The sequence below is a fragment of the Variovorax sp. 05N34 genome (assembly GCF_056397405.1).
Genome location: NZ_JBFTNI010000008.1, coordinates 230,686 through 286,336 on the forward strand (window position 1 = coordinate 230,686; position 55,651 = coordinate 286,336).

The 55,651-nt window shown below is 63.8% G+C and carries 55 protein-coding genes (1 of these 55 cut by a window edge); 34 read left to right on the top strand and 21 right to left on the bottom strand.

Translation table 11 applies throughout. The features are described 5' to 3' along the window. The 4 genes from AC1DMA_RS22060 to AC1DMA_RS22075 form a co-directional block, all read right to left on the bottom strand. A protein-coding gene (locus AC1DMA_RS22060) for a Bug family tripartite tricarboxylate transporter substrate binding protein (protein WP_478126136.1) crosses the window boundary here: on the bottom strand, positions 1-234 show its 5' portion. 726 nt of this gene lie to the left of the window's left edge; only the first 234 of its 960 coding nucleotides appear in the window; its start codon is at positions 232-234; its stop codon lies off the left edge, out of view. A gap of 67 nt (positions 235-301) precedes the next feature. Next, entirely contained in the window at positions 302-1,474 is a 1,173-nt protein-coding gene (locus AC1DMA_RS22065) for an enolase C-terminal domain-like protein (protein WP_478126137.1), read from the bottom strand. Between the two features lie 2 nt (positions 1,475-1,476). Beyond that, positions 1,477-2,463, bottom strand: coding sequence for a Bug family tripartite tricarboxylate transporter substrate binding protein (locus tag AC1DMA_RS22070; RefSeq protein WP_478126138.1), 987 nt, complete (start codon positions 2,461-2,463; stop codon positions 1,477-1,479). A gap of 83 nt (positions 2,464-2,546) precedes the next feature. Further along, on the bottom strand, positions 2,547-3,461 hold the full coding sequence (locus AC1DMA_RS22075) for a fumarylacetoacetate hydrolase family protein (RefSeq protein ID WP_478145490.1): 915 nt from the start codon (positions 3,459-3,461) through the stop codon (positions 2,547-2,549). A 109-nt stretch (positions 3,462-3,570) separates the two neighbouring features. Between AC1DMA_RS22075 and AC1DMA_RS22080 the strand changes: the two genes are divergently transcribed. Further along, the gene (locus AC1DMA_RS22080) at positions 3,571-4,260 is read left to right on the top strand and encodes a GntR family transcriptional regulator (RefSeq protein WP_478145491.1); all 690 of its coding nucleotides are present in this window, start codon (positions 3,571-3,573) and stop codon (positions 4,258-4,260) included. A gap of 48 nt (positions 4,261-4,308) precedes the next feature. On the opposite strand, the gene AC1DMA_RS22085 is transcribed toward AC1DMA_RS22080, so the two are convergent. The 10 genes from AC1DMA_RS22085 to AC1DMA_RS22130 all read right to left on the bottom strand — a co-directional run bounded on the left by AC1DMA_RS22085 (position 4,309) and on the right by AC1DMA_RS22130 (position 16,542). Beyond that, the gene (locus tag AC1DMA_RS22085; RefSeq protein ID WP_478145492.1) at positions 4,309-5,331 is read right to left on the bottom strand and encodes an amidohydrolase family protein; all 1,023 of its coding nucleotides are present in this window, start codon (positions 5,329-5,331) and stop codon (positions 4,309-4,311) included. Then, the gene (locus tag AC1DMA_RS22090) at positions 5,328-6,479 is read right to left on the bottom strand and encodes a CaiB/BaiF CoA transferase family protein (RefSeq protein WP_478145582.1); all 1,152 of its coding nucleotides are present in this window, start codon (positions 6,477-6,479) and stop codon (positions 5,328-5,330) included. The genes AC1DMA_RS22085 and AC1DMA_RS22090 overlap by 4 nt, the downstream gene beginning before the upstream one ends. Before the next feature lie 36 nt (positions 6,480-6,515). Then, the gene (locus AC1DMA_RS22095; protein WP_478145493.1) at positions 6,516-6,863 is read right to left on the bottom strand and encodes an aldehyde dehydrogenase family protein; all 348 of its coding nucleotides are present in this window, start codon (positions 6,861-6,863) and stop codon (positions 6,516-6,518) included. A gap of 12 nt (positions 6,864-6,875) precedes the next feature. Beyond that, the gene (gene araD / locus AC1DMA_RS22100) at positions 6,876-8,606 is read right to left on the bottom strand and encodes an L-arabinonate dehydratase (RefSeq protein ID WP_478145494.1); all 1,731 of its coding nucleotides are present in this window, start codon (positions 8,604-8,606) and stop codon (positions 6,876-6,878) included. Positions 8,607-8,690: 84 nt separating this feature from the next. Continuing rightward, positions 8,691-10,469, bottom strand: a complete 1,779-nt coding sequence (locus tag AC1DMA_RS22105) for a CocE/NonD family hydrolase (protein ID WP_478145495.1) — start codon at positions 10,467-10,469, stop codon at positions 8,691-8,693. A 681-nt stretch (positions 10,470-11,150) separates the two neighbouring features. Continuing rightward, positions 11,151-12,308, bottom strand: coding sequence for an ABC transporter substrate-binding protein (locus AC1DMA_RS22110; RefSeq protein ID WP_478126145.1), 1,158 nt, complete (start codon positions 12,306-12,308; stop codon positions 11,151-11,153). Next, positions 12,305-12,622 (bottom strand): antibiotic biosynthesis monooxygenase family protein, encoded by a 318-nt coding sequence (locus AC1DMA_RS22115; protein WP_478126146.1) that lies wholly within the window; start codon positions 12,620-12,622, stop codon positions 12,305-12,307. The genes AC1DMA_RS22110 and AC1DMA_RS22115 overlap by 4 nt, the downstream gene beginning before the upstream one ends. Positions 12,623-12,635: 13 nt before the next feature. Further along, entirely contained in the window at positions 12,636-14,180 is a 1,545-nt protein-coding gene (locus AC1DMA_RS22120) for an AMP-binding protein (RefSeq protein WP_478126147.1), read from the bottom strand. Then, positions 14,177-15,385, bottom strand: coding sequence for a thiolase family protein (locus AC1DMA_RS22125; protein ID WP_478126148.1), 1,209 nt, complete (start codon positions 15,383-15,385; stop codon positions 14,177-14,179). The genes AC1DMA_RS22120 and AC1DMA_RS22125 overlap by 4 nt, the downstream gene beginning before the upstream one ends. Beyond that, a complete protein-coding gene (locus tag AC1DMA_RS22130; RefSeq protein ID WP_478126149.1) occupies positions 15,382-16,542 on the bottom strand; it encodes an ABC transporter substrate-binding protein in 1,161 nt (386 codons plus the stop codon). Before AC1DMA_RS22130 ends, AC1DMA_RS22125 begins: the two co-directional genes overlap by 4 nt. Before the next feature lie 149 nt (positions 16,543-16,691). Here AC1DMA_RS22130 and AC1DMA_RS22135 point away from each other — a divergent pair, with 149 nt between their 5' ends. Then, positions 16,692-17,669 (top strand): LysR substrate-binding domain-containing protein, encoded by a 978-nt coding sequence (locus AC1DMA_RS22135; RefSeq protein WP_478126150.1) that lies wholly within the window; start codon positions 16,692-16,694, stop codon positions 17,667-17,669. Positions 17,670-17,852: 183 nt separating this feature from the next. Here AC1DMA_RS22135 and AC1DMA_RS22140 read toward each other — a convergent pair whose 3' ends face one another. Next, positions 17,853-18,077 (bottom strand): pantoate--beta-alanine ligase, encoded by a 225-nt coding sequence (locus AC1DMA_RS22140; protein WP_478126328.1) that lies wholly within the window; start codon positions 18,075-18,077, stop codon positions 17,853-17,855. A 575-nt stretch (positions 18,078-18,652) separates the two neighbouring features. After that, the gene (locus AC1DMA_RS22145) at positions 18,653-19,516 is read right to left on the bottom strand and encodes a LysR family transcriptional regulator (RefSeq protein WP_478145496.1); all 864 of its coding nucleotides are present in this window, start codon (positions 19,514-19,516) and stop codon (positions 18,653-18,655) included. Positions 19,517-19,645: 129 nt separating this feature from the next. Between AC1DMA_RS22145 and AC1DMA_RS22150 the strand changes: the two genes are divergently transcribed. From AC1DMA_RS22150 to AC1DMA_RS22195, 10 genes are all read left to right on the top strand, one after another. Then, the gene (locus AC1DMA_RS22150; protein ID WP_478126152.1) at positions 19,646-19,828 is read left to right on the top strand and encodes an SDR family NAD(P)-dependent oxidoreductase; all 183 of its coding nucleotides are present in this window, start codon (positions 19,646-19,648) and stop codon (positions 19,826-19,828) included. Continuing rightward, positions 19,819-19,989 carry an SDR family NAD(P)-dependent oxidoreductase gene (locus AC1DMA_RS22155; protein WP_478126153.1) on the top strand — a complete coding sequence of 57 codons (171 nt, stop codon included), beginning with the start codon at positions 19,819-19,821 and terminating at the stop codon, positions 19,987-19,989. The genes AC1DMA_RS22150 and AC1DMA_RS22155 overlap by 10 nt, the downstream gene beginning before the upstream one ends. A gap of 97 nt (positions 19,990-20,086) precedes the next feature. Beyond that, positions 20,087-20,359 carry an EthD family reductase gene (locus tag AC1DMA_RS22160; RefSeq protein ID WP_478126154.1) on the top strand — a complete coding sequence of 91 codons (273 nt, stop codon included), beginning with the start codon at positions 20,087-20,089 and terminating at the stop codon, positions 20,357-20,359. A gap of 12 nt (positions 20,360-20,371) precedes the next feature. Further along, on the top strand, positions 20,372-21,781 hold the full coding sequence (locus AC1DMA_RS22165; RefSeq protein ID WP_478126155.1) for an MFS transporter: 1,410 nt from the start codon (positions 20,372-20,374) through the stop codon (positions 21,779-21,781). 266 nt (positions 21,782-22,047) lie between these two features. Next, positions 22,048-22,632, top strand: coding sequence for a DUF308 domain-containing protein (locus AC1DMA_RS22170; RefSeq protein ID WP_478126156.1), 585 nt, complete (start codon positions 22,048-22,050; stop codon positions 22,630-22,632). A 371-nt stretch (positions 22,633-23,003) separates the two neighbouring features. After that, entirely contained in the window at positions 23,004-24,104 is a 1,101-nt protein-coding gene (locus tag AC1DMA_RS22175) for an ABC transporter ATP-binding protein (protein WP_478126157.1), read from the top strand. Continuing rightward, on the top strand, positions 24,101-25,039 hold the full coding sequence (locus tag AC1DMA_RS22180) for an ABC transporter permease (protein WP_478126158.1): 939 nt from the start codon (positions 24,101-24,103) through the stop codon (positions 25,037-25,039). The genes AC1DMA_RS22175 and AC1DMA_RS22180 overlap by 4 nt, the downstream gene beginning before the upstream one ends. Next, positions 25,032-25,862, top strand: coding sequence for an ABC transporter permease (locus tag AC1DMA_RS22185; protein ID WP_478126159.1), 831 nt, complete (start codon positions 25,032-25,034; stop codon positions 25,860-25,862). Before AC1DMA_RS22180 ends, AC1DMA_RS22185 begins: the two co-directional genes overlap by 8 nt. A 42-nt stretch (positions 25,863-25,904) precedes the next feature. Then, on the top strand, positions 25,905-27,011 hold the full coding sequence (locus tag AC1DMA_RS22190; RefSeq protein WP_478126160.1) for a TauD/TfdA family dioxygenase: 1,107 nt from the start codon (positions 25,905-25,907) through the stop codon (positions 27,009-27,011). A gap of 103 nt (positions 27,012-27,114) precedes the next feature. Then, on the top strand, positions 27,115-27,891 hold the full coding sequence (locus AC1DMA_RS22195; RefSeq protein WP_478145497.1) for a GntR family transcriptional regulator: 777 nt from the start codon (positions 27,115-27,117) through the stop codon (positions 27,889-27,891). Positions 27,892-27,938: 47 nt separating this feature from the next. Here AC1DMA_RS22195 and AC1DMA_RS22200 read toward each other — a convergent pair whose 3' ends face one another. Then, positions 27,939-28,337: a RidA family protein gene (locus AC1DMA_RS22200; RefSeq protein WP_478126162.1), complete on the bottom strand. Its 399-nt coding sequence runs from the start codon at positions 28,335-28,337 to the stop codon at positions 27,939-27,941. A 29-nt stretch (positions 28,338-28,366) separates the two neighbouring features. Next, positions 28,367-28,993 carry a nitroreductase family protein gene (locus AC1DMA_RS22205; RefSeq protein ID WP_478145498.1) on the bottom strand — a complete coding sequence of 209 codons (627 nt, stop codon included), beginning with the start codon at positions 28,991-28,993 and terminating at the stop codon, positions 28,367-28,369. 49 nt (positions 28,994-29,042) lie between these two features. On the opposite strand from AC1DMA_RS22205, the gene AC1DMA_RS22210 reads away from it, so the two are divergent. The 10 genes from AC1DMA_RS22210 to hemC all read left to right on the top strand — a co-directional run bounded on the left by AC1DMA_RS22210 (position 29,043) and on the right by hemC (position 39,356). Next, the gene (locus tag AC1DMA_RS22210; RefSeq protein ID WP_478145499.1) at positions 29,043-30,095 is read left to right on the top strand and encodes an extracellular solute-binding protein; all 1,053 of its coding nucleotides are present in this window, start codon (positions 29,043-29,045) and stop codon (positions 30,093-30,095) included. Between the two features lie 8 nt (positions 30,096-30,103). Beyond that, entirely contained in the window at positions 30,104-30,919 is an 816-nt protein-coding gene (locus tag AC1DMA_RS22215) for an alpha/beta fold hydrolase (RefSeq protein WP_478145500.1), read from the top strand. Between the two features lie 59 nt (positions 30,920-30,978). Next, entirely contained in the window at positions 30,979-32,079 is a 1,101-nt protein-coding gene (locus tag AC1DMA_RS22220) for an amidohydrolase family protein (protein ID WP_478145501.1), read from the top strand. A 9-nt stretch (positions 32,080-32,088) separates the two neighbouring features. Further along, positions 32,089-33,411: a metal-dependent hydrolase family protein gene (locus AC1DMA_RS22225; RefSeq protein ID WP_478145502.1), complete on the top strand. Its 1,323-nt coding sequence runs from the start codon at positions 32,089-32,091 to the stop codon at positions 33,409-33,411. Positions 33,412-33,416: 5 nt separating this feature from the next. Then, positions 33,417-34,418, top strand: a complete 1,002-nt coding sequence (locus AC1DMA_RS22230; RefSeq protein WP_478145503.1) for a PDR/VanB family oxidoreductase — start codon at positions 33,417-33,419, stop codon at positions 34,416-34,418. A gap of 46 nt (positions 34,419-34,464) precedes the next feature. Further along, entirely contained in the window at positions 34,465-35,349 is an 885-nt protein-coding gene (locus AC1DMA_RS22235) for a fumarylacetoacetate hydrolase family protein (RefSeq protein ID WP_478145504.1), read from the top strand. Beyond that, positions 35,346-36,326: a tripartite tricarboxylate transporter substrate binding protein gene (locus tag AC1DMA_RS22240; RefSeq protein WP_478145505.1), complete on the top strand. Its 981-nt coding sequence runs from the start codon at positions 35,346-35,348 to the stop codon at positions 36,324-36,326. Before AC1DMA_RS22235 ends, AC1DMA_RS22240 begins: the two co-directional genes overlap by 4 nt. A gap of 132 nt (positions 36,327-36,458) precedes the next feature. Further along, a complete protein-coding gene (locus AC1DMA_RS22245) occupies positions 36,459-37,427 on the top strand; it encodes a Bug family tripartite tricarboxylate transporter substrate binding protein (RefSeq protein ID WP_478126170.1) in 969 nt (322 codons plus the stop codon). Between the two features lie 22 nt (positions 37,428-37,449). Beyond that, positions 37,450-38,469 (top strand): isopenicillin N synthase family dioxygenase, encoded by a 1,020-nt coding sequence (locus AC1DMA_RS22250; RefSeq protein WP_478126171.1) that lies wholly within the window; start codon positions 37,450-37,452, stop codon positions 38,467-38,469. A gap of 8 nt (positions 38,470-38,477) precedes the next feature. Further along, complete coding sequence (gene hemC / locus AC1DMA_RS22255; protein ID WP_478145506.1) at positions 38,478-39,356, top strand: hydroxymethylbilane synthase; 879 nt, start codon at positions 38,478-38,480, stop codon at positions 39,354-39,356. Positions 39,357-39,373: 17 nt separating this feature from the next. Here hemC and AC1DMA_RS22260 read toward each other — a convergent pair whose 3' ends face one another. Further along, the gene (locus tag AC1DMA_RS22260; RefSeq protein ID WP_478126173.1) at positions 39,374-39,964 is read right to left on the bottom strand and encodes a nitroreductase family protein; all 591 of its coding nucleotides are present in this window, start codon (positions 39,962-39,964) and stop codon (positions 39,374-39,376) included. Between the two features lie 142 nt (positions 39,965-40,106). On the opposite strand from AC1DMA_RS22260, the gene AC1DMA_RS22265 reads away from it, so the two are divergent. From AC1DMA_RS22265 to AC1DMA_RS22275, 3 genes are read left to right on the top strand one after another with little or no spacing between them, the layout of a single operon-like run. Continuing rightward, a complete protein-coding gene (locus tag AC1DMA_RS22265) occupies positions 40,107-41,204 on the top strand; it encodes a TauD/TfdA family dioxygenase (protein WP_478145507.1) in 1,098 nt (365 codons plus the stop codon). Further along, positions 41,192-42,238, top strand: a complete 1,047-nt coding sequence (locus AC1DMA_RS22270; protein WP_478126175.1) for a TauD/TfdA family dioxygenase — start codon at positions 41,192-41,194, stop codon at positions 42,236-42,238. Before AC1DMA_RS22265 ends, AC1DMA_RS22270 begins: the two co-directional genes overlap by 13 nt. Before the next feature lie 38 nt (positions 42,239-42,276). Beyond that, positions 42,277-43,257 (top strand): Bug family tripartite tricarboxylate transporter substrate binding protein, encoded by a 981-nt coding sequence (locus tag AC1DMA_RS22275; RefSeq protein WP_478126176.1) that lies wholly within the window; start codon positions 42,277-42,279, stop codon positions 43,255-43,257. Between the two features lie 718 nt (positions 43,258-43,975). Here the strand turns inward: AC1DMA_RS22275 and AC1DMA_RS22280 are convergent. Beyond that, a complete protein-coding gene (locus AC1DMA_RS22280; protein ID WP_478145508.1) occupies positions 43,976-44,221 on the bottom strand; it encodes a putative quinol monooxygenase in 246 nt (81 codons plus the stop codon). Between the two features lie 1,373 nt (positions 44,222-45,594). Between AC1DMA_RS22280 and AC1DMA_RS22285 the strand changes: the two genes are divergently transcribed. Further along, positions 45,595-46,752: a CaiB/BaiF CoA transferase family protein gene (locus AC1DMA_RS22285; protein ID WP_478145509.1), complete on the top strand. Its 1,158-nt coding sequence runs from the start codon at positions 45,595-45,597 to the stop codon at positions 46,750-46,752. 187 nt (positions 46,753-46,939) lie between these two features. On the opposite strand, the gene AC1DMA_RS22290 is transcribed toward AC1DMA_RS22285, so the two are convergent. Continuing rightward, a complete protein-coding gene (locus AC1DMA_RS22290; RefSeq protein WP_478145510.1) occupies positions 46,940-47,845 on the bottom strand; it encodes a LysR family transcriptional regulator in 906 nt (301 codons plus the stop codon). 89 nt (positions 47,846-47,934) lie between these two features. On the opposite strand from AC1DMA_RS22290, the gene AC1DMA_RS22295 reads away from it, so the two are divergent. The 8 genes from AC1DMA_RS22295 (at position 47,935) to AC1DMA_RS22330 (ending at position 55,569) form a co-directional block, all read left to right on the top strand. Further along, entirely contained in the window at positions 47,935-48,804 is an 870-nt protein-coding gene (locus AC1DMA_RS22295) for an HTD2 family dehydratase (RefSeq protein WP_478145511.1), read from the top strand. 32 nt (positions 48,805-48,836) lie between these two features. Then, positions 48,837-50,000, top strand: coding sequence for an acyl-CoA dehydrogenase family protein (locus tag AC1DMA_RS22300; protein ID WP_478145512.1), 1,164 nt, complete (start codon positions 48,837-48,839; stop codon positions 49,998-50,000). A gap of 14 nt (positions 50,001-50,014) precedes the next feature. Continuing rightward, entirely contained in the window at positions 50,015-51,172 is a 1,158-nt protein-coding gene (locus AC1DMA_RS22305) for a CaiB/BaiF CoA transferase family protein (protein WP_478145513.1), read from the top strand. Between the two features lie 19 nt (positions 51,173-51,191). Beyond that, positions 51,192-52,115, top strand: a complete 924-nt coding sequence (locus tag AC1DMA_RS22310; protein WP_478145514.1) for an HpcH/HpaI aldolase/citrate lyase family protein — start codon at positions 51,192-51,194, stop codon at positions 52,113-52,115. Positions 52,116-52,172: 57 nt separating this feature from the next. Next, entirely contained in the window at positions 52,173-52,301 is a 129-nt protein-coding gene (locus tag AC1DMA_RS22315) for a hypothetical protein (RefSeq protein WP_478145515.1), read from the top strand. A 51-nt stretch (positions 52,302-52,352) separates the two neighbouring features. Next, entirely contained in the window at positions 52,353-53,498 is a 1,146-nt protein-coding gene (locus AC1DMA_RS22320) for a polysaccharide pyruvyl transferase family protein (protein WP_478145516.1), read from the top strand. Beyond that, entirely contained in the window at positions 53,485-54,888 is a 1,404-nt protein-coding gene (locus AC1DMA_RS22325; RefSeq protein ID WP_478145517.1) for a Coenzyme F420 hydrogenase/dehydrogenase, beta subunit C-terminal domain, read from the top strand. The genes AC1DMA_RS22320 and AC1DMA_RS22325 overlap by 14 nt, the downstream gene beginning before the upstream one ends. A gap of 297 nt (positions 54,889-55,185) precedes the next feature. Beyond that, positions 55,186-55,569, top strand: coding sequence for a hypothetical protein (locus tag AC1DMA_RS22330; protein WP_478145518.1), 384 nt, complete (start codon positions 55,186-55,188; stop codon positions 55,567-55,569). The last annotated feature ends 82 nt before the right edge of the window (positions 55,570-55,651 follow it).

The window sequence follows — 55,651 nt, forward strand, 5'->3', positions numbered from 1 at the left end:
TGACACATCCAACGATCCGATCACCGCTCCCGCACCGGGCTTGTTGTCGATGATGATGGGGCGACCGCTCGTGGTTTCGAGGGTGTGCGCCATCAGCCGGCCGGTGACATCCATTCCGGATCCCGCGGGAAAGGGAACGACAATCCGCAGGACGTCCGACTTGCTGGTTTGGGCCATGGCGGGCAATGCGCTGCCGAGTACTGCGCTGATCAGCGTTCTGCGATTGATCTTCATCGCTTGTCTCCGGATGTGGTTTCAAGGAAAGCGGGCTTGTGGAAAGACCTTCCTCAAGCCGCGCCATTTAGAACCAGTCGCCTGCGACTTCGCGCATCAATGCGTAGAGGCGACTTTGCCCTTCGAAGCCGATGCCTGGCCTCTGGGGAGAGGGCATCCAACCGTCGGACACGTGGCAGTCGTCCGCGTAGCCGCCGAAAGCACCGAAGAATCCCGGATAGGCTTCGCAACCACCGAGTCCCAGACCGGCGACAAGCGCGAGGGACATTTGATTGCCGCCGTGCGGGAAGTGCCGGGAGGCATCCCAGCCCTCCGTCGCGAGTTCCTTGACGAGGTTGGCATACGTCGCGATGCCATAGATTTGCGGTGGGTCCATCTGCAGATAGTCAAGGTCTTGGCGCCATCCACCGAATCGCACCTGGTTCCAGACGTCATGGGGGCTGAACAGGTTCTCGCCCGTCGCGAGCGCTCCGGGATAAGCCTCTGCCACTGCAGCCGCAGCGCGGAAGTCGTTCGGATGGCAGGGCTCTTCAAACCAGCGCAGGTCGTATGGAGCCAGGGCGCGGGCATACTCCAGAGCCTCCTGGGTGGAGAAACGCCCGTTGGCATCGACCGAGAGGCGATCTGGATCGCCGAGGAGCTTCAGCGCCTCCTCGACGCGGCCGATGTCTTCCGGCAGGGACAAACCGCCCACCTTGATTTTCATGTGGGTGTATCCCGCGTCGATGTGGCGCTGGAGCTCCTCGGTCACGTCGCCAGGTTTGCTGTCAGGCCGGTACCAACCGCCACCGACGTAACAAGGTACCCTGGCTTGCATTGGGCGTTGCCGCCACACTTGAGAGATCAGCTCTGCCAGCGGAACACGTCGAGCTTTGGCTGTGGCGTCCCACAGGGCTGTCTCGATCGTGCCTAGCGGCACCGACCGTGCGGCGTCGCCGCCCGGCTTTTCGCCAACAAGCATGCACTGCAATGCCTTGGAAGGATCGAGAAATCCTTCGGAATCGAGCAAGGACTCTGGCGACACCTGCGTGAGTCTGGGTATGAACCGAGCCCGCATCGGTTCCCCGCATGCGTACCGGCCGATGGAGTTGAAGGCGTATCCGATGACGGGCACGCCATCCACAAACCTGTCGGTTCTCACCGCGACAATCGAGACTGTCATCTCCGCGAAAGAGAAGACTGAATTGCGCAGATCGCTGCGCATGGGCAAGGCAGCCTCGCGTACTTCCAGGATGCGCATCTCTAAGTCATCTCCAATGTGATATTTCGAGTCTTGACGAGGCTCCGGATCCGAGCAACTTCCGTCTCCAGGAAGGCGGCGAATTGCGTCGGGCTCATCGTCTCGCCGAGCAGGCCGCCAGCGTTTTCGAAACGCGCTGCCATACCGTCGGCTCGGCTGATCTGTGTGAAGGTCTTGTTCAGTTGGTCGACGATGGCTGTGGGAGTGCCGGCGGGAGCGAGAACACCAACCCACGACGACGCCAGATCAAGGCCGGGCAGGCCCGCCTCCGTCATCGTGGGTACCTCGGGCAATTGGGGCACGCGTGCACGGCTGAAGACGGCCAACGCCTTCATCCTTCCCGACTCGATGTGCGGCAGCGTCGAGGTGAGTCCGTCGATGCTCATGTCGACGGAGCCTCCGATCAGGTCCACCGCCACTGGGCCGCTGCCCTTATAGGGGATGTGATTGAGGCTGATGCCGGCGGCCTCAGACATCGCCTCGATGGCGACATGCTGGTTGCTGCCGGTGCCGGCCGACGCGCACTGCAGCTTGCCCGGTCGAGCCTTGGCCAGTGCGACCAGCTCGCTGACCGATCTCGCGGAAACCCGATCCGGGTTGATCACCAGCACGAAAGGCGTGAAGCCGATCAACGAGACTGGCACGAAGTCCTGCTTTGCGTCGTAACTCAGCTTGCGGGTGATCGCCGGGGCAATGGTGTGTGAATTGGTGTGGCCCCACAGCAGTGTGTAGCCGTCAGGCGGGGACTTCGCAACGACCCCGGCAGCAATCGTGGAAGCGGCGCCGCTCCGGTTTTCGATGATCAGGGGTTGACCCGTCAGCGCGCGAAATTGATCGCTGAACAGTCGAGCAGACACGTCTGTGAACCCGCCAGGTGGAAAACCAACCACCAGTTTGATCGGCCTGTCCGGATAGCCGCTTGAGTGGGCTGGCAAGGCCGCGAGGCCAGCCGCCCACGCGAGCATGTGCCGCCGGTTGAACATCGACATCGTCAGTTTCCTTTCGTTTTTGCGTCAGGCCGCCAGGCCATTGATGCTCTGCGCCGCGGACCACAAGGCGATGGAATGCCGATTCAGTCCGAGTCGGCCGCAACCACGCTCCGCAGGATGCCGAGGCGCTCGACTTCGCATTCGACGACGTCGCCTGGCTTCAGCCAGACTCCGTCGCCGAGGCCACCGCCCGCGGGCGTGCCTGTAGCAATCACGTCGCCTGGCCACAAGGTCATGCCCTTGGAGACCTCCGCAATGAGAGCTGGCACTTTGTGAATCATCTCCGCAGAGTTCGCGTCCTGACGCAGCTTGCCGTTGACTCGGCACTGCTTGCGCAGTGGATAGGGTTCCGGCAACTCGTCGGTAAGCACGAGCACCGGGCCCATCGGGCAAGCGGCATCGAGGCCTTTCGCTTGCGTCCAATTTTTTCCGTATGACGTGTTGAGATCAGGGTATCCATCGTTCATCTGGAAGTCCCGGTAGCTGACGTCGTTCAGCACCATATAGCCTGCCACGTGATCGAATGCCTGCGCTGCATCGATATTCCGGCCGCCCCGACCGATCACGATTCCGATCTCAACTTCGTGATCGAGTTTCTGGGACGCACTGTGCGCAACGATCGTGTCGCCGGGATTGGCGACGCTGCTGGTTGGCTTCTGAAAGAAGAACGGCTTGGCCGGAACCTTGACCTTCGCCTCTTTGTCGTGACCGTAGTAGTTGACCACGTGCGCGAGGATCTTTGAGCCGGCCTCAAAGGGTGCCAGCAGGCGCAGCGATGCCATGTCCAAGGCTGGCAGTTGGCTTCGATGGGCAATGGTTGAGGCGATCTCACGCAGTGCAGCGCCGCCGGCGACGAAGAGGCGCAAGTCACTGGCCGCTGGCACGAACCAGTCAAGGCGCTGCTCTTGAGCTGCGGCAACCAGATCGACGACTTTGTCGTCGGCGGCGACAAGGCCAAGGCGAGGTCCAAGAGGAGAAAGAAATCGGGCGATGCGCATATGATGTGATATTAAAGTTCGATACGTGATAAAAAGTATATATTTTTATTGTGGATATGCCAGTTCGCGTTTTTACCTAGATTTGCTCAATATCGTATATAAATGAAAAATGAACAGCCTTGACGTTGGCGCAATCGCCGCAGTCCCGCCCCAGACCGACACCCTCCGCGCTTACCATCACTTTCGGGAGCAGATCTTGCGGGGGCAGCTTGAGCCCGGGACGCGGTTGCGGCTCACGCACCTTGCCCGGCAGCTTGGGCTGAGCGCGATTCCGGTTAGAGAGGCGCTCAACCGACTGACGCGTGAGCAGCTGGTGCAACACGAGGAGCAGCGTGGCTTTACCGTTTCACCTGCATGCACCGCTGACTTCGAATCGCTGACTCTCGCACGTATCTGGACGTATGAGGCCGCGCTGAGGGACTCGATCAAGCACGGCGGCAACGCTTGGGAGGAAGGGGTCGTTTTGGCGCTACACCGATTGAGCAAAGTCCCGCGATACCTAATCGACGCGGACAACCGTCGCTCGCTCAACCCAGACTGGGATGCACCTCACAAGGCGTTTCACCAGGCGCTGATCTCAGGCTGTCGGTCCGATCGAATGATTGCTCTTTGCGCTGACTTGTTCGACCATGCGATTCGGTATCAACATCTCGCGCGAGACAGAGACTACGGTGCACGCGAGCAAGAGCACGATGCGATTGCAAGGCTTGTGATTGATCGGCAGGCTGACGCCGCCGTGGACGCACTGTCGGCGCACCTCCAGCACACCCACGGGCTGATTGTCGGCAGCACTAAGTGACCTGGTTGCCGGGAGCACGTGCGGTGGGCCGATCGCGGGCTTGGCCCCTTAGAGTCGGTATATGCGTTGGGCAGTACCGTAGAACATCGCGTGTTGCTCATCTTCCGAGTAGCGTTTTGCAATCTTCTTCATCGCATTCCAATACACAGAGTATGGGAGCGATCGGCGATCGACTGGGAAGTTGCTCTCGAACATGCAGCGAGCAGGGCCGAAACACTCGATCGCGTGGTGGTAGTAGCGTGCCTGCGCCTCGACCAGTTCGTCAGAAGTAGCAGGCGTCTCGCGCTTGTTCCACCCAAAGCCGTTGTCGGGCATCGCGAGGCCGCCGATTTTGGCGACGACGTTTGGGCACTTGGCGATCTCGGCGATGTCATGCTTCCATTGCTCGAAAATCGTTTCACGCTGTGTGGCGTAGGGGCCAACCCCAAGGGGGGTGCCGAAGTGGTCGAGCACCATAGTGGTCGCCGGCACTGCGCGCGCTAGTTCAGCAAACGCTGGGTTCTGATGGTGGTAGTGCCAGGTGTCGTAGGTGAGTCCGAGTTCTCCAAGCATGGACACGCCCACCCGAAAGCCGGCATTCGCATAAAGTCCAGCGGGCGCATGCGGCCGAATGGTGAGCATGTCCGCATTTGCTTCAAACGCGCCGGCTTGTCGAATACCGCGGAACAGGCCGCTTCCGGCTTGCTCGTGCGCGTGCAGTACGGATCTGAGCTCTTTCTCGGGAGCACGAAGGTCGGCGAAACCGACGATTGCCGAGACGATGGCCCCACCGCCGCCTTCGAGGCTGGCTCGCGCAATGCGGGCAATGAACTCGGTCTCGCCAACCGGCCGCATGGCTTCCGGCCCGCCGTCGCGGTACGAGGCGCGGGTTTCGACGAACACGGTCTTCTCGATATTGTGGCCCGACTGGGTGTCGTACCAAAAGTCCGCCAGCAGGTACGCTGGCCGAAGGGCCGTCGCCGGCCACAAGTGGTGGTGCGGATCGATGATCGGCCGTTGAGGATCGATGGCCGCTTCGTGTGCCAGCGCGAGCCATGCCTTGGATCCCGGTGCAGGTCGGTTCTCAGTCATGGGGACGTCTGCGAATCCAAGAAGTCGAAGGCGAACTGATGCTCATCGAGGCGCGGAGGCTTTTGTCGATAGGTCGCCGGAGTTCGCGCTAGGCGAATCGGAGACGCGATTCCCTGATAGTCCTCGATACGCACCAGCATGCCGCGATGTTGCGTGTGCGGATGATTCAACGCCATGTTGACGTCGAAAACGCTGGAACATGGCACGCCGGCCTTCATCAGACGATCAGCCAACTCTTGTCCGTCGTGGTCGCGCATGAGTGCAGCCAACTCCTTGCTGAGTTCGACACGGTTGGTTGATCGGTCCCGATTGGTGCGAAACTTCGACTGCTCGGCCAACTGGGGGGCGCCAAGCACTTCGCACAGTCGCTGAAACTGCCGCTCGTTTCCAACCGCCAAGAAAATTGGTGTCGTGCGTGTCGACACGGTCTCGTAGGGTGCTATGTTGGGGTGAGCGTTGCCCGTTCGCCGCGGAACTTTCCCTGAAGCCAAGAAATTCGCCGTGTGCGGATGCAGAATCGACAGGGCGCAGTCGAAAAGCGATAGTTCCACATGCTGTCCGCGGCCACTGCGCTCGCGCTCATGCAGGGCCATCGTGATGCCGATCGTGGCGTTCAAGCCTGTGACGAGGTCCACAATGGGGATGCCAACGCGTGTCGGGGCGCTATCTGGCTCTCCATTGACGCTCATGATGCCGGACATCGCCTGAACCGCCGCGTCATAGCCAGGCAGCCCGCCCAAGGGACCATCGCTTCCAAAGCCCGAGATGCTGCAATAGATCAGTCGCGGAAAGCGATGGGCGATCTCCTCGTAAGCGAGGCCCCATTGCCCCATCGTTCCGGTCTTGAAGTTCTCGACCAGCACGTCTGCTCGCGCCAAAAGCTCCAGCACGCGATCGCGTCCTTCGGGCTGCGAAAGGTCTAGGCACATGGCGCGCTTGTTGCGATTTACGCCTTGAAAGTATGAGGCTACGTCGTCGAGGAAAGGAGGTCCCCAGGTGCGAGTCTCGTCTCCTGTCGGAGGCTCGACCTTGAGCACGCTGGCGCCGTGATCGGCCAGGATCTGAGTGCAGTAGGGCCCGCTCAGGACGCGAGAGAGATCGACAATGCGCAGTCCTTGAAGGGCGCCTCGGGGGGTTGCTTGAGCCATATTGTTCATCGGTAGTGCTCGTGACCCGCAGCACGGTTATGCGCGGATATAGCCCGTCTTCACGGTGGTATAGGACTCAGCAGCGCAGAAGCCGTTGCTACCGCGCGTGAGCGGCTCGCCGCCGACGATGCTCCCTTCTGCGCTGCGGGCCAATGCAATATAGGAAAGGTCCCGCTCGAACTGTTCGCGACTGGCCATCGGCCCAATCTGCGAATCGACATCGAGCGAGTGGCCGATACGAAGCTCAGAAATTTTGCGCCGCATCTCGGCGATGAAGCGCTCATAAATGCCCTTCGTGGCGACACCCGTGCAGCCGTGCTCACGTCGCGCTTCGAGCAGGACGCAGTGTCGACGCAAGACTTCGGCCTCATGTTGCGGAGTCAACGCTGGAAGCGCCTAGAAGATGTCTGGCTCGCCTGCCGGAGCGCCCTCGGCTGGCAACAGGAAGTCAAAATCGCATCCTTGGTCGGCCTGAAGGATGTGTTCGATGAACAAGCGCCCATACCCGCGTTCAAAGCGTGGCGCAGGGGCGGCCCACTGCGCCCGGCGCCCTGCGACTTCTTCGTCGCTGACTTCCATGGTGATGCTGCGTTTGGCGACGTCCACCGACACCACGTCGCCCGTGCGTAGCAAGGCGAGGTTTCCCCCCACGTGCGATTCCGGGGCGACGTGCAGGACGCAGGCGCCGTAGCTGGTCCCGCTCATGCGCGCATCGCTGATGCGCAGCATGTCGCGCACGCCTTGCTTGAGCAGTTTGGTTGGGATGGGGATCATTCCCCACTCTGGCATGCCCGGGGCACCTTGGGGGCCGGCATTGCGCAGCACGATCACGTGGTCCGGCGTCAGAGTCGTTTGCTCGTTGTCCAACTCCTTCTTGAGGCTCGGATAGTCGTCGAACACCACGGCCGACCCGCGGTGCCTCAGGAACTTGGCGTCCATAGCGCTGGGCTTGATCACGCAGCCATTGGGGGCCAGGTTGCCGCGCAGCACGGCGAGCGAACCTTCTGAATAGACTGGGTTGTCGAGCGGACGGATCACGTCTTCGTTGTAAACCTGGGCGACAGCGATGTTGTCGCCCAGGGTCTTGCCCGAGACGGTCATTTGGTCCAAGTGAAGAAGGTGCTCCAGGCGCTTCATGAGACCTGGCAGGCCACCGGCATAGTAGAAATCCTCCATCAGATAGGCGCTGGTGCCGTTCGGCCGGATGTTTGCGATGACCGGCACGTCCCGGCTGATGCGGTCGAAGTCTTCCAGGCCGATCGCGTGACCGGCCCTGCGAGCCTGGGCAACAACGTGCACGATGGCGTTGGTCGAACATCCCATGGCCATGGCCACGATGATTGCGTTCAGGAAAGCCTCACGCGTCTGGATGGTTTTCGGTCGAACGTCGCGGTGCACCATCTCCACGATGCAGCGGCCGGCCTCGGCAGACATGCGCTGATGGCTCGCGTCCACGGCCGGGATTGAGGAGGCCCCCGGTAGCGCCATGCCCAGCGCCTCGATGATGGCGGCCATGGTGCTGGCTGTCCCCATGGTCATGCAGGTGCCAGGGCTGCGGGCAATGCCACCCATGATGCCGTTCCACTCGGCCTCTGAGATGAGGCCTGCGCGTCGGTCGTCCCAATACTTGAATCCGTCGGATCCAGAGCCCAGCGTCTTGCCGCGGGAGTTGCCGCGCAGCATCGGGCCGGCCGGCAGAAAGATTGTGGGCACGCCCGCGCTGGTGGCGCCCAAAAGCATTGCCGGGCCGGTCTTGTCGCAGCCGCCCATGAGCACCACACCATCCACCGGATAGCAGCGGATCATCTCCTCCACTTCCATGGCCATCATGTTGCGGTAGAGCAGCGCTGACGGTTTAATGAGAGAGTCGTTGAGCGAAATCGTGGGCATCTCCAACGGGAAGCCACCGCTTTGCAACACACCACGCTTGACGTCGTCCACCCGCTGGCGGAAATGCATATGGCACGGATTGAATTCTGACCAGCTGTTGAGGATGGCGATGACTGGCTTGCCCTCCCAGTCCTTGCTGTCGTAACCCATCTGCATGAGCCTGCTGGCGTGCATGTAGCTGCGCATGTCCTGGTTGGCAAACCAGCGCCGGCTGCGCAGTTTCTCGAGTTGGGCCATAGGGATATCTCCATTTGTCTTCGGAATGGACAGGACTTGTGGCGGCACCGTTGCGTCACTCGTCGGCATGAAGAGAAGAACACTTCAATCATTGCTGCAAGGAATAATGGGCAGGAGCAAGAACGGCTCGCGGCCTTTCACGAAGTGCAACGTGTTGTCGACATCGAACACCTCGGGCGGCCGGTCCTGTGGATCCTTGTGGGTGAACGGTCCCACCCCGGTCATGCGATATGGGGCATTCGGGAGAGCCGCATCACCCAGGCCGTGCTCATAGTCGCAGCCGCGCACGTTCAAAGCAAGTGTGTAGCCGGGCGGTATCACGATGCAGGTCGGCACGATCTCGATGTCCAGGACCACCGGCTCGTCGGGAATCAGGGGCTGCAGTTCGTCGTGCGTGTGATACGGGCGGTACGGCAGCGACTTGGCGTTGTCCAGCTTGCGATGCGAGGCGCGCAGCCAGCCCAACGCGATGGGGACGCGCGGATCGTTCGAGCCGACGAATAGGACTTCCTTGCCGTCTGGCGCGTACAGCCGCAGCGCGAGGAAGACGTCTGCGTCTGCCGTTTTTGAGGAAACCACCAGTCGTGCCGCGATGGGGCCAGTGATCTCGAGTTCATTTTTGGCCGGCGGGAGCTTGAATACGATCCCGTCGGCCGTCGTGTTGTAGGAGATGCTGGCGCCGGTGACTGGTGTCGCACCCAAGCTGCGCGCGTCCGGATCCAGGTAGTACTTGGTCCATTGCGTGCGTGCCAGCGGCCATTCCTGCTCGTCGCGGATCGTGAAGTGTTCTCCCGGGCGCCGAACATGCAGTTGGACCGGTGGCTGGCGGTCCCAGCCCGTGTCCTTGCCCTGTACGAAGTGAGCCAGGAAGCGCTTCTGCAGTTCGACGCCCGACTTACGATAGAACGGCGTGAAGTGCGAATCACCGTGAACTTCGAGCCACTTCTGGGAAGAGCCTGCGCCCAGATACCCCTCGAAATTTCCCCGCGTGTGCAGGCCCATACCGCCCCAGTTGGCAGAGGACAGCAGCGGTACTTCGATGCGGCTGAGGTCAGGTGTTCTTTCCTTGTAGTAGTCATCGAGCAACGGGCGGTCAAGCACCTCATTGGAGGCGAGGCTCAGGCGGTTTGCGGCAAGCTCTTCGTCGCTCAGTGTCTCGGGGCCAGCGACGAGTTCACCAGTATTCGGGTTGCGATAACCGCGCTCGCCGTAACCGTGCTGCAGCGGAGCCACCTGCCGGCGATACCAGTCGGCGCTGAACTGCATGTAGATGCCGCCTTGGCGAGTCGAATCCCTGTATCGGTCCATTGCGCCTTCCCATACGCAGATGGCGGCAAGATGCGGGGGCCGCAGCGCAGCCACCCGCCACTGAGTAGTTGCGTAGTAGGAAATGCCATTGAGCCCAATCTTGCCATTGCTCCAGGACTGGGTCGCTGCCCACTCGATGCATTCGTAGAAGTCCTGAATCTCTCGCGAAGACAGCGTGTCGAGCACACCAGGGGATCGCCCGGCGCCGCGGCTGTCGACGCGAATACAGGCGAAACCATCGGGTACCCATTTCTCGGGGTCCACGACTTCCCAGCTCTGGTACTTGCCGGTTGAGCCCAGGATGTCCGGTGCGGCGGTGATCATGCGCGACCACTGGCTCTTGTAGCCGACTTGAAGCGGCAGTCCCTTGCCGTAGGGACCGTAGGACATGATTGCGCCATAGCGACCAGGGGCTTTGGGCAGGAAGATATCAGCGCGCAGGACGACGCCGTCGCTCATCTTGATAGGCGCGTCCCAGAGGATGCGCATGCCGTCCGCATGGACTGCTACTTCTTCGCTCGCAGTCGCACTTTGGACGCGTGGTTCCGTCGCCATTTTCTCTACCTCCTGTTACTGGGAATTGCTTGGGAAAAACGTAGCTACCCAGCGCGAAGCGTTTCGCAGCCGTCGATGCGCATGACTGTGTTTGATCTTGCGTGAGATCCGCGGCTTCAACGCGTAGGCTCAATATTGGCCGCCTTGATCAACTTGCCGTAGCGCAATTTCGTTGCCGATGAACTGTTCAAGCTCCTCGGGTATTGCAGCCGCGCGCCCTTGGCAGCCCGGGTGGGTTCATTGGGTGCCTCCTTCGGGACGCGATTGTGCGAGCGCACTTGAGACCTGAAAAGCATAGATTTCGAGGAGAGTCCATCTAAAAAGGGCATGGAGTGCGCCGTACTCCATAGATGATGAAGCTGCCAAGTACAGGCGAAAGTTCCCCATCGAAGTCAGTAACACGTGCTCGCGTTCCGCCTTGGCTCCAGCAGCTCGCGCAGCGTCTCGGCCTCAGGTCACGAGGTTGTCTTGCTGTATGCGAAGCTCGCTGCGATGCTGAGTCTTCATCGAATGCGCACGCTCTTGCTCAAATTCCGCACGATGCAAGTGAACCAATTGCGAGGGTTGCTTTACGGCATCGCCAGAACAGACAGCCCTGGCGTGACAACTTTGCTGTGGCGACCTGAGTGGGTCATACAAGATGGTTGCTGTGACAGCGAAGGAGGGACGCCGATGCTCAGGCTAAGGCACCAGCCTCCAGGCGCCTTTCTCCAGTCGAATGACAACGACGGACGGCTGTTCTAGGCCATAGGGCTGGCCCGGCCTGAAGTTGTAGGTGCCGTTCGCGCCGGCAAGTGCCTTCGTGCTGACGATCGCATCGCGCAGGGCGGCATGGAACTGCGGCGTGCCCGGTTCGACTTTGCGGTCCACGCGCGCTGCGGCGCTGGCGAACAGAAGCCATGCATCGAAGGTGTAGGCCGAGAAGGCGTCCTCCGGCAGCGTGCCATGCAGGCGCCGATACACGCGTCGAAATGCCAGGGCAGGTTCCCGTGCTGCATTGCTCGCTGGCAGCTCTTCCGCAACCATGACGGGCCCGCTCGGCACCATCAATCCATCCGCTGCCGCCGCCGCGACACGGACGAAGTCGACGTTGATCAAACCGTGGGTGCCGTAGATGTGGCCCTTGTAGCCTCTGTCCTTCAAGGCCAGATAGGGCAGGGCGCCTGGCGAGCCGGAGTTGCCTGCAAACACGGCATCCGGCCGGGCGGCCATGATCTTCAGCACCTGGCCCGCGACCGATGCATCGGTGCGGCCGTAGCGCTCGTTGCCCACCACCTTGATTCCGGCAACATCGGCGCTTTTCACCAGGGAGTCGTAGGCAAGATCGCCCAGCGCGTCGGCATAACCGATGAAGGCGACGGTCTTCACGACGGATTTTTTCATGTGCTCAACCACGGCGTTGACCATCACCGGGAAGGCTTGCGAAACGGTCACTGTCCAGCTGCTGTCGGCCGCCGGCAGATTGAACGGCGTCGGCGAGATCAAGGGCGTCTGCATCTCTCGTGCGACAGAGGCCATCGCCAGCGATCCGGGAACGCCCGAAGTGCCGATCAGCACATCGACCTTGTCCTCGCTGATGAGCTTGCGCGCGTTCCGGGCCGCCGTTGTGGGGTCGGAGGCGTCATCGAGCACGATCAACTGCACCTTGCGTCCGGCGATCTCCGGATGGAGCGCAAACGCGGCACGAATGCCCTTCTCGTAGGGGATACCCAACGCAGAAAGCGGCCCCGAGAGCGAACTGCTCACACCGACCTTCAGGTCGGCGGCGTACGCGGAAGTGAGAGCAAGCGCCGCAGCGAGCATGCTCGCACAGCTCAGCATCGGTTTGCTGATATTCATTCGTTCTCCTGACGTGTCCAGACCTTTTCGCGCACCAGTTCCGCAATCTGGATCGCATAGCTCTGGAACAGCTCGTTCTTTCCGATGGGGATCGACCGGCGATGCTCGGGATCTCGCATCCATGCGCGCAGCGCCTCCGCGTCGCGCCAATATGAGAGCGAGATCAGCTTGCCCTCGTTGTCGCGGCTCAGGAAGCTTTCCTTGGAGACGAAGCCGTCGATCTTCGCCGCGGCAACGAGCAGCTCCGCAACCATTTCGCGGTTGCGTTGTTCCATTCCGGGGAGGACCTTGAATTCGATGATGCAGATCAGCATGGCGAGTGTCCAGTTAGGCAAACTGCTCAGCCGCCAGGGCGCTCAAGGCCTTCCGGTCGACTTTGTTGATGGGGGTCTTCGGCAATGATGGAAGCCGAAAGTAGCGAGCCGGCTGCTTGTAGCGTGCGAGCCGCTCCGCGCAATGTCGCTCCAGCTCAGTCTCGCGGGTCGCGTCATCCATGCCCGGACGGGGAACCACGAAGGCGAGCAGGATCTCCCCGCGATAGCTGTCGGGCTTGCCGACAACAGCCGCTTCGAGAACGCCTGGGTGCTCCTGCAGGACTTCCTCGATCTCACGGGGATAGACGTTGTAGCCGCCCACGATGATGAGGTCCTTCTTGCGACCGCGGACGAACAAGTGCCCATCGCCATCGATTTCCCCGAGGTCGCCGGTGTACAGCCATCCATCCCGCAGGGTCTCGGACGTCTCGGCCGGCAGATTGCGGTATCCCTGCATGAGCTGCGGGCCCTGCGCCCTGATCTCGCCGCATTCACCGGCACCCAGCAATTGCCGCCCCGTTTCGGCATCGACGATCTCGATGCTTGTGCCAGGCAGCGGGAGCCCGACGGAGCCGGCTTTGACCGAATGGCCAGGTCCGTTGAAGCTCAGCACGGGGCCGGCCTCGGTCATTCCGTAGCCCTCGTAGATGGCGACCTTGACCGTTTTCTCCCAGCGGCGCAGCACCGCGAGCGGCAGGGCCGATGCACCCGAATAGCACATGCGCAAGAACGACCAATCGGTACTTTCAAACCGGGGATGCGCCATCAGCGACACGTAGATCGAGGGACTCCCCGGAAACAGAGTGATGCGGTGGTGTTCGATGGCATCGAAGAGGTCGTCGCGGCGGAATGCGGGCAGGATGACCAGGGTGCCCGCGCATCGCGCCGCAAGATACAGCCCCATCGCCATTCCGTACGAATGGAAGAGCGGCATGGCGCAGAGGATGCGTTCACCATCAGGCCGCGTGGGAAGCATTGCTTCTCTCTGCTCGACGTTTGTGCGCAGCGCCGCGTGTGTGAGATTGACGCCCTTCGGCCGTCCCGAAGTACCGCCCGTGTATTGAAGAAGGGCAAGGGAAGAGGGGGCGAGCTCCGGCGGCAAGTTGTCGGTGTCCAGATCGCCACTGCTTGCCTGCCAACGACCTTTGGTCATCCAGATCACCGACAGGCCCAGGGATTCGGCCAGCGGGGCCACCAGATCTTGCAGCGCCTGGTCCGCGATGACCGCGTCGCAGCCGGCATCCTGCAACTGGAAATGGAGCTCGCGCGCGGTGTACTCCGGATTCATCGGCAGCATCTGGGCTCCCGACGCCAGCACGCCGAAGTGGGCAATGCAGGCTCCGAATCCATTTCGCAGAATGACCGCCACGCGGACCGGCGTCGTGGCTTCCCGCAGATGATTGGCAATGGCGATGACTTCCCTGCAATAGTCGAGGTAGCTCATGGTCTCGCCCTCGCAGACTAGCGCGGGTCGGTCCGGCGTCTGCATGGCCGCCTGTATCAACAGTTCGACGACGGTGCCCCGATATCGCTCTACAAGATCCTTGGGGGCGGTCATGAGGCGACGTCACTCACGTGCAGCACGAGCGCCATGGCTGTATCTCCAGCGGCGCAGCCGGTGAACAGCCCGAGTCCTCCTCCACGCATCTCGAGCGTCTCGATCAGCTCGATGATGGCGCGCAAGCCGGTCGGCGCCTGCGGATGCCCCCACACCAGCGAGCAACCGAACGCGTTCATGTCGAAAAGGGAGAGTCCGGTCTCCCGTGCGAGGACGATATCGTTGACGGCGAAGGGATTGTGCGTGGTCACCGCATGCAGTTCGTTGAAGCGCATGCTGGCCCGTTCCATGGCCTGCTTCGCGGCCGGCACCGGCGCATACGGCATCTGCATGGCCTCGGCGCGCGCCTGGCCCATGGCAAGGATTTCGATCTGCACATCCGGCCGGGCGCTGAGCTCGCGTGCCCGGTCGCGTGTCGCGATCAGCATTCCCGCGGCTCCGTCCGCCGGGTGGGTCTGGGCGCCGTAGGTCACGGTGCCGTCCGGCATCACGGGCTTCAGCCTGGCGAGGCCTTCCCGTGTCGTGACATGAATGCCTTCGTCGCCGGACAGCGTCGCCACCGACTTCTTGAAGCTGGTATCGGGCACATCGAACGGAAGTTGCATGAAGCGGCGATGGAAGGCGCGTTCATCCACGAGCGCGGCGGCGTACTGTTCGTAGCGGTGCAGCACCAGCTCGTGCTGTTCCTCGAGCGATATTTCGAAGCGGGCGGCCACGGATTCCGCGGTGCTCAGCATGGACCGTGACGTCCAGGGATCGCGCTCGAAGGAGCCCGTCACCCAGCTCTCATGCTCGCCCGTACCGCCGATGCCACGTGGATCGGGGTAGTAGAGCTGCGGCCCGTTGGACACGCGGTCCGCCGCCAGTACCAGTCCGCAGGCGGATGCGCCGGTCGTGACCTCATACGCCGCCGATGTCAGGCAGCGCACGGAAGTGGCGCAGGCTTGGGCAATGGTCGGCCCCGCCAATGCCGGCATGCCGGCCAAGGCCGCGACCCACGGCAACCCATAGAAGGCGCCACGCTGTGGCACGGTGGTGCCGAGCACGCCGAAGTCGATAAGGGACGAGTCGATGCCCTTCGCGTCCAGCGTCTTGCGCGTGAGCCAAGCGCAGAACTCCAGGCTGTGCAGGTGGGACAGGCTGCCCTGCCAGCGCGCGAAGGGCGACGACCAGTAGGCACCGTAGGGAATGAAGGCGCGATTCATCGCTCGGCTCGCCAGGTGCCGCCCTGAGCACGCACCATCACGCGCGCGCGGCTATCGAGTCCGTTGTGGTTGGCGGCTGTGATGCGGTAGATGCCGTTCGTGCCGATCAGGCCCGACGTCTGCGTCTCGAGCGCATCACGCAGCGCCAATCGGAACTCAGCGGTGCCGGGTCTGGCCTTGGCCAGCGCTGCGGCGGCCGCCTTGTCCAGCAGCAGGTAGCCGTCGTACGCCCACGTGGCGAACGCGTTCACCGGTCCTGGCCGTTCCAGCCTTCCATACAAGGCGGCAAACTTCAAGGACGCCGCCTTGACCGGATCCCCCTCCGGCAGGTCCTTGTAGACCACCACTGGGCCGATGGGCGCCAGCGCCCCGTCGATACGGGAACCGCCTACACGCAGGAAGTCGTCGTTGACGACGCCATGCGTGTGGTAAATCGGGCCTTTGTAGCCACGCTCGACCAGTGTCAGGTGCGGCAAGGCGGCTGGCGTTCCGGTGGCGCCGACCAGCACGGCATCGGGCTTCAGCGCCACGGTCTTCAGCACTTGGGGCATGACCGACGTGTCGTTGCGGGCGAAGCGCTCATCGTTGAGCACCTTGATGCCGTACTTGCCGCTGAGGGACGTCAGGCTACGGTAGACCTGGTCGCCCCAGGGCTGCGAGTAGCCGATGTAGCCCACTGTCTTGACGTTGTTCTTCTGCATGTGCTCCAGCACGCCGCCGATCATCAGGTCGGCCGACTGGGGCACGACGAAAACCCAGGGGTGCTGGTTGGCCGGAACGTCCATCGGAGCGAGCGAGACGTGCGGCGTGCGGCTTTCCAATGCGACATCGGCCAGCACGAGCGAACTGGGCGTGTTGGAGGAGCCCACCAGCACATCGACGCGATCGGACAGGACCAGCTTGCGCGCGTTCTTCACCGCCAATGAAGGATCGGTCGCATCGTCGAGGATGGTGTAGCGAACGGGCTCGCCGGCTAGCTTGTCCGGCAGGAGGCTGATCATGTCGCGCTCGGGACCGCCTTGCGACGAAGCGGCGCCGGTGATGCTGAGCACGACGCCGACGTGGATCTCGGCCCAGGCTGTCGTGCTCATCCAGCCGGCGAGGCAGGCGCTCGAACACAACAGCAGGAGCTTTCTCAGGATTCTCGGTGCGTTCACAAGGTGTCCTCCGCGACGAAGTGGAACGAAGCGTTCGGCGCAGCATAGGCGAGGGTTTCGGCCTGCAGCGCCAGGATCCGAAAAAGTGATACGCGTATAACCGCGGCCGAAGTGCGCTTGGCCTGCCGGGCGGTGCCGGATAATTCGTGATGCCCTTCGCATCCGACTCGAACGACAAGGACGACGCTGCGCTACCCATCGGGGCGCTCTTTGGCCGTTTGCGCATGCGGCATCTCGTCGCCATCGAAATACTCGCTGAACGAAAGAACATCCGCCAAGCTTCCCAGGCCTTGTTCCTGTCGCAACCGGCAGCGAGCAAGCTGCTGCAGGAGATCGAATCGATCTTCGAGGCACGACTCTTCGAGCGCACCGCACACGGCATCCAGATCACGCCACAGGGCGAGGTGCTGCTTCACTGGGCTCGCAAGGCCATGGCCGACATGGACGCAGCACGCTCGGAGATCAGCGCGCTGCGCGATGGCTGGGAAGGGCGGGTGCGGGTTGGCGTGTTCCCTGTCGCAGCATCGATGCTGGTTCCCGAAGCGGTCGCGCTTCTCAGCAGGTCACGCCCGGGCATCCAGGTGGAACTGCAGGAGGGCCTTGAGACGACGCTGCTTCCTCAGCTCGAGAAGGGGCGGCTCGACTGCGTGATCGGCCGTGCAACACCCCTGGCCGGAGCGCGCGGCCTCTCCCACGAGACCTTGTTTGAAGAGCCCACCGTCGTCGTCTGCGCGGTCGATCACCCCCTGCTGGAATCATCCGACTGGACGAATGCCGACATCGATCGATACGAATGGATCCTTCCGGCACGATCAGGCCAGCTATATGCCCTGGTCGCCAGCGGCCTGGCCAGGCGCCGGGCCGCGCCGCCCCGCGTGGCCGTCGAGACGTCTTCCATCCTCACGCTGGTCGAGATCCTTCGCCAGTCACAGCTGCTTTCCGCGATCGCCAGCGGTGTGGCGCGGCGCTTCCTTGAAATCGGACTGTTGAAGACCTTAGACCTACCGCTTTCCGCATCGCTGCATCCCGTCGCGATCATCATGAACCGCGCGGCTTCGGTGCACCCCGCCACATCGATGTTTCTCGAGGCGGTGCGCGAGGTGTGTGTAAAGCGTTCAACTGGATAACGGTGTTAGTGCCGGCGGGCCACCTCTCAACCGAACTGCTCAAGCGCTCTGGCAACCTCGACTGTCTGATGGTGCCTTCCAAGGGAACGGCACCGGTCTTCTCAGACCGATGAACGGTTTCGCTCCCGCTGGTGCACCGAGACGTTTAACGAGGAATCATGGGCAGGCATTGAGGCGACTATTTCAGTTCGTCGTCCCGATTTCGAGGTTGTCAATCAGGCGCGTGCTTCCGAGTCGTGCAGCGGCCAGTACAACCAGGGGATCGCCAAAGGTAGGTGCTTGCAGATCGCATTGCCGGCGCAGTGCGAGGTAGTCGGGCTGCCAGCCGCGCGCGCGTCTTCCCCTGCACGAGGTAGCCGCCCAGGCCATTTGCGCACCGGACTGCATCAGCTCGCAGGCACTGCGCAGCGCCTGTTCGCGTGATGCGAATCCGCTCTCTGTTCAAGGTGCTCCAGAAGCGCGATGCGATGCGCTCACGGAGCCGAAAGTAGCTGATGAGATTCCATACGCGCTTGTGCGTTCGGAGTCGATCGGCGAGCGATCGAATGCCTTCATTGACGAGTTCAGGGTGCTGGCGCTGACGATTGCTAGCGCTCTCGGGATCACTGTTGCCATCAAGAATGAACTTGTCGGTGCTCCATTGGTGAATGTCTGCAATCGCGGCCGGTGATGCGCGGTCATGGCGGTACGACGTCGAGGAGTGCATTTCGCTCCCGTACATGCACTCCGACGGCCTCCGTCAATGGCTGCTCAAGCTGCACGAAGTCCTCAACTTCGAAAGCAAACAAGATGAGCGCGCACACTGACCTGAACTCCGTGAAGAATGACCGCACGGAGGATTGGCGATTGATGAAGAGTTGACTCCGCCAGCATTGTCAGGGTTGCGCGATTGGCGAACGCTCGCCGGGTTCTCGTCGGACGCCAACACCAACCGTGTACTCGATTTGAAGCTGGGCTCGGAAGGTCCGCTTGGCAGACGAATGTCATGCACGCTCGGAAGCCGAAAGCATCATGTCGGCGATGTCCAGCATCGCCCGCAAGCGGTCCATGTGCCGCAGATCTTGGTGATAACCGACCCATATATCCCGCGTCGGAGGGTGATCCGGCGTGTCGATGCGCTGCAATCCGGAGACTGCATCGCCAAGTGGCCTTGGCAGTACCGCGATACCCATGCCCCTCAGGCACATCTGTGCCTGGACTGACCGGCTAGTGCTTGTGAAGACACGCCGGGAAAGTGGAAACCTGTCCAGCACCCAGGCTACATCGGGAAAATGTGACTGCGCGGTATTCATGAGAATGACCCCGGCTGATGCCGGATCGTCATTCAACGCCCGTACAGTTTCGGCCGAAGCATAGACACCGTACGAAATACGCATCAGGCGGCGCTGGACAATATCCGGTTCGCTGAAGGGAACGATGCGAAAGGCCACGTCGGCATCGCGACGTGAAAGGTCGAGCAATCGATAGCTTGCAATCACCTCCGGCACGACAGCGGGATGACGACGCGCCAACTCGGCTAGGACCGGAGCCAGGACATAGCCGGCGAACCAGTCCGCTGACGAGATACGCAGGATGCCTTCGAGCCGCTGGTCGTTGCCGGTCAGCCGCCTTTCAATGGACATCGCGGAATCCTCCATGGTTTCCGCCAGCGTCAGCACGGTGTCGCCGGCGTTCGTGAGCACCAGGCCGTCCTTTGTCCTGCGAAAAAGCGGCTGCTGGGCTTCTTCCTCGAGCGCTTTTATTCGCCGCCCGACCGTCGGATGGCTCACGTCCAGACGCCGGGCGGCCTCGCCGAAGGATCTACCGCGCACAACCGCCAAAAAGATGCGAACGTCATTCCATTCCATGTAATGTGATCGTTCAAAAACGTACGAAAAATGTACAGGAGTGTCAGTTCAAAAACATTCCTTTTGATATCAACATAGCGGCCTTCGTCACGCTGACCTTCGGATCAGCCTCATCTGGAAGCTCATGGCATGAACAAGTTGAAAGGCAAGGTCGCCCTCGTAACGAGCGCTTCCAAAGGCATCGGCGCAGGCATTGCCCGCCGGCTGGCGGCCGACGGCGCGAAGGTCGTTGTCAATTTCGTCTCGAGCAAGGACTCTGCCGACAAGGTGGTAGCCGACATCCAAACCTTTGGCGGAAGGCCTTGGCGGTAGGCGCCGACGTCACCAACAAGGCAGAGGTCGAATCACTGGTCAGAGCGGTCATTGAACACTTCGGGCGCTTGGACATCGTGGTGAACAACTCCGGCATCTCCCAGTTCGCCAAGATCGCAGAGACCACCGAAGCGCTCGATCGTCGCCTATCTCGCCTCTGACGATGCGGGCTGGGTGACAGGCGAGCTCATCCTAGGCTCGGGCGGCATGCGCTGATGCGCCATCGTCCGGCGGTGTACTGCTGCCATTGCATATCTCATGAACACTGAAACTTCGCCCGTTGTTGTCTACGTGGCGTATCAAGGGGCGGCACAAGATCGTTTTGATCGTGACTACTACGTTGAGGCCCAGATGCCGCTGGTCTTGAGGGCGTGGACTCCGTACGGCTTGCTCAGCTTGAGCGCATTCTTCCCCGTGGATGAAGGCGTACTCAATGCGCCGTTTGCGTCACCTGAACTCTCGGCGGTGATGGCCGACGTGCCTCGCTTTATCAACACTACTCCGCAGCGTGCCCGAGCGGCTGCACTTTGAGACTCGCACACCATGACTACGTTGACTCCAACTACTGAGGCAGCAGCCCCTGATTCACGTCGCTGGCTCGCCTTGACGGTCCTGCTGACCGGCACTCTTTTGCCGCCATTGGATTTCTTCATCGTAAACGTGGCTCTACCTGCCATTCGCGCGGGCCTGCAAGCATCTTCGGACGTCTCGCAGCTTGTGATCTCGGTGTATGCCACAGCCTATGCCGTCACCCTGATCTTGGGCGGGCGTTTGGGTGACCTCTATGGTCGAAAGCGCGTATTCGTTGGTGGCATGCTCGGCTTTGGCGTCGCTTCGGCATTGTGTGGTCTGGCGCCGACGCCGGGCATGCTTGTCGTCGGTCGGCTGCTGCAAGGGATATCGGCGGCGATCATGGCGCCACAATCATTGGCATCGATACACGCCATCTTCCCGGCAAGCGAGAAGAACGGCGCGCTCAGTCTCTATGGCGCGACATTCGGCCTGGCTTCCGTGGGAGGTCAGTTGCTGGGGGGCGTGCTGGTTTCGACCAGCCCGTGGGGACTGGGGTGGCGCACTGTCTTTCTGATCAACCTCCCCATCATCTTGTTTGCCGTTCCAGCTGCATTGGTGCTGCTGCGTGAAAGCCGCGCCGAGCGTTCGGCTCGCTTGGATGTGCCGGGGGCGTTGCTGCTGGCGGCTGGCTTGCTGGCCTTCGTGGTACCGCTCATCGAAGGGCGGGAGCACAACTGGCCATGGTGGTGCACGGCGCTGCTGATTCTGAGCGTGCCGTTGTTATGGGCTTTCTGGCGGTACGAAAAGGAACGGGAACTCGCCGGCAGGACGCCCTTACTTCTACCTTCGCTTTTGGCCGTGCGCGGGCTGCGACGCAGCTTGGCGTCAACCTTCTTCTTCTATTGGCTCGCCGCGTTCTTCTTGGTGTTCGCAGCGTACGAACAGGTCGGTCTGGGTCACGACGCACTGGCCACCGGCTTGGCCGTCCTGCCGCTCGGCGTTGGCTTCTTCCTTGGGCCACTGTGCGGCCCGCGCATCGCCCGGAAGATGGGTTCGCGCACGGCGGCGTTTGGCATGATCTTGGAGGTGCTCGGTTTGGTCATCGTCGCGGTGCTGGCCTTTGCCGATATGCCGTCCTGGCTCGCGTTTCCCCTGTTCTTGATCGGTGCAGGGCAAGGCGTTGCGCTTCCTGCGCTGGTGCGCTTGAACGTGGACCAGGTCGGAACACGTTGGGCGGGGCTGGCTTCGGGCCTGGTAAACGCCACCTTGCAGATCAGCGCTGCAGTAAGCGTCGCAATGGTCGGAGGACTGTTCATCTCGATCGCGCCTGATGGTGCGAGTGCTCAAGCCGCGCGGCTCGGCTTTTCTGCAGCCTCATTGGCCATAGCCGCGGCACTCGCGCTGGCAGCCGGACTGAGCTGGAAGCGTCAAGAAACATGAAAAATCCAGAACCCTTTGCACCATGGATGCAGAAACGTCTGTAAGGGCAGTCGCGGATCGTCGCCCCACCTCGGTGAAGGCGATTGCCTCCATCGATCCGATGGGGCCACTTTTTGCAGATGTTCCCAACATTTGCTGCGGTCAGCAGCTGGCACAAGCGGCTGCAGCGCGCGGCGATAAAGTGGTGGCGACGCCACGTGAAACTTCAGTGCCGTCGTGCCATGGACATGACTAACTGACCTCCGAAAGTTTTCAGAAGGAATTGCATGACGGATACGGCACTCGACCAACTCGATGACGCATGGAGGGGCTTCTGGCTCAAACAGTACTACTTTGTCCGTGCGGCATTTTCGATCGCGTGGGTTGCGGCGGCTTTCACGCTCGGGCGGACGATGCCGCTGCTTGCCGCGCTGCTCCTCGTCGTGTACCCCGCTTGGGACGCCCTGGCGAATGTGCTGGACGCGCGGCGCAACGGCGGTATGCAGCGAAACCCCACGCAGAGCCTCAATGTCATCGTCAGCGCGGCCGCTACCGCGGCCGTTGCGGTCGCTTTGGGCAAGAGCATGAATGCCGTTCTCGGCGTGTTCGGTGTGTGGGCCATTCTTGCAGGAGTTTTCCAACTGGCAACGGGCATACGCCGCTGGAAGCGGCATGGAGCTCAGTGGGCCATGATCCTCAGCGGCGCGCAGTCCGCCATAGCTGGCGCATTCTTCATCAGTCGGGCTGGGGGAACTCAGGTGCCGTCCATCTTGGACATTGCTCCCTACGTGGCGTTCGGGGCCTTCTATTTCCTCGTCTCCGCTCTTTCACTGGCTGTATCTGACATGCGCGCCAAGAAGCAAACGCAATGAAGGCTGAAGACATGAGCGGGCACCTGCTGCGCGTGCCGCTAGCCTTTCGCATCGCGCAGCGCGCTCACTCAGAATTTCATTGGCCCTGCTCAGCTCCTTGATCTCGCGCTCGGCACATGCATGCTTGCGCCAAACGCGCTGCGCGGCGGAGAAAGACACGTCGCCAGTTCGGCCGAAAGCTTGCGGCTGCTCCACTGTGTGCGGCCATCCTTTTAGCTTGCGCTGAGTGTCCTGCGGAGCAGCCCGCGCGTGGCTGCCGCCAGCGATTCCTATCTCGCTAGTTGAGCCGATGTCTGCAAGTTGACAGTCAAAGTCAATCGTGTAGCATCCGTAATGGCATACCATATAGGGATGCATAGATAAGGATCGCGATGGAAGCACGGGAACATACCGCCGTTCTGGAAGTGCAGGGTGTCGACATACGCTATGGTGGCAACCTGGTGGTTTCTGGTGCATCTTTTGACGTTCGAGAGGGTGAGTTTGTGACCCTTCTCGGGCCGAGTGGCAGCGGCAAGACATCGCTGCTGAGGACGATTGCCGGCTTCATTCCGGCCAGTGCCGGCCGGATCAGGTTGCGCGGCGAGTCGATGGAAAAAGTCCCTGCCTACCAGCGCGACGTCGGCCTGGTGTTCCAGAACTACGGTCTATTCCCTCACATGACGGTGGAGGGCAATCTGAGTTTTGGGCCGCGCATGATGAAAGTGCCCTCGGCTGAAATCGAAACCCGCGTCGCCGAGGTCCTCGCGCAGGTCCGGCTGGAGCGGCTCCGGGAGCGGTATCCCCATGAGTTGTCCGGCGGGCAGCAGCAGCGCGTGGCGATCGCGCGGGCTCTGGCCATGCGGCCTTCGCTGCTGCTCCTGGACGAGCCGATGTCCAACCTGGACGCGAGGCTGCGCTCCGAAATGCGCGTGGAGCTGCTCTTATTGCTGAAGCGCCTGGGGATGACCGCGGTGGCGGTGACCCACAACCAGGAGGAGGCGCTCGGAATGTCGGATCGCATCGTGGTCATGGCCGAGGGCGGCATCCGCCAGGTCGGAACACCCGCGGACATCTACCTGCACCCCGCGGATTCCTTCGTGGCCAACTTCGTCGGTGACGCCAACGTGGTCGAAGCCCAGCACGTGGGCTTCGCGCCGGACGGCTACTCGCTGTACCGCTCTACCGATGGCATGCTGATCCGAGGAGCGGCTGCCGGGGCGCAGCTTGGGCAGACGACGCGCCTTCTGATCCGGCCGGAACTGATCGAAGTCGACATCACGGGCAAGGAGGCCGGCAACGATTCCATGAGCGGACTGGCCGCCCATATCGTGAGCACCGCGTACATGGGCGCCTTCACCGAGATCCGGGCGCGCGTGGGCACGGAGCGGCTGCTGGTCAAGCTGCCAGCAGGGGTGCATGCGCCGGCATTCGAAGCGGGCCAGCCCGTTCTCATGCGATGGGCACCCGAGGCCGTGAAGGTGTTGCAGCCATGAGCCGTACAGCAACTTCGGTTGTCCATGTCCACCCAGGCAACGGGCCTCCAAGTGAGGTGCCGTCGATCCGCGAGCCAAGGGTTGCGGGCGCGCTGCAGAGATGGCTGCTGCTTGCGCCTGCGTTGCTCGTGCTCGGCCTGTTCGCCGTCGCGCTGCTTGACCTGTTGAACTGGAGCTTCTACAGCGGCGGCAAGCTGGGCGCGGCGCCCAGCGGCGAGAGGGGTTGGGCCACCTACGGCCGCATCCTGGGCGACCCGCTCTACATGGGGGCCATCTTCGCCACGATCCGCCTGTCCGCGGTCTCGACGGTGTGCAGCCTTGCGCTCGGCCTGCCGGTCGCCTACTGGATCGTGCGAACTGAATCGAGCCGCGTTCGTGCGCTGCTGATCATCCTGGTCGCGGTCCCGTTCATGACGAGCCTCATCGTCCGGCTCTATGCCTTGCTGCTGGTGCTGGGCAACAGCGGCCTGCTGAACACTTTGTTCCAGTCGATGGGCTGGATCGCGGACAACGACTTCGTTGCGCTCGTGCGCAACGAGGTCGGCGTTTCCATCGGGTTGACCTATTTCGTCCTGCCCTTCGTCATCTTCACGCTGGCCGGCAGCTTCCGCCGGTATGACCGCACGCTGGAGGACGCTGCCCAGAACCTCGGTGCGGACGAAGTCGTGACCTTCATTCGCATCACGCTCCCGCTGCTGGCGCCGGGCATCCTTGCCGCGTGCACGCTCGCCTTCGTGCTGGCGGGCACGGCGTTCGCCACGCCCCTGATCCTGGGCGGCAGCGCGGTGCGAATGGTGGCGAACGTCATCTATGACCAGGCCATGTTCGCGCAGAACATGCCCGTGGCTGCCGCGCTGAGCGTGCTGGCCCTGTTGTTCACGATCGTCTGCCTTTACGCAGCCGGGCGCCTGTCCCACGGGAGGAAGCATGCGTAAGCACCGCAACACAGCCCATCGCGCGCGCCGCTCGCTGGCCTTCTGCGCCGTCTGGGCCCTCAGGGCTGCCGCGTTCAGCTTGCTGTTCCTTCCCATCCTGCTGGTGGTCCTGCTGTCCTTTTCGGGTGACGCCTACACCACGCTTCCCCCGCAGAGTTATTCGCTGCGCTGGTACGCAAACGCGATCTCCCGCGGCGAGTTCGTCGAGAGCTTCATGACGAGCGTGCAGGTCGCGGCACTCGCGACCCCGCTGTCGGTGGCGATCGGGACGCTCGCAGCCTACGGCCTGTGGAAGTACCCGCGTCCCGGCGCGCGCGCGTTGGAGTCCCTGTTGATGGCGCCGATTCTGCTGCCGCTGGTGGTGACTGGGCTTGCCTTGCTGGTGTTCTTCAACCGGGGCTATCTCCACACCGGGCTGTGGAGCATCGTGCTGGCGCACGTGATCGTCACCTTCCCCTACAGCTTCCGCTCGGTGCTGGCGGTGCTCGCGCGCTACGACAGGCAGCTCGACGAGGTCGCGGCATCCCTGCGCGTGCATCCGGCCACGGCCTTCTGGAATGTGACCCTTCCCATGATCCGGCCGGGCCTCTTCGCGGGCGCCTTATTCGCATTCGTGATGTCCTTCGACGACTTCGCCACCACGATCTTCCTGATCACGCCAGGGACGAAGACGCTGCCCATCGCCATCTACCAGTACATGGAATTCAATCTGGACCCCACCGTGTCGGCGGTCTCCGCCATGCTGGTGCTGCTATCGGCGGTGGGCGTGCTGGTGATCGACAAGGTCCTGGGCATGGATCGCTTCGTAGGGCTGCGTGCGTGAGACACGTCGACACAAGTCGAGACAAGTGACAAGGAAGAGCGAATGGAAAAATCGAACCTGACACCGGTCGAAGGACCTTGCGTCTGGACCGGCGAGCAGCTGGCCTCGGCCGAAGGATGGCGCTCGGTCCTGAGCGCCGACGAAGCCGCCGCCCTGCAACGCGCTGCCCGCCGCGTCATTGCCGGCGGCAAGCCGCTGGAGGCGGTGCGGCGCAGCGACTTCGAGGTGCCGGAGCTTCAGGCACTCTGGGTCCGGATCAGCCGCGAATTGGAGCACGGGCACGGCTTCGTCCTGATCCGCGGCGTGCCCGTGGAAGACCTGTCGGATGAAGAATGCAAGTTCCTGTTCTGGGGCATTGGACTGCAGCTGGGCGTGCCGGTGTCGCAAAGCCGCCTGCAGAACTACATCGCCGAAGTCCGGGACATCGGCGAGAAGATGGGGCAGGCCACCACGCGTGCCTATCGCGCGGGCGGGCCGCTGCGCTTCCACACCGACCAATGCGACGCGCTCGCCCTGCTGTGCCTTCGCGAGCCTGTCTCCGGCGGGCATAGCCGTGTGGTGAGCTCGGCGGCCATCCACAACGAGCTCATCCGCCGCAGGCCCGAGATGCTGCCGGTTCTCCACGCGCCGTTCTGCTTCAGTCGCCAGGGCGAGGAAGTGGAGGGCGAGGCGCCGTGGTACGAGCGGCCGGTCTTCGACCGCGGGGTGGACGGCAGCTTCACGAGCCTGTTCTCGCTCTCCTTCATCGAGAGCGCGCAGCGGCTGCCCGAGGTGCCGCGGCTCACCCGGATACAACGCGAGGCGCTGGAGCTGGTGGCGCAACTGGCCGATGAACTGAGCACGACGATCGAGCTGCGCAAGGGGGACATGCAGTTCTTCAACAACCATGTCGTCTACCACTCGCGCACCGACTACCAGGACCACGAGGAGGTCGCGAAGAGGCGTACGCAGCTGCGGCTCTGGCTGGCCACGCCCCACAGCCGTCACTTGCCCGACGGCGCGTCCGTATTCTTCGGCTCGACGCAGCCTGGCGTGATACGTGGCGGCATCACCCCGCCGTCGGGGCGACGCTTCGCCTTTGAAGACTGGCGCAGCGCAGGCTGGACGGATGCCGAGCTTCGCATCTTCAGGGGCGGTCATGCTGCATGAACGCGCAGGGGACTTCGATGGGGAAGAAGGCCGTGGTTTTCAAGATAGACTTGCTGCGAACCCTATCCCGAACTCACCGCAGCGAGTCAGTCGTGCACGCATCATGAGCAAATCCACGGAAGCCGATCGTGTCTTCAACGGCATCGTCACTGATATCCTCGCCGGCGCAATACGGCCCCGGGAGCGGCTTTCCGAGCGCGAGCTGGTGTCCCGTTTCAAGGTAAGCCGCACGCCGGTGCGCGAAGCCACCAAGCGGCTGCTGGAGCGTGGCTTCATCGAGACTGGCCCGCGCGGCGTGGCCGTCGTGGTGGACGTCAGCTCGGAGGAATTGCGCCAACTCTATGTCTTGCGGCTGCAACTGGAGAGCACCGCGGCGCGGGAGATCGTGGCGAACATCACGCCGCCGGAAATCGCTGCCCTGAAGCAGATCAACAAGGAATTCAAGCAGGCACTCGAGCAGCGCGACCTCGTGAGGATGCTTGAGGTCCGCGCCGACTTCCACGCCCTGCTCGGCAGAGCCACGCGCAACCGATGGCTCGCTGAGGTGCTCGTGATGTTGCGCGACAAGGCTTATGTCGTTCGCCACTACCACTGGCAGGATTTCCATCGCGCCTCCGCGACCCTCGACATCCACAACCAGATGATCAAGGCGCTCGAAGCCAAGGACGCAGAGGCGTTCGTGCAACTGGTCTGCCAGCAGATCAGTGCAGCCATCGCAACCTACGAGAACCGGCTGCAGGCGCCGTCGTGGAACGCTTCCGCCAGCGCAGCGCCGGTGTTGGCCAAGATGCCCCGGCCCAGGCAGCCGGCGGGCCGTTCCGCAGCCAAGGCGGTGAAGCCGAAGCCCGCGGGCAAGCCGGCGCGCAAGCTCGTCGCCTGATACCAGGACTCACCGGGGCGGACGCAAGCGTCTCGCCCCCGCGCCTATCAAAGTGCGGCAATCGCCTGGAACTCGATCAGGAGACCCGGGTCGGCCAGGTGGTTCACTTCGACGATCGTGCTGGTGGGCAGCCGGTCCTTGAAGAACTCCATGCGCGCCGCGACGATCTCCTTGAACTGGCGCACATCCGTGGTGTAGACCACGATCGAGACGATGTCGTCGAGCGTACCGCCCGCCGCTTCCAGCACGGTTCGCATGTTCCGGATGCATTGGCGCGTCTGCTCGGCCATGTCGCCCGGCCCCACGAGCTTGCCGTCGCCATCGCGAGCGAGCTGCCCCGACAGGAAGATCAGGGACGAGGGCTTGTCGACGCGAATGAAGTGGTGATAGACGGTCTTGCGCACATTGGCCAGGCCGGCGGGGTCTCCGCGTGTGATTTCGCTCATGGTGTTCAGTCCTTTCTTGGGTTGGTGATTCAGTGCGCGTCGATCCAGCGGACTACGCGATCCAGCTGGGCATCGTGGCGCCGTGGGATGGGGCGCTCCGGATTGGGGTAGCCCACGTTGATGACGCCGATCACGCGCGCCCCGGGTGCTTCCAGCCCGACGAGGGCGGCGACCTCCGGAGACTCGGCCAGTGCGCCCGTGGTGAGCAGGGAGCCGACCCCCGCATCCGCGAGCGACAGCAGGAAGTTCTGGACGGCGGCGGCGGTGGCGAATTCCTCCTCTCTGGCCACCACCCTGAGGTTGTCCAGCGCGGGCACGCAGGCGACCACGACGTTCACCGGCGCGTCCTTGGCACGCTGGGCAGCGCGCGCCACATCGCGTCCCGTGCGCAGCGCCGCGGCCTCATAGGCGCTGACCAGCCTGTGGCGTGCTTCGCGCGTGATCACGAAAAAGCGCCAGGGGGCAGTGCGGTGATGGTTGGGCGCCAGCACGGCGTCGGCCAGCGCACGCTCGATCACGCATCGCGGCACGGGCTCGTCCACATAGGCGTAGACCGACCGGCGGCGCTGCGCAAGCTCACCGAAGGAGGTGGGCGCGGGCGGGCCGGGATTGACAGAAGCGTTCATGGTGTTCAGGATACTTGAATGGTATGCCAATAATACATACCATATTCAGAACCGTCCACTTCACCACGAGGACCCCGCCATGAAACTGCACACCTGCCTCAAGCGATCCGCCATCGCCATCGCCGCTTTCGCCGCTTTCGCCGCCGCAGCACAAACTCGGGAGGTCGTGCTGGCCACCTGGGGAGGAACCTGGGGCAAGGCCATCGCTGAACAGGCGATCGCCCCCTTCGAGAAGGCGACCGGCGTGAAGGTGAAGGTCCTCTCCGGTGTGTCGCTTGCGAACATCCAGATGATTTCGGCCCAGCGGGCCAGCCCGAAGATCGACCTAGTGATGGCGACTTCGCAGGATGCGGTGACCGCGTACGACGACGGCCTGCTCGCGACGCTGGAGCCGAAGGAAATTCCCGTGCTGGCCACCTTGCCGGCCAGTGGACTGCGCCGCGATGCAAGCGGCGCGGTCAAGTTCGCCGGCATGTGGGTGTACCCCTACGGCATCGTCTACCGCACGGACAAGGTCAAGACCGAGATCAAGTGCTGGAAGGACCTGTGGCGCCCTGACCTGCGCAACAAGGTCGGTGTCTCCTCCCCCAGGTACATGAACGGCTACTTCCTGCTCATGGCGAACAAGCTCGCCGGCGGCACGGAGGCGGACGTGAGGCCCGGGATGGAGCTCGTGAAGACGATGGGCCAGAACCTGGTGGCCGTGGTGGACGATTCCGCCGGGCAGCAGCGCCTGCTGGCGCAACAGGAGGTCTGGGCCGTGCCCATGGTTTCCAGCGCCGCCTACAAGATGATCGACGAGGGCGTGCCCGCGAAGTTCACGATCCCGTGTGAGGGCGCCCCCGCCGGCATGGACGTGATCGCCCTCGTGAAGAACGGGCCCAATGCCGCCGACGCCAGGAAGTTCATCGACTTCTACCTGAGTCCAGAAACGATCGCCAACGTCACCCGCGAACTGAAGATCACGCCGGTCAACCGCAACGCGAAGATCACCCCCGAGCACGCCAAGTACACGCTCCCCGATGCGGAGTTCCAGAAGCTGATCGTGTTCGACGAGCAGGCGACCGCAACCGGGCGCGGCAAATGGCAGGACGCGTGGGACCGTGAAATCGCTCCCCTGACGCGGCGTTGATTCCGGCCATGCCTCACATCACAGCCAATGGCGTACGGACCTTCTACCGCACGCTCGGGGAGGGTCCGGCCCTCCTGCTGATCGCCGGGAACGGCATGGACCACACCGCATTCGACGAGCAGTTGCCGGTGTTTGCAGAGCACTTTCAATGCATCGTGTACGACCTGCGCGGCATCGGCGCAAGCGAGGTGCCGCAGACGGGCTACACGCCCGCCGAGATGGCAAAGGACGCCCTGGCATTGCTATCCGCACTGGGCATCGAGCAGGCCCACGTCGCCGGCTACTCGCTGGGCGGTGCCATTGCACAGGAAATGGCGCTGGCGCAGCCGCAGCGGGTGCTGTCGCTGTCGCTGTACTCCAGCTACGAGCGGCCGCTGCCGTACATGCGGCTGCGCTACGACATCCTGATCAAGGTGGTCGAGGAAACGACGCCGGAGCTCTGGGCCATGTACAGCGCGTTCTCCGCCTTCGGGCCGGAGTTCGTCAATGCGCATGAGCATGCACTCCGCGACGAGATCGCGAAGCGGATCGATCGCTGGAAGCAGGGCGACGCGCCCTCGCGCGCCGGCCTGGCCGGGCACTACCGGGCCATCCTTGCGCATGACACCTCCAGCCGCCTGGGCGATATCCGGTGCCCGACCTGGATTGCGGTGGGCTCCACCGATGCGGTGACGCCGGTCTGGCATTCGCAGCGCATGCACCAGCTGATCTCGGGCTCCACGCTGAACGTGTTCCCAGGCAAGCCGCATCGCATCCTGAACTTCGAGGCCGCCGAGTTCACTTGCAGCGCGCTCGAGTTCCTGTTGACTCATCGGAGTCCTTGACTGGCATACCAATAAGGCATATATTTCTTCATCGATTCACCAACACCAGCTGAAAGATCATGGACAAGATCATCATTTCTTCGGACTCCCACGTGTTCGAGCCGACCGACCTCTGGAAGAACACCCTGGGCAGTCGCTTCGGCAACAACCTGCCGCAGGGCGTTTCCAACTTCGAGGGCCACGAAGGCAACTTCTTCTACGTCGGGCGGCCGGGCGAAGCGGCGCGCCTGGAAGAGCTGGTGTCCGATGACGGCAAGGACCGCCGCCTGGACGACCTCGCCAAGGCAGGCTCCGACCCGGTGTACCGTCTCGAGCTCATGGACAAGGACGGCATCTACGCCGAGGTCCTGAACCCCACCTGGGGCCTGTGGATTCCCCGCATGGCCGATGGGGCTGCGCGCAATGCTTGCGCCGAGGTCTTCAACGACTGGATCCAGGAGTACTGCTCCCAGAACCTCAAGCGCCTGCTGGCCGTCGCAATGATCCCGATCGTCGATGTCGACTGGGCCATGAAGGAGCTCGATCGCGTCGTCAAGCGCGGCGCCCGCGCCATCATGATCGGCACCAACCCGGTGGACGGCGCGGCTCCCTACCGCGACCGCAAGTACGACAAGTTCTGGGCCGCCGCCCAGGAGGCGGAACTGCCGGTCACGCTGCATATCGTCACCGGCCGGGTGCGCGACCCCTTCACCTACCACGGTGACAAGGAGCGGGAAAACATTCCGGCCAGCTTCCTCGACCTGTTCTACGAGGCGCAGCCCGCGCTGGCGAACGAATTCATCTTCGGGGGCATCTTCGACCGATTCCCGCGCCTGAAGATCTTCCTGTCCGAGTACGACGCGTCGTGGCTGCCGATCCTGAAGTACCGCCTCAACCGCGTCCAGACCTTTCCCGGCTTCGATCATCTCGAGAAGAAGCCGGCGAGCCGCTACGTCGAGGAAAACATCTACGCCGGCATCATCAACGACCCGCTGGCCGCGAAGCTGCGCAACGAGATCGGCATCGACCGGATCATGTGGGGCTCGGACTTCCCGCACCCGCCCTGCCCGTATCCCAACACCACCCAGAACATCGATCGCATCCTCAACGAGCTCTCCCCGGAGGACCGCTTCAAGGTGGTGGCGGGTAACGCGGCCAAGCTGTTCAAGATCGACCTGTAGGCGCTGGCCATGAGAAGGATCCTGGAGATCACTGGCTGCGCGCTGATCGACGGCACGGGAAGCGCGCCGATCCCCGACGCGACGCTGCGTGTGGTCGACGGTCGCATCGCGGCCGTATGGCGCAACGGCGAGCGCCCGGCCGACCAGCAGGGCCCCGCCGAACAGGTGGTCCAGGCGCGGGGCAAGACGGTGATCCCGGGCCTGATCGACGCGCATTGCCACATCTCCTACGGCGAGGGCAAGACGGCTGAGGAGGTCGACATCTACGGCGGCCCGGAGTGGTCTGCGGTGCGCGCAGTCTGGAATGCGCAGAAGGTGCTGCAAAGCGGCGTGACCAGCTTCTGCGATCCGGGCTCGACCTGGAACGTGGCGGTCACCTGCCGCGATGCCATCAACAACGGCATGTTCGACGGCCCGCGCATCTTTGCGGCAGGCCGTCACATCAGCGCCGACGGTGGCTTTGCGGACTACTTCCCCAGTTGGCTCGGCATGCCGGTCTCAGCCGAGGGCGTGCTCTGTCCGACCCGCGACGAGATGCGGCGCGAAGTGCGGCGCCAGGTCAAGAACCGTGTCGACCTCGTAAAGATCAGCGGCGACAGCCAGGCCCAGGACACGCGTCCCGATGCCGGCCCGTGCTTCTCGGACGACGAGCTGTCGTGCATCGTCGATACGGCCCACGGGCTCGGCCGGAAGGTCACGATCCACTCGCGCTACGCGAAGACCGTGGCTGCCGCCGCGCGTGCAGGCGTGGATTGGGTTATTCACGCGTCGTACATGGACGCTGGAGACATCGGACTCCTGCTGGACCGGCAGGTCCCCATCTGCGCGACGATGACCTACACCGCCAACATCGTGCAGCACGGGCGCGACGTGGGGGTGGATCCCAACTACATCGAGGTCAAGAAGCGTGAGCTCGACGCGCTGGTCAAGGCCCACCGCAAGGCGATCGAGGCCGGCGTGCCGATGATGGCCGGCTCGGAGGCAGGCTTTGCCGTCACCCCCTACGGACAATGGCATGCGCGCGAGATCGAGCTGATGGTGGAGCTGCTGGGCATGAAGCCGCTCGATGCCATCACGGCAGGCACCTTCAACAATGCGAAGGCCTTCGGCTGGGAGCAGGAGGTCGGCAGCCTGCAGCCGGGGCGCTGGGCCGACCTGCTGGTGCTCGACGGCGACCCCCTGGCGGACATCCACATGCTGAGCGACCGCAAGCGCATTACTGCAATCTACAAGGGTGGCGAGCTTGTGCCGCGCCCCGATTCCCCTCCGACCCGTCGCCGCATGGGGCACGAGCGATCACTTGCGGTCTCCAGCGTCCCGTTGAACAGGTGAGTCAAATGGAAGTGATCGGATCAACCGCCACCGAGGTCGAGACTGAGGCCGGCAACTGGCTGCAGGCCACCGTCTGCGAGGCCGTGAAGCTCACGCCCGATACCCTGCTGCTGCGTCTCAGGTCCGCCACCGGCGAGCCGCTGCCCCCGTATGAGCCCGGCGCACACGTGGCGCTCGCATGCGGCGAAGGCGTGATCCGCCACTACTCGCTGACCGGTGCGCGCCTGCATCCGGGCCTGTACGAACTGGGCATCAAGCGCGCGGAAAACAGCCAGGGTGGCAGCCGCTGGGTGTTTGACCACGCGGCTGTCGGTTCCCGGCTGCTCATCTCCAGGCCACGCAACCACTTCCCGCTTCTCGCCGAGGCGGGGCAGTTCGTCTTTCTCAGCGGAGGCATCGGCGCGACGCCGATCATCTCCATGCTGTACGAACTGCAGGCCAGGGGCATTCGGGCGCGCCTGGTGCACATGTGCCGCTCGCGAGAAGACCTGGGCTTTCAATCCTGGCTGTCGGAACTGGCGAACTTCCACGACGTGCACCTCCACTTCGACGCCGACGCGGGACTGTTCGATCTCGAGGCCGAGCTGGGCCGCTCGCATGGCGACGCCCACGTCTACTGCTGCGGTCCGACGGGAATGATGGACGCCGTCCGCCGGCACGGCGAGGCCGCGGGCCGCGCCGACCACTTCCACTTCGAGTATTTCGCCGCACCGCAGGTGCAGCGCGACGAAGCGCAGGACGGCGAGTTCACGGTGGTGCAGGGCAGCACCGGCCGCAGGATCGCGGTTCCAAAGACCAAGACCATGCTGGCAGCCCTGCGCGAGGCCGGCATCGCGCTGAAGAGCGAATGCGAATACGGCGTCTGCGGCTGGTGTGCCGTCGGGGTGAAGGACGGGGTCCCCGCCCACTTTGACTCCTACCTGACGGCTGCCGAGAAGGAGGCCAACAAGCTGGTTCTTCCTTGCGTGTCGCGTTGCACAAGCGCGAGCATCACCCTGGACATCTAGCCGGCACCGGCCCTGAGGTCATTCATAACCATAACCAGGAGCTCCCATGAGACTCGCCACTTTCTCTCTGCGCTCGTCGCCCGAGCGGCAGCTTGTCGGCTTCCTGCGCGGTGACCGCCTGATCGAGGTCGATGCGCCATCCATGAAGGCCTTGCTCGCACGTGGTCGCGATGCGCTAGATGCGCTGGCACGCAAGATCGATACGTTGCCTGGTCCCGGGCATTCCCTTCAGGACGTCCACATCCTGCCGCCTGTTCCTGATGCAAACAAGTTCCTCTGTGTCGGCAAGAACTACCGAACCCATCTGGAGGAGCTCAAGAGGACGGACCTGATCAAGGAACTGCCTAGCGAACCGACGGGCTTCGTGAAGCTCAACGACGCACTCACCGGCCACGACGCCGAGGTGGTGCGCCCTGCCTCGGTAACGCGCCTGGACTACGAGCCCGAAATGGTCTTCGTCATCGGCAAGGCCGCCCACGACGTGAAGTCTGACGACGCGATGTCCTATGTGGCGGGAATCACAATCCTCAACGATCTCACCTGCCGCGACACGCAGAAGCGGGAAGTCGCGTCGGGCTCGCGCTTCTGGACGGCAAAGAACGCCCCGGGCTTCGGTCCTCTGGGTCCATTCATCATTACGATGGACGAGGTGCCCGATCCGTATGACATCTGGGTCACCTGCAGCGTCAACGGCGAACAGCGTATGCGCGTCAACACCAGCGAACAGATCTGGAACCTTTCGCGCATCATCGAGCACTTCTCGCGCCTCGTGCCCCTCATGCCCGGCGACATGTTCTCCACCGGCGCGCCGGGCGGGGTCGCCGTGGGCAAGGCGAACGCGGAGGACCTGTTCCTGAAGCCGGGAGACGTCGTCGAATGCGCCTTCGAGGCACCCGCCATGATCCTGCGCAACCGGATCGTGGCCCCATGAGTTCCGATCGCCACGACTTCGCTCCTGCGTCACGCCGGACTTTTATCGCTGCTGCATCGGCGACACTGCTCTCCGCATCGTCCCTGGCGCGAGCCCAGCAGGGCTTTCCTGTGCGAACGGTGACCCTGATGGTGCCCTTTCCGCCGGGAGGCGGTGCCGACGCCCTGTCGCGGATTCTGGCGGTGCCGCTCGGAAAGGCCTGGCATCAGTCGGTCGTGGTCGACAACCGGCCCGGTGCGAGCGGCAAGATCGGAGCTTCCGCCGTGGCCCGTGCGCCGGCGGACGGCCACATGCTGCTGATGGCATCGACCGGCGCTATCGACGAGAGCAATTCCACCGCGCTCGCGCCGGTGGCGCTCGTGTCCGCATCCCCCTACATCGCTGTGGTGCACCCTGGGCTCGGGATCAACAACATCCGCGACTTGATCGGGCGCGCAAAGACAGAACCCGGCAAGCTTGCCTTCGGATCGTCGGGCGAAGGATCAGCGTCCCAGCTCACAGTGGAGCTGTTCAAGCAAATGACTGGCACCGACATGTTGCATGTGCCCTACAAAGGTACAGGCCAAGCGGTGACGGACCTCTTGGCCGGCACCATCCAGCTCATGTTTGCGCCGGGTCAGGCGGTGTTGCCTCATGTCGCATCGGGCAAGCTGGTGGCCATTGCCGTCACGAGTCCACAGCGCGCCCGTGCGGTCCCGGCGCTGCCGACCATCGCGGAATCCGGAGTGCCTGGCTATGCGGCCTCAGGATGGTTCGGCCTTTTTGCGCCCGCGACTACGCCCCAGGCAGTCATCCGCCGAATCGCGGACGACGTGGACATGCTGATGCGGAGGCCGGACATTGTCGATGCCATGCTCAAGGTGGGTGCAGAACCCTCGCGGGGCACTCCGGCGCGGTTCGCCCGGTTCGTCCAAGAGGAGCTGTCGAAATGGAGCCGTCTGGAAGCCCAAATCGCAGAGAGGCAGAAGCCACGTTGAAGGCGCCGGATGAGTCCTGCACGCATACGCACTCACCCATCGATTGCGGAGAAGTGGAAGCATCTGGATCGACGGCACACGGTGGACTGGTTTGTGCTGTCTCAATAACACCATAGCAATGATCGGAAGACCATGCAAATCGATTTCACCCGCCGTGCCCTCCTTGCATTCGGCGCAACGCTCCCCTTAGCCTTGGCGCATGCGCAGGAGGAGACCATGCTGCGCCTGGTCGTTCCTTTCGCCGCCGGCTCCACCATCGACGCGCTGGCACGGCTGATCGCGAACAAGCTGCCGGAGGTTTCCAGCCACAAGGTCGTAGTGGTGGACAACCGGCCGGGAGCGGCGGGCATCCTCGGCACGACCTTCGTCGCCAAGGCCAAGCCCGATGGGCGGACCGTCCTGATCCAGGCCAACGGTCTGACGACCACGCCGGCCGTGCGCAGCGATCTGCCCTATGACCTGCAGAAGCACCTGGCGCCGCTGACGCTCGCGGGCCTGGCGCCCTACGGGCTTGTGGTGCCGGGCGACTCCAGGTTCCAGACCCTGGGCGAGGCGTTCACCGCGGCGCGCGCGTCGGGACAACCGATTGCGTTCGGCACCAGCGGCCCCGGCAGCCAGAGCGAATTCGTCCTTGCGCAGATCGCCAAGGTGGCGAAGGTGGACTTCCTCAAGGTGCCGTTCAAGGGGCAGGCCGACATCATGCTGGCGGTCATGGGCGGCTACGTGCAAATGGCGATGATCAACATGCCCTCAGCCATCAAGCAGGCGAGCCATCGCAAGGTCCAGATCCTCGCGACCATGACGAACAAGCGAACGCCAGCCACGCCCGACGTGCCGACGCTGACCGAGGCCGGCATCCCCGGCATCAACGAGAGCGCCTGGTACGGCCTGTTGACCACCGCCGGCACGCCGGCACCGGTGGTGGAGGCGCTGAGCAAGGATCTGCTCAACGTGCTCGCCCTGCCGGAGGTGCGCGCCAAGCTCACCGAGCTCGGAGTCGATGTCGTGGCGAGCACGCCGGCGCAGTTCAGCGATCGCATCGCGGGCGAGCTCAGCCGCTACCAGGCCATCGCCAAGGAAGAGAACATCAAGGCCGAATAAAAGCAAAGCACTGGAGACCCCCATGAACGCAGTACTCAATGCGAACCGCAACGCCAGCAAGGTGGCGATCATCGACCTCACGGATCTGCGCAGTCCCGACCTCGCAAGGCGCAAGCGGCTGGGCGAGGAGATCGCGCAGGCCTGCAGCGAGGTCGGCTTCTTCTACATCGTGAACCACGGCATTCCGAAGGCGAAGATCGAGCGGATGTTCGAGATCGCAAGGCAGTTCTTCACCTTGAACGATGACCAGAAGCAGCAGCTCTCGATGGCGAACAACAATTCCTATCGCGGCTACCTGCCGATGAAGACCATCGGCAACGATCCGACCATGAAAGGCCTGCTGCTGGAAGCCTTCCACGCCTGGCAGGAGCACGCGCCGGGCGACCCCGGCGTGGCCGCAGGAAAGCCGTTGCATGGCGTCAACGTGTGGCCCGCGCAATTGCCCGGCATGCAGGAGGAGGTGATGGCCTACGCCGGCATGGTGACCGCGCTCGCGCGCGACCTGCTCGGTATCGCGGCACTCGGCATCGGCCTGCCGGAGGACACCTTCCTTCGGCACTTCGAGCAGCCCCTGTCGCTGCTGCGCCTCATCCACTACCCGCCGCAGAAGCCCTCGGAGACCGAGGGCCGCTTCGGCACGCGTCCTCACACCGACAACTGCGCCTTCACCATCCTGGCCCAGGACGACACCGGCGGCCTGGAAATCATGGAGGACGGCGAATGGGTGGGCGTGCCGCCCGTCGCGGACAGCTACGTCATCAACCTCGGCGAGGTGATGAAGATCTGGACGAAGGGGATGTTCATGGCCACCCCGCACCGGGTCATCAATCGCTCCGGCAAGGAGCGCTACTCGATTCCGTTCTTCATGAATCCGACGCACGACGCGCTGGTCCGCCCGATCCTCGAGGATGCCGGAGCGGGCAAAGCGGAGCCGGTGTTCCACACGACCGTGGGCATCGAGGAGGGACTCACCAGCGGCGAGATCCTCATGCGCCTTTACAAGAGGATCTGGCCCTCCGTCGACGGCCAGCGGGTCGACTGAACCCGCTGGTGATCGCCACGCGCAGGAGCCCTCTTGCGCTGTGGCAGGCCGGCGAGGTCCAGCGCAGGCTGCAGGCGAGCGGAAGGTCCGTTCGGCTTTCGCTGATCACCACGACCGGCGACCGCATCCTCGACCGCGCCCTCGACAAGGTCGGTGGAAAGGGGCTGTTCCTCAAGGAGATCGAACAGGCCCTTCGCCAGGGCCATGCCGATCTCGCCGTTCACTCGCTCAAGGATGTGCCGATGGTGCTGCCGCCGGGCTTCAGGCTGGCCGCCGTGCTGGTGCGCGAAGATCCCCGGGATGCTTTGGTCGCGAGAAACGGGCAGGTGCTCGCCGAGCTGCCGGCGGGCGCGCGTATCGGCACCTCGAGCCTGCGCCGCGCCATGATGCTGCGGCGCATGCGCCCCGATCTGCAGATCTCCTTCATCCGGGGCAATGTCGAGGGGCGCCTTGCCAAGCTGGCGTCCCGCGAGTTCGCCGCAATCGTGCTGGCGCTGGCCGGGCTGCGCCGCCTCGGCCTGGAGCACCACGTCACGGAAGTGTTCGAGCCGTCTCGCATGTTGCCTGCCGTAGGGCAGGGTGCCATCGCCATCGAAACGTGCAGCGGACGTTCCGATCTGCAGGAGATCCTTGCGCCGATGAACGACCGCGAAACCGAGCTCTGCGTGTCGGCGGAGCGGGCCGTGGGGCGCCACATGGATGCAGGCTGCTCGCAGCCCTTTGCCGCCTATGCGCGACTGAGTGCCGGTGTCATGCAGCTCGAAGCCGCGCATCAAAGCCAGCACGATGCCGAGCCGGCATTCGCCATGGCCAGCGCGCCGGTCAGCCGGGTCGAGCAAGCATTCAGCCTGGGCGAAGAGGTCGCCGGCAGGCTTCGCTCGACCTGAAAGGGCGGGTGCCCTTCCTACCGCCAGCGCACGACGCCCGCGGTGCTGGGCCGGGGCCGCTTGAACAACTCGCGCTCGGGGTCCCTGTATCCGATCTGCAGCACGCCGACCACTCGGCCACCCTCGATGCCGACGACCTGTTCCACCTCGTCGGAAAGCTGAAGCGGCGATGAGCTCATGGCGCAGGAGAGCTGCATCGAGGTGAGGGCCAGCATCAGGTTCTGCGTTGCCGCCGCCGTCGCGAACTCCTCCTCAAGCGGGCGCACGCGCGGGTGGCTGACATCGGGGACGCAGCCGATCACCACCATCACGGGCGCATCGAAGGCCCGGCATCGCGCGCGGCCCGGATGCCAGCCGATTCGCACCGCTGCTTTCTCGTAGGCAGCCGCGAGTTCAGAGCGAGCGCCGCCGCGGAAAACAACGAAGCGCCAGGGCCGCGTGTGGTAGTGGCTGGGCGCGAGCACGGCCATTTGCAGTGCCCGCTCGAGCAGATGCCTCGGCACCTCCTGGTCCAGATAGAAATAGACGGAGCGACGCTGACGGACGATGTCCTCGAATGCGCACGACAGGTCGACGCTGCTGGTGGGTTCCTCGATGCAGATGGTCATGGATGTGGATGTTCCCGGGTTCGGCGATCTTTAGGATACCGGGAAGGTATACCATAGGTCAAGACTTCGGGCTTATTGCATTGACGTCGCTATGAGTGTGGACCACAATGGCATACCATTCGGAACATTGAGAAGAGGGCCCATGATGATCATCAGTCCGATTGAAGGTGCTTGCGTATGGGACCGGCGTTCCGTCGAACCCGGCGACCTGGTCATTCGGATTCCTCGGGGCTGCGTCGAGGAGGCCCTTGAGGCCGTGTACGCCGCCAAGGCGCGCGGACTCCAACTGCAGCAGATCCATCGCGCGAGCTTTCCGCTGCCGCGCTTCGGTGAATGGCTGCTACAGGTGCGCCGCGAGCTCGAAGTGGGCCGCGGTCTCCAGCTCTTGCGCGGCCTCGGCATCGAAGGGCTGACGCAGGAAGAGATCCGTATCCTGTACTGGGGCATCTGTGTTCACCTCGGCATTCCGCTTTCGCAGAGTCGGAACGGCGAGTTCCTCGGCGAGGTGCGGGACATTGGCGTCAAGAAAGGCGAGGCGGACTCGCGGGCCTATCGCACGGGCGGTGCGCTGCGCTTCCACATGGACCGCTGCGACATCCTCGGTCTGCTGTGCGTGCGCGAGGCCCGAAGCGGCGGCCTGAGCATGGCGGTCAGCTCCGCGGCGGTGCACAACGAAGTGTTGCGGCGGCGCCCCGACCTGGTGGAGACACTCTACCAGCCCCTTTACTTCAGCCGCCAGTCAGAGCAAGTCGGGGGAGAACGGCCCTGGTACGCCGGGTCGGTCTATGCCGTGCTCGACGGCAAGTTCATGAGCCAGTTCTCGCTCACCTACATCGAATCGGCGCAACGCTATGCGGAAGTGCCGCGGCTCACGCCGGCGCAGGAAGAGGCGATCCGGCTCGTGGCCTCGGTCGCCGACGAGCTGTGCATCACGTTCCAGATGCAACCCGGCGACATCCAGCTCTTGAACAACCACGTGATGTACCACGCGCGCACGAACTACGAGGACCATGCGGATCCGGCCAAGAAGAGGCTTCTGCTGCGGACGTGGCTCGCCACGCCCGACAGCCGACGACTTCCCGCCGAGCGGGAGGACGTTTGGGGCAGCACGAATCCGGGCGAGCTGCGTGGCGGCGTGATACCGCCCGCTGGTCCTCGCTTTGCATTCAAGGAGTGGGCCAGCGCAGGCTGGCCCGACAACCAACATACCCCACCACCGGAGTCCCCATGGAAATCCTAAAGCAACCCATTCGTCATCCAAGCGCCTGGAAAGGCAGCGACTTCCGTTCGAAGGAGGACATCACGCTGCACTTCGAGGCCGAGCACCTTGAAGAGATCGACCGGGCCCTCAAGGCCGCGATACGAGCCGGCCTGCGCCTGGAGACAGTCGAGCGCCAGCACTTCGAGCTGCCTCGTACGGCTTCGCTCCTGCAAGCTGCGCGCGAAGAGCTTCGCCTGAGCCGCGGCATCGTGATCCTTCGCGGGATCGACGTCGGCCGCTACAGCGTGCCCGAACTGGAGATGATCTACTGGGGCATCGGCACTCATCTGGGTCTCGGTGTGTCGCAGAGCGTGCTGGGCGACCGGTTGGGGCACGTCCAGGATAAGACTGCAACGGATCCGCATGCACGCGCCTACCGCAACAAGCAGGAACTCACGCCGCACACCGATACGTCCGACATCGTCGGCCTGATGTGCGTCCGCACCGCGCGCGAAGGCGGAATCTCCATTGCGTCCAGCGTGGCCGCGGTGCACAACGCGCTCCTCGCGCAGTTCCCCGACTATCTCGAGCCCCTGTACGAAGGCTTCCCGTACCACCGCCGCGGCGAGAACCTGCCCGGCGAGGCGCCGATCACGCCGCATCGCATTCCTGTGTTCTCGTACGTGGAGGGGCAGTTGAGCTGCCGGTACACACGCTCCTACATCGAGACCGCCGCGCGAGAGGGGGGTGCACCGCTGAGCCAGCTGCAGGTCGACGCGCTCAACTGCCTCGAACGCCTGACGTACGAATTCGCATTCGAGTTCCAGCTCGATCCAGGCGAGATCTACCTGCTCAACAACTACACGGTGCTCCACGCGCGCACGGCGTTCGAGAACTGGCCCGAGCCGGAAAAGGCAAGACTGCTCCTGCGCTTGTGGTTGACGGCAGACGATTGGCGTCCGCTGGACCCACGCATCAATGCAACCCGCACCGGGATTGCGGCGCAGGAAGGCAAGCTGCCTTCCTTCGAGCGCGCCTTCGGCTCTGGCCGCATTGCGACTCAGCGCAGCTGAATCCAGTCACCGTAGTTCATCCAGGAAAGGAGCCTCGTATGAGAATGAAGCGTCTCCTGAGCGCCACTGTCGTGGCTGCCGCAGGCATCGTGGCCAGTCTGCCAGCAGTTGCGCCGGCTCAGACCTATCCCAGCAAGACCGTGACGATGATCAATCCGTTCGCCGCGGGCGGATCGCTGGACGTCATGGCGCGCCTACTCGCCGACCAGCTGTCGCAAAGCCTCGGGCAGTCGGTCATTGTGGAGAATCGACCTGGCGCCGGCAGCACGATCGGTACCGCCATGGTGGCACGGGCGCGTCCCGACGGATACACCTTGCTTATCACGGCCGGCAACATCGTCTCTGCGCCGGCGCTCGGTGCGCCGGTCAACTACGACTGGAAGAAAGACTTCGCGCCTGTGACGCTGCTCGGCAACATCGCACAGGTGGTTGCAGTGCCCGAGGACTTGCCGGCAAAGAACATGAAGGAATTCGTTGCCCTCGCGAAGTCGACAAAGGGTGGAATGAGCATCGGGTCGCTCGGCCCGGGTAGCGGCAGCCACATCAATGGCAAGCGGCTCGAGGAGGCCACGGGCGTCGTGCTCACGGACATCCCGTTCAAGGGCATGGCCGAAACGATGACCGCGCTCGCCGGCGGCCACATCCAGCTGGCCTTCGGGAACTTGCCCGAGGTGCTCACCTACCAGCGCGGCGGGCGCGTTCGGCCCATTGCCATCGCAATGCCGACCCGCTCCGAGCTCGCGCCTGGCCTGCCGACCATGGCCGAGTCCGGCTACCCGAACGTCGCTATCGTGCCTTGGTATGGCGTCCTGGCGCCTGCAGGCACGCCCGCGGATGTGGTGGCGAAGTTGCAGCGGTCCTTCGCCGCGGCGCTCGCGCATCCTGCACTCACGGCACGCCTGAAGGACATGGCGATCACTCCCATCGGCAGCTCCCCGGACGAATTCCGCCGGGTACTTGAAGAAGACCATGCGATGTACGTCAAGATCGCCAAGGAAATGGGGATCAGCCTCAAGTAGTGCGGCCGGAACTCCGCTCTTCAGCGACCCCGATCACGTGTTGCTAAGGGACCTTCGCCGGGGCGGCGAGCGATCTCCTCCGCCGCGCTGTCTCTCGCAAGCTGAAGCAGGCTGGCACCGAGTGCCTCGATTCGAGGCACAGCGACGTTCCCTGGCGATAGGCGGGCGCGGCGTCGCGGGCCGACGGCGCACACTCACTTCTCCGCGGGTCTCAGTCTCGATCGCGGTGAAGCCAGCGCGCCGCAAGTCCTCGCGGATCAGTTCGACGTCGTGGCGGCCGCGCGACGTGCGGGCGAGGGATCGTCGAGGCGCGCGCGGAAACGTCGCGGCGACCGCGTTGGTCACCTCGTCGGAAAAGGCGTTTTCTTCAATGCGGTCCCACACAATGAAGACAAGGAGCCGTCAAGGCAATCTGTGTCGCGACCCGGGCGCCCTCTTCAAGCGTGAAGGTGGGCAGCTTCTTCGTCGACATTTCCAGGTCACCTTGCAATGTCCGGTTGTGGCCTGGCCGTCAGAAGTCTCGCGCTTGGGCGGCGGCGACGTCGAGTTCACCCGCTCGGCAATGCGACGTCGCGCTTCGCAGTCCATGCCGACCATCTGTAAGCACCCGGAAGCCTCGCCAGTGGAAGGCGATCTGGTGTGGAAGTGGACCTACTCGCCCTTCAGCGGTTCGCAGCCGACGCGGGACTGAAATTCGCTGCAATCACGACTCGATGTGTCAACCGCCTGAGCGAGCCACCACACGTTCAAGGGCCGAGGTGATGCGTTCCACCTTCTCTTCTATCAGCGCGACGCGGTCTTTGAGGTAGGTTTGAAAGTAGGCCCGGTTTAGAACCTCCATGTGCCGCGCCTCGTCAGTCCATAGTTCGTAGAACATGAACTGATCGCGCTCTTTCGGATCGCGGTGAAGGTTGAAACTCACGAAGCAATCCTCGGTGGCAAGGTTTGCCACCAAGCTTTGCATCAGCGCCTCGGTTTTCCTCAGCCGCCAGAAGACAAACCCCCTTCGCGACGTTTGCGATCCCCAATGGGCCCTTGAGGTCGTAGGCGGCGCTCCTGCGAGCGATCAACGGTGCGTGCTCATGTGTGCCGGAAGCATCGCCGGCTCCAGGGATGGTCTGCAAAACAGGCTCATCCCTTGCATGATCTGATCCCATGATTGCCAAACGCGCAACTCCCCCGAATCAGATCGGTCTTGGCCTGAACTTGTCGACGAAGACGACGCGCAGCGCGAGTTTCTCGACGAGATGGATCGAGTGGTGCCCTGGAGCGCGCTGGTGCAGATCGTCGAGCCTCACAGCCTTTGCCCCAAGTGCGACGGGGGTTTCTCAGGCCAAGAACGTCCAAATTCGGCCCGTTTCTGTCCTGTAGTACGTTTCCAAGATGCGACTACAAGCGCGACGAGCGCCGATCGCAACGGGCATAGTTGGATAAGGGTGGCAACTGCGGCGCGACAGAATCTCGAACACGTTCTTCAGACTGGTTGCTGCCCGTCGAGTCTTTCCGCTGAACGACTGAGATCGCCGATACCCGACGTCCCTCGCTTTCCCTTGCGAACGGCTGGTCCAGTTGGAACTTGACCTTCTGGCCTTCGCTAGCCCTTTCAGCGCTTCGGGGCGGGCGGTAGTGATCGAAGCGCACGCGCCGCCGAGTTCGGATGGCCGGAGCCGATCGGTCAGGCGACTGACCAGGCGACGCGTTCGGTGTGTTGTTCATGTGCCTGGTCTGCTGCGCCGCGCTCGTGCTGTGGTGTGGCAACCTGGCAGCGCTGACTGCGCGCTATCGAAGGGACTGCTTGCATCAGGGCCCGAATGTGGTCCGCGCCCGAAGCCGCTGACGGTTTTCTCGAGAGTGGCCGTTCGAACGATGCTGCATTGACTGGTGCAGCTGTGAATGCAAGCCACTCGCAGCCATCGGAAGCTAGGGACAGGCGGCTCAAAGTGCTTCAAGCTTGAAGCTTAGGGCCAAAAAACCGTTCTGAAAATGAAGCGAGGGCCTGCACCCCTTTGAACACAATCTGCGTAGCCCAGCTCTCATCGGAGTTTGCGGCAGGCGCGACATCAGGCTCCGATACGCATCCTTCGTTTGATGCGAGATATCTGTGGCCGCACAGATCGCAAGCGGATGTCCGAGTGCCTCCTGGTTGAGATCATTCGCAATGCAGCGAAGCTTCGTCGTGATGAAGTTCGGAAAATATCCGCTACTCACGGCGGCTTAGTCGAAAATATCCGCAACCTTAGCAATCTTACGATCACACGGCTCGTCCCCGCGCCCGATGTGGCACTCTCAGCCTGACGAAAGCCGCACGTCGCACCGACACATCAAGGAGACACCGCAATGGGCCCATTGGCAGGCATCAAGATCATTGAACTGGCCGGCATCGGCCCCGGGCCCATGGCGGCCATGCAGTTGGCCGACATGGGCGCGACCGTGCTGCGCATCGAGCGCCGCGAAGCGGCCGATCTCGGTGTGAAGCGGCCATTGAAATTCAACCTGTTGTTGCGCAATCGACCTTCGATCGCGCTCGACCTGAAGGACCCCGATGCGATTCGCCTGGTGCTCGACCTCGTCTGCGAGGCCGATGCGCTGATCGAGGGGTTTCGGCCCGGTGTTACCGAGCGCTTGGGATTGGGGCCGGACATCTGTCTCGCGCGCAACCCGAGGCTCGTGTATGGCCGCATGACGGGATGGGGCCAGAGCGGCCCGCTTGCGCAGGCAGCAGGCCATGACATCAACTACATCTCTCTGACCGGCGCTCTGCGCGCGATTGGCCGCAAGGATCAACCACCTACCGTTCCGCTGGCGCTGGTAGGCGACTTCGGAGGCGGCGCGATGTTCCTGGTCATGGGCGTGCTCGCGGCCTTGCTCAATGCGCGCGCCACGGGACAGGGTCAGGTCGTGGATGCGGCCATCGTCGACGGCGCGGCCTCGCTGGCCACGGCCTTCTACGGGCTCTCGGCGGCAGGTCAATGGAACGACCAGCGCGGCAGCAACATCCTCGACTCGGGCGCGCCTTTCTATGACGCGTACGAATGCAGCGACGGGCAGTGGATTTCGATCGGTCCGATCGAGGGGCGCTTTCATGCCGACTTGCTGCGACGGCTCGACATCGATCCGAGCACGATCGGCGGCCAGTTCGACGAGGCGGCATGGCCCCAGGCGAAGGCAGCCTACGAGCGGGTCTTCAAGACACGCACGCGCAGCGAGTGGTGCGAGCTTCTCGAAGGCACGGATGTCTGCTTTGCACCGGTGCTGTCGTTCGAAGAGGCGGCCGATCATCCACACCTGAAGGCGCGCGGGACCCTGATCGAAATCGATGGCGTCGTGCAGCCGGCACCTGCACCGCGCTTCGAGCGCACATCAGCGCAAACGCCGAAGCCGCCGCAAGCGCCGTTGCACGGTGCGGCTGCGCAGCAACTACTGGCGCAATGGCTTCCGCCGGATCGATACGAAACATGGCGCAACTCGGCGCTGATGGATCTGGGGCAAGGCTGAGGCAACGCCGCGAAAGAAAGAGCAGGTGCGTGCTCGCGGATGGAGTACTGCGGGTCTTCGGGCTCCTCCTCGGCGTTGAGGTGATAAAGGTTGCCGAAGAACTCGTCGAAGCCGTGCACGGTGGGCGGGAACAAGGCCTTGTTGCGCGGCGCCACACAAGGCTGACGACAAGCGAGGTGCCAGAGCACTATTCACTATTGATAGTGGGATAGTGGCGCACCAGCGCCTCGACCAGCTCCTGCGCATAGGTTGGAAGCCGTGCGCGTTCGCGCGCCAGCACGTAGCGCTCGCGAATGCTCCAGGGGTCGTTCAAGTCCACCAGGGACAGCTGTCCGGCCTCGGCATTGCGCCGCGCCGCGCTCTCGGGAACGATGCCGACTCCCACGCCGGCGCCGATCATCCGGCACATGGCGTCGAAGCTCGACAGCTGGATGCGCAGCTTCAGCGGCTTGCCCAGGCGCTCGGTCACATCGGCCAGGAAAGTCTGCAAGGTGCTGCCCTGGTGCATGCCCACGTGGTCTTCGCCCAATGTTTGCGCGAAGTCGATGCTCTTGCGCCTGCCCAGCGGGTGCCCACGGCGCGTGACCAGCACCAACCTGTCGGTGCTGAAATGCAGTTTCTCCAGCCCCAGCGTGTCCGTCTCGCCCGCCACGATGCCGAGGTCGGCGCCACCATCCAGCACACCTCGGGCGATTTCAGCGTTCGGTTTTTCCTGAAGGTCAATGTTGATTCGAGGATGCGACGCCAAGTAGGCCGGCAAGATTTCCGGCAGGAAGTCCGATACCGCCGTGGTATTGGCAAACACCCGCAGATGACCGCGAAGGCCACCGCCGTAGTCCTGCAGATCGGAGCGCAATTGGTGCGTTTGGCGCAGGATTGCGCGCGTGTGATGCAGGAAGGCTTCGCCAGGGGCGGTAAGGCTGACACCGCGCGCCTCGCGCACCAGCAATGGCAGCCCCGCCTGCTCTTCCAGCGACTTGATTCGAGCGCTTGCCGCAGCCAGCGAGAGCTGCTGGCGGGCGGCGGCGCGGGTGAGGTTGAGCTCCTCGGCCACCAGGACAAAAAGGCGCAGATCGGTCAGGTCGAATTGCATGGAGGTTTTGCGCAGCCTTCGGGAATGACGAAGGCAGTATCTCAAAAAGATCGATTGTTCTTCCGCCCTCGTCGCATCAACATCGAGGCATGCGAGACATTCCCACTTCTGAAGTCGATCTTTCCGGCTGGGTCGGCCGCAGCGAAACACTGCACGATCAGATCGATGCCGCGCCTCTTCGGGGCCTGTCGGCCACATTGGACCGTGACGACCCGAAACCAAGCATCGGCAGTGCGGTGCCGCCGCTGTGGCACTGGCTCTACTTCCTGCCGCAGCACCTGCAACGCGAGATTGGCGCCGACGGCCACGCCAAGCGCGGCGGGTTCCTGCCGCCGGTGCCGCTGCCGCGTCGCATGTGGGCCGGCGGGCGGCTGCGCTGGTCTTCCACCAACGCCCTTGTCGTCGGCGATACGGTGCAGCGCGACTCGCGCATCGTTTCCATCGAACCCAAGTCAGGGCGCTCCGGCGAACTGGTGTTCGTGCTGGTGTCGCACCGCTATGCCAATGCCGCCGGCCTCGCCGTGGAAGAAGAGCACGACATCGTCTATCGAGATGCAGCGGTCCCCGGCGAACCCTCGCCTCCGCCCGTGCTGGCCGAAGTCGATGCACCCTGGCGGCGCGAGGTGCATCCGGACGAGGTGCTGTTGTTTCGCTATTCCGCGCTCACCTTCAACGGCCACCGCATCCACTACGACCGCCCTTACGTGACGCAGGAGGAAGGCTATCCGGGCCTCATCGTGCACGGCCCGCTCATAGCCACGCTGCTGGTCGACCTGGTGCGTCGGCAGCAACCGGATGCACAGCTACTTGCCTTCGACTTCAAGGCGCAACGACCCATGTTCGACGGCCGACCCTTCACGCTCAACGGCGCACCGTCGGAAGACGGCAAGACCGTCCGCTTGTGGGCCAGCGACCACGAGGGCTTCCTGGCCATGCGCGCGAGCGCCACCTTGGCCTGAATCGATCTGAAGAATTTCCGAGACCCAGCCACATGACTGCCAGTTCCAACAACAACTACCAAGACATCCGCGACGCGGTGCGTGCCCTGTGCGCCGAATTTCCCGACGAGTACCACCGCAAGATCGACGAGCAGCGCACCTACCCCGAGGCTTTTGTCGACGCCCTGACGCGAGCTGGCTGGCTGGCCGCGCTGATCCCGCAGGAATACGGCGGCTCCGGGCTGGGCCTGGCCGAGGCGTCCGTCATCATGGAAGAGATCAACCGCTCGGGCGGCAACTCCGGCGCCTGCCACGGCCAGATGTACAACATGGGCACGCTGTTGCGCCACGGTTCGCGGGAGCAGAAGGACTTCTACCTGCCACGCATCGCGTCGGGCGAATGGCGCCTCCAGTCCATGGGAGTGACCGAGCCGACCACGGGCACGGACACGACCAAGATCAAGACCACTGCCGTGAAGAAGGGCGACCGCTACGTGGTGAACGGCCAGAAAGTCTGGATCTCCCGCGTGCAGCATTCGGACTGGATGATCCTGCTGGCGCGCACCACGCCGCTCGCCGACGTGAAGAAGAAGTCCGAAGGCATGTCGATCTTCATGGTCGACTTGAAGGATGCGGTAAAGAGCGGCATGACGATCCGGCCGATTCCCAACATGGTGAACCACGAGACCAACGAACTGTTCTTCGAGAACCTGGAAATCCCGGCCGAGAACCTGATCGGCGAGGAAGGACAGGGCTTCAAGTACATCCTAGACGGTCTCAATGCCGAGAGGACACTGATCGCCGCCGAGTGCATCGGCGACGGCTATTGGTTCATCGACCGCGTCTCGCGCTACGTGAAGGATCGCGTGGTCTTTGGCCGACCCATCGGACAGAACCAGGGCGTGCAGTTTCCCATTGCCGAGGCGCACATCGAGTTGGAGGCGGCCAACCTGATGCGCTTCAAGGCCTGTGAGCTGTTCGATCGCCACGAGGCGTGCGGCGCCGAGGCCAACATGGCGAAGTACCTGGCAGCCAAGGCGAGCTGGGAGGCGGCCAACGCCTGCCTGCAGTTCCACGGCGGCTTCGGTTTTGCCTGCGAATACGACGTCGAGCGCAAGTTCCGCGAGACACGCCTGTACCAAGTGGCGCCGATCTCGACCAACCTGATCCTGTCGTACGTGGCGGAGCATGTGCTCGGACTGCCGCGCTCGTTCTGAACGGAGCAATGCCAATGACACGACCGCTTGAGGGAATCACCGTTGTCTCGCTGGAGCACGCCATTGCAGCGCCTTTCTGCACGCGGCAGTTGGCGGACCAGGGCGCGCGCGTCATCAAGGTGGAACGCCCGGATGTGGGCGACTTTGCGCGCAGCTATGACAAGCGCGTGCACGGACTGTCGTCCCACTTTGTGTGGACCAACCGTTCCAAGGAGAGCATTGCGCTGGACCTGAAGGAGGCGGATGCGCTGGACGCCTTGCGCGCGCTGATATCGCGGGCCGACGTGCTCGTGCAGAACCTGGCGCCCGGCGCCGCCGCTCGCATGGGGCTGGACTACGCCTCGCTGCATCAGGCGCACCCGCGCCTGATCGTCTGCGACATTTCGGGCTACGGCGAAAACGGCCCGATGCGCGAGAAGAAGGCGTACGACCTGCTGATCCAGAGCGAGGCGGGCCTCGTGTCGATCTCAGGCACGCCCGACGAACCTTCGAAGGCCGGCAACTCGATCGCCGATATCGCTGCAGGCATGTACGCCTACAGCGCAATCCTGAATGCGCTGATCTTGCGCGGACGCACAGGCGAGGGAAGCCATCTCGACGTGTCGATGCTCGAATCGCTCACGGAATGGATGGGCTACCCCCTCTACTACGCCTACGAAGGCGCAACGCCGCCGCCGCGCGCAGGGGCGGCGCACGCGAGCATTTATCCCTACGGCCCGTTTGCGGCTGGCGACGGCGGCACGGTGATGCTCGGCCTGCAGAACGAGCGCGAATGGAAGCAGTTCTGCGAGAAGGTCATGTGCCGGGGCGCGCTCGCTACCGATCCGCGCTTCGCCTCCAATGCACTGCGCAATGAGAACCGGGCCGCCTTGCGGACCTTGATCCTCGAGACCTTCTCGTCCTTGTCGACCCAGCAGGTCATCGAGCGCCTCGAGGACGCCGGCATTGCCAACGCCCGCATGCGCGACATGGCGCAGCTTTGGGCGCATCCGCAGCTGGCCGCGCGAAAGGTCTGGTGCGACATCGGCACGCCCGCCGGCAATGTCACGGCCATGCTGCCGCCCGCGCGCAGCAACCGGTACGTGCCGCGCATGGACGCAGTGCCGGCGTTGGGCGAGCACACCGAAGCCATCCTGCGCGAGATCGGCCATTTGCCGGTGCGTGCGGACTGAAAACTGCAGGGAACAATTCATGACAGTCAATGAGCAACCCGGCGCAAGGCTCGCAGCTGGGTTGAGCGCGATGACGGAAACGTTCGAGAGGCAGGCTGCGCTTGCACGAGCGCGCACCTTTCTTTTCGTGCCGGCAGACCGTCCGGAGCGCCTGGCGAAGGCGCTGGCATCCGGCGCCGACGCGGTGATCGTCGATCTGGAGGACGCGGTCGCGCCTGCGGCCAAGGCTGTGGCACGCGAAGCCTTTCGCCTGGCCTTTGCGGTGCTGGATGCAGCGTCGCGTGCACGGGTGGTCTTGCGTGTGAACTCGGCGACCAGCGAATGGCATAGGGAAGACCTCGAACTAGCCGCCGATCTTGCGCTTCAGGGGCTCGGCGGCCTGATGCTGCCCAAGGCGGAGGGCGCAGAGGCGCTGCACGCCGTGGCAAGCGCATGCCCCGGACTGCCGCTGTTTCCGCTCGTCGAAACTGGCGAGGGCTTCTTCGGGCTGGACGCCATTGCTCGGGCGCCACGGGTACTGCGACTGAGCCTTGGCCACCTCGATCTGATGGCGGACTTGTCGATGGAACCGAGCGAGGCGCAGGAGGCTCTGGCGCCGGCCCGTTGGGCGCTCGTGCTCGCGTCGCGCCGCGCCGGGCTTGCCCCGCCGATCGATGGCGTCACCCCTGCGATCGACGATGTCGAGCAACTTCGCCGAGAGACGCACCGGGCATTGCACTTCGGCTTTGGCGCCAGGCTGTGCATCCATCCCGCCCAAGTGGCCGCGGTGCATCTCGCGATGGAGCCTTCAGCGGCGCAGGTGGAATGGTCGGCTCGCGTGCTTGCCGCGGCCGCGCAGGCAGTGCAGGGCGCCGTGATGGTCGACGGCAAGATGGTCGATGCGCCGGTGCTGCGGCTGGCGCGGCAATTGCGGGCGCGCAGCTGCGTTCTGAATCGGCTCTAAAGAGGCGACGCGTACAGCCTCGCAACGCCTGCCGGCCTGCTGGCGCTGCTGCTGGTGATGCTCAGCGGCACCTTTATGGTGGTGCTCGACTTCTTCATCGCGTTGGTGTTCATGGCCTTCGTGATTCCACTGCTCGTCGGGCGAGACGCGGCCTGCCCGCCCGCGTTCGCCGCGCGTACCGCCTGACGGCGCAGCGTCCGACGCCAGAGGCGAGCAGCGCTGCCTAGCGTTGCACGCATGCTGGCTCCTTTTCGCACGCCCTCCTCGGCGCCGTCCTCCTCCCTCGGTGTGCTCACGTTCCACCGTTGCATCAACTACGGCTCCTATTGGCAGACGCGTTGCCTGGTCGAAGGGCTGCAGGCGCGAGGTCACCACGTCCAGGTGCTCGATCACCGTTCGCGGCGCGTGGACTGGGCCGAGTGGCGCTGCGCCTTGAATCCCGTGCTGCCGCTGCCGACCAGCGCAGCTGAACGTTCGGCGTATGCACGGAAGACGCGGGCGCTGCTGCAGGCCGTTGCCGCGCTGCCGCTGTCGCGGCCGTTCTCGCTGGAAGACCCCGTGCAGATGGCGCCGGTCGACACGGTGGTCGTCGGCAGCGACGAAGTCTGGAACCTCGCGCACCCGTGGTACGGCCGGTGCAGTTTGTTCTATGGCGAAGGCTTGCGGGCGCGGCGGCGCATTGCCTATGCGGCGAGTTTCGGCAACTACAGCGCCGAGCGCGGCCTTCCCGCGCCGTGGCGTGGATGGCTCGGGAACTTCGACGCCATTGCCGTTCGCGATGCCAACGCCCAGGCGCTCGTGGCTGGCGCACTGGGCACGGCGCCGCCCGTCGTGCTCGACCCTTGCCTTCAATTTCCGCACGTGGGCGCGAGCGCATTCACCGGCGGCGGCGCGGCCAAGCCCCATGTGGCGGTCTACGGCCACAACTTCAGCCCGGGTTTTGCTGCGCTGCTGCGCGCATGGGCCGACCGTCGCGGCCTGGTCCTGGCCAGCATCGGCTACCGCAACGACTGGTGCGACACGCAATGGCTTACCGCCGGGCCTGAAGATTTCGCCCGCTTCATGGCACGTGCCGACGCGGTCGCAACGAACTTCTTCCACGGCTGCGTTTTCGCGTTGCGCCACCACAGGCCCTTCGTGTGTGAGGAGTCGTCATACCGCGCGGTGAAGATCCGCAACCTGCTCGCCCTGATGGAAGCGGACGACCATCTCGCCGGGCCAGGAGCAAGCTCCGCGGATATCGATGCGCGCCTGTCGCAGGCGCCGTCGCTCGCCATCGAGGCGCGCCTGCAGGTGCTGCGCGCTGCGTCGGACGCCTGGCTGGACGAAGCGCTGGACGTCGCAGCCGAGCAGGCCGAAGGTCCCCGCCATGCCGTCGCATGATGGCACCCTCGCGGTCAGCCCTGCCAACATCGTTCGCGCCGGCATGTGCATCGGCTGCGGGAGCTGCGCGGCGTGTTCAGCGCAGGCCGGCACTGCCGGCGCAATCCGGATGAGACTGGACCGTGACGGCGAGTTCAAGCCCACCGGCGCTGCCCGTCGCCTGCGGCGCGGCGCGCCCGACTTTGCGCGCACCTGTCCCTTCTCGCCCGCCGCCAACGACGAGACGACGCTGGCCGCCGCTCTCTTTCCGTCCGCCGCCCATGCCGATGGTCGCGTGGGCAGATTCGAGTCCGCCTACGTCGGGCACGCGGCAGAGTGCGGGCATCGCGAGCGGGGCAGTTCAGGCGGCATGGTCAGCTGGACTGCCGCCGAACTGCTGCGCACCGGGCAAGTGGATGCCGTGGCGCACGTTTGCCCCGGCAAGGCAAGCGACGGCGAACGCCTCTTCGCCTACAGACTGTCGCGCACGGTGGACGAGGTGTGTGCCGGCGCCAAGTCGCGCTATTACCCGGTGGAGCTGTCGGGCGTGCTCGAGGCGATTCGCGCCACGCCAGGCCGCTACGCCGTGGTCGGCGTGCCGTGCTTCATCAAGGCCATCCAGCTGCTGCGCCAGGAAGACCCGGTGCTCAAGGCGCGCGTGTCCTTCACGCTGGGCCTGTTCTGCGGGCACATGAAGAGCACGCGCCTGGCCGAGAGCTTTGCGTGGCAAATGGACGTCCCGCTGGACGAGGTGCGCGGCATGGACTATCGGCTGAAGGACGCGCGGCGGCCGGCCAACTGGTACACCGCGCGTTTCGAGCTTCGCGACGGGCGCACGGCGCAGCGCGACTGGTTCCATCTGGCCGAAGGCGACTGGGGCGCGGGCTTCTTCCAGAACGCTGCGTGCAACGTCTGCGACGACGTCGTCGCAGAGACCGCGGACATCTCGTTCGGCGACGCGTGGGTGGAGCCCTATGCGTCCGATGGCCGTGGGAACAACGTGGTGATCATCCGGTCGGCGCACCTGCACGCCATGGTGCATGACGCCATCGCGCAAGGCCGGCTGGCGCTTGAGGCGGTCGATGCGGATTTCGTCGCGCGCACGCAGGCCGCCGGCCTGCGCCAGCGCCGCGAAGGGCTCGCCTACCGGCTGACATGGCGGCGCCGCGGCCTGCGCCCGCGCAAGCGCGTCATGCCCGACGCCGGCCTGCCGTGGCGGCGCAAGTTGATCTATCGCGCGCGTGCATCCATCACCTTCTGGAGCCGGCACCTCTTCCGCCTGGCGCGGCTAACCGGTGCGACGCGCCTGTACGTGGGCTGGGCACTGGGCGTGCGGGCGATCTACCAGGGCCTGGCGCACTCCACCGGACGCCTGGGTGCGTTGGTGGCGCGGTTCGCGCCCGATGATTGAGGCGCCGGGATAAGCCATTGGTGATATGGAGGGCGGCCTTGACGCGGAGTAAAACGTTTGCCGCCCGATGGGCCCTTGCGCCTGTTTGTTCAACCTCCTGAGTGGAGGGCTTTGGCCCTGGAATCACCGCCCGTGGCGGGGCAGAGGAAGAGATCATGAACAAACTGCTAGGAAAGGCTGTGCTTTGCTCCGCCGCCATAGCTGCGGCGACGACGATGGGTCCCACGTGGGCTCATCAACTCGGTCGGATGACCGGGGGGCGGAAGCTTTGTGTGCAGTGACCAGAGCCAACAAAAAGTGACGCACGGCTTTGAGCTGCATTGCAAGGGCGATCCACCGGCCACTTTGGCCGAGCCCAACAATCTCGAGATCAATTTGTCGGGCGGCGACAACTTCCATCTGACCACGCTGACGAAGGCAGTCTGTAGTGACACTGACGCTATCCAACAGCCGCCGAATGCAGGCTTTGATACCTTCGACGGAGCGGGAACCGGTACTTTCAATGGACTGCCGGCAGAAATTGCATTTACCTTCACCGACGGCGGAGAGCCGGGTACCAAAGACACGGCACTGGTTCTGATCAAACTGACCGGCACGGGGCAAACAGTGCTCGCTTGCAACACGGCGCCACTGACTTTCGGCAACCAGCAGGCGCACGATGCCACTGGCAGCAAGCAGTAGCGACATGGGCTGCGCGCTCCTGAAGCTCACCATCGTAGAAAAGAGCCGAGCATGCCCGGCGCGCAGCCGGCGCATGGAATAG

What these genes read in the sequence shown, in the direction of transcription:
- AC1DMA_RS22170 (WP_478126156.1), top strand. Translation starts at nt 22,048, where the DNA reads ATGACGGATACGGCACTCGACCAACTCGATGACGCATGGAGGGGCTTC.
- AC1DMA_RS22280 (WP_478145508.1), bottom strand. Translation starts at nt 44,221, where the DNA reads ATGCAAAGCTTGGTGGCAAACCTTGCCACCGAGGATTGCTTCGTGAGT.
- AC1DMA_RS22190 (WP_478126160.1), top strand. Translation starts at nt 25,905, where the DNA reads ATGGAAAAATCGAACCTGACACCGGTCGAAGGACCTTGCGTCTGGACC.
- AC1DMA_RS22285 (WP_478145509.1), top strand. Translation starts at nt 45,595, where the DNA reads ATGGGCCCATTGGCAGGCATCAAGATCATTGAACTGGCCGGCATCGGC.
- AC1DMA_RS22320 (WP_478145516.1), top strand. Translation starts at nt 52,353, where the DNA reads ATGCTGGCTCCTTTTCGCACGCCCTCCTCGGCGCCGTCCTCCTCCCTC.
- AC1DMA_RS22235 (WP_478145504.1), top strand. Translation starts at nt 34,465, where the DNA reads ATGAGACTCGCCACTTTCTCTCTGCGCTCGTCGCCCGAGCGGCAGCTT.
- AC1DMA_RS22065 (WP_478126137.1), bottom strand. Translation starts at nt 1,474, where the DNA reads ATGCGCATCCTGGAAGTACGCGAGGCTGCCTTGCCCATGCGCAGCGAT.
- AC1DMA_RS22210 (WP_478145499.1), top strand. Translation starts at nt 29,043, where the DNA reads ATGAAACTGCACACCTGCCTCAAGCGATCCGCCATCGCCATCGCCGCT.
- AC1DMA_RS22135 (WP_478126150.1), top strand. Translation starts at nt 16,692, where the DNA reads ATGCCCTTCGCATCCGACTCGAACGACAAGGACGACGCTGCGCTACCC.
- AC1DMA_RS22300 (WP_478145512.1), top strand. Translation starts at nt 48,837, where the DNA reads ATGACTGCCAGTTCCAACAACAACTACCAAGACATCCGCGACGCGGTG.
- AC1DMA_RS22115 (WP_478126146.1), bottom strand. Translation starts at nt 12,622, where the DNA reads ATGCTGATCTGCATCATCGAATTCAAGGTCCTCCCCGGAATGGAACAA.
- AC1DMA_RS22250 (WP_478126171.1), top strand. Translation starts at nt 37,450, where the DNA reads ATGAACGCAGTACTCAATGCGAACCGCAACGCCAGCAAGGTGGCGATC.
- araD (WP_478145494.1), bottom strand. Translation starts at nt 8,606, where the DNA reads ATGGCCCAACTCGAGAAACTGCGCAGCCGGCGCTGGTTTGCCAACCAG.
- AC1DMA_RS22185 (WP_478126159.1), top strand. Translation starts at nt 25,032, where the DNA reads ATGCGTAAGCACCGCAACACAGCCCATCGCGCGCGCCGCTCGCTGGCC.
- AC1DMA_RS22110 (WP_478126145.1), bottom strand. Translation starts at nt 12,308, where the DNA reads ATGAATATCAGCAAACCGATGCTGAGCTGTGCGAGCATGCTCGCTGCG.
- AC1DMA_RS22215 (WP_478145500.1), top strand. Translation starts at nt 30,104, where the DNA reads ATGCCTCACATCACAGCCAATGGCGTACGGACCTTCTACCGCACGCTC.
- AC1DMA_RS22225 (WP_478145502.1), top strand. Translation starts at nt 32,089, where the DNA reads ATGAGAAGGATCCTGGAGATCACTGGCTGCGCGCTGATCGACGGCACG.
- AC1DMA_RS22315 (WP_478145515.1), top strand. Translation starts at nt 52,173, where the DNA reads ATGCTCAGCGGCACCTTTATGGTGGTGCTCGACTTCTTCATCGCGTTG.
- AC1DMA_RS22200 (WP_478126162.1), bottom strand. Translation starts at nt 28,337, where the DNA reads ATGAGCGAAATCACACGCGGAGACCCCGCCGGCCTGGCCAATGTGCGC.
- AC1DMA_RS22295 (WP_478145511.1), top strand. Translation starts at nt 47,935, where the DNA reads ATGCGAGACATTCCCACTTCTGAAGTCGATCTTTCCGGCTGGGTCGGC.
- AC1DMA_RS22325 (WP_478145517.1), top strand. Translation starts at nt 53,485, where the DNA reads ATGCCGTCGCATGATGGCACCCTCGCGGTCAGCCCTGCCAACATCGTT.
- AC1DMA_RS22175 (WP_478126157.1), top strand. Translation starts at nt 23,004, where the DNA reads ATGGAAGCACGGGAACATACCGCCGTTCTGGAAGTGCAGGGTGTCGAC.
- AC1DMA_RS22240 (WP_478145505.1), top strand. Translation starts at nt 35,346, where the DNA reads ATGAGTTCCGATCGCCACGACTTCGCTCCTGCGTCACGCCGGACTTTT.
- AC1DMA_RS22080 (WP_478145491.1), top strand. Translation starts at nt 3,571, where the DNA reads ATGAACAGCCTTGACGTTGGCGCAATCGCCGCAGTCCCGCCCCAGACC.
- AC1DMA_RS22230 (WP_478145503.1), top strand. Translation starts at nt 33,417, where the DNA reads ATGGAAGTGATCGGATCAACCGCCACCGAGGTCGAGACTGAGGCCGGC.
- AC1DMA_RS22275 (WP_478126176.1), top strand. Translation starts at nt 42,277, where the DNA reads ATGAGAATGAAGCGTCTCCTGAGCGCCACTGTCGTGGCTGCCGCAGGC.
- AC1DMA_RS22265 (WP_478145507.1), top strand. Translation starts at nt 40,107, where the DNA reads ATGATGATCATCAGTCCGATTGAAGGTGCTTGCGTATGGGACCGGCGT.
- AC1DMA_RS22195 (WP_478145497.1), top strand. Translation starts at nt 27,115, where the DNA reads ATGAGCAAATCCACGGAAGCCGATCGTGTCTTCAACGGCATCGTCACT.
- AC1DMA_RS22085 (WP_478145492.1), bottom strand. Translation starts at nt 5,331, where the DNA reads ATGACTGAGAACCGACCTGCACCGGGATCCAAGGCATGGCTCGCGCTG.
- AC1DMA_RS22160 (WP_478126154.1), top strand. Translation starts at nt 20,087, where the DNA reads ATGAACACTGAAACTTCGCCCGTTGTTGTCTACGTGGCGTATCAAGGG.
- AC1DMA_RS22125 (WP_478126148.1), bottom strand. Translation starts at nt 15,385, where the DNA reads ATGAATCGCGCCTTCATTCCCTACGGTGCCTACTGGTCGTCGCCCTTC.
- AC1DMA_RS22090 (WP_478145582.1), bottom strand. Translation starts at nt 6,479, where the DNA reads ATGGCTCAAGCAACCCCCCGAGGCGCCCTTCAAGGACTGCGCATTGTC.
- AC1DMA_RS22165 (WP_478126155.1), top strand. Translation starts at nt 20,372, where the DNA reads ATGACTACGTTGACTCCAACTACTGAGGCAGCAGCCCCTGATTCACGT.
- AC1DMA_RS22310 (WP_478145514.1), top strand. Translation starts at nt 51,192, where the DNA reads ATGACAGTCAATGAGCAACCCGGCGCAAGGCTCGCAGCTGGGTTGAGC.
- AC1DMA_RS22075 (WP_478145490.1), bottom strand. Translation starts at nt 3,461, where the DNA reads ATGCGCATCGCCCGATTTCTTTCTCCTCTTGGACCTCGCCTTGGCCTT.
- AC1DMA_RS22290 (WP_478145510.1), bottom strand. Translation starts at nt 47,845, where the DNA reads ATGCAATTCGACCTGACCGATCTGCGCCTTTTTGTCCTGGTGGCCGAG.
- AC1DMA_RS22180 (WP_478126158.1), top strand. Translation starts at nt 24,101, where the DNA reads ATGAGCCGTACAGCAACTTCGGTTGTCCATGTCCACCCAGGCAACGGG.
- AC1DMA_RS22260 (WP_478126173.1), bottom strand. Translation starts at nt 39,964, where the DNA reads ATGACCATCTGCATCGAGGAACCCACCAGCAGCGTCGACCTGTCGTGC.
- AC1DMA_RS22150 (WP_478126152.1), top strand. Translation starts at nt 19,646, where the DNA reads ATGAACAAGTTGAAAGGCAAGGTCGCCCTCGTAACGAGCGCTTCCAAA.
- AC1DMA_RS22305 (WP_478145513.1), top strand. Translation starts at nt 50,015, where the DNA reads ATGACACGACCGCTTGAGGGAATCACCGTTGTCTCGCTGGAGCACGCC.
- AC1DMA_RS22145 (WP_478145496.1), bottom strand. Translation starts at nt 19,516, where the DNA reads ATGGAATGGAATGACGTTCGCATCTTTTTGGCGGTTGTGCGCGGTAGA.
- AC1DMA_RS22120 (WP_478126147.1), bottom strand. Translation starts at nt 14,180, where the DNA reads ATGACCGCCCCCAAGGATCTTGTAGAGCGATATCGGGGCACCGTCGTC.
- AC1DMA_RS22270 (WP_478126175.1), top strand. Translation starts at nt 41,192, where the DNA reads ATGGAAATCCTAAAGCAACCCATTCGTCATCCAAGCGCCTGGAAAGGC.
- AC1DMA_RS22245 (WP_478126170.1), top strand. Translation starts at nt 36,459, where the DNA reads ATGCAAATCGATTTCACCCGCCGTGCCCTCCTTGCATTCGGCGCAACG.
- AC1DMA_RS22220 (WP_478145501.1), top strand. Translation starts at nt 30,979, where the DNA reads ATGGACAAGATCATCATTTCTTCGGACTCCCACGTGTTCGAGCCGACC.
- AC1DMA_RS22105 (WP_478145495.1), bottom strand. Translation starts at nt 10,469, where the DNA reads ATGGCGACGGAACCACGCGTCCAAAGTGCGACTGCGAGCGAAGAAGTA.
- AC1DMA_RS22070 (WP_478126138.1), bottom strand. Translation starts at nt 2,463, where the DNA reads ATGTCGATGTTCAACCGGCGGCACATGCTCGCGTGGGCGGCTGGCCTC.